At 71.9% G+C, this 57,671-nt stretch carries 46 protein-coding genes and 1 pseudogene (2 of these 47 cut by a window edge); 15 read left to right on the top strand and 32 right to left on the bottom strand.

Annotation, left to right across the window (positions count from 1 at the left end; translation table 11 throughout):
* The 6 genes and pseudogenes from ABZ822_RS22100 to ABZ822_RS22075 form a co-directional block, all read left to right on the top strand.
* On the top strand, window positions 1-131 hold the end of the coding sequence (locus tag ABZ822_RS22100) for an NADPH:quinone oxidoreductase family protein (protein WP_360856688.1). The gene continues 853 nt to the left of window position 1, outside the view; only the last 131 of its 984 coding nucleotides appear in the window; its start codon lies off the left edge, out of view; the stop codon is at window positions 129-131.
* 27 nt (window positions 132-158) lie between these two features.
* On the top strand, window positions 159-1,367 hold the full coding sequence (locus ABZ822_RS22095; protein ID WP_360856684.1) for an acyl-CoA dehydrogenase family protein: 1,209 nt from the start codon (window positions 159-161) through the stop codon (window positions 1,365-1,367).
* Window positions 1,364-2,551, top strand: coding sequence for an acyl-CoA dehydrogenase family protein (locus ABZ822_RS22090; RefSeq protein WP_360856681.1), 1,188 nt, complete (start codon window positions 1,364-1,366; stop codon window positions 2,549-2,551). The genes ABZ822_RS22095 and ABZ822_RS22090 overlap by 4 nt, the downstream gene beginning before the upstream one ends.
* Window positions 2,552-2,803: 252 nt before the next feature.
* Window positions 2,804-3,681 (top strand): annotated as a pseudogene (locus ABZ822_RS22085) (phosphatidylinositol-specific phospholipase C/glycerophosphodiester phosphodiesterase family protein).
* A gap of 116 nt (window positions 3,682-3,797) precedes the next feature.
* On the top strand, window positions 3,798-3,992 hold the full coding sequence (locus ABZ822_RS22080; protein WP_360856678.1) for a hypothetical protein: 195 nt from the start codon (window positions 3,798-3,800) through the stop codon (window positions 3,990-3,992).
* 193 nt (window positions 3,993-4,185) lie between these two features.
* Window positions 4,186-5,718, top strand: coding sequence for a hypothetical protein (locus ABZ822_RS22075; protein WP_360856770.1), 1,533 nt, complete (start codon window positions 4,186-4,188; stop codon window positions 5,716-5,718).
* Between the two features lie 7 nt (window positions 5,719-5,725).
* On the opposite strand, the gene ABZ822_RS22070 is transcribed toward ABZ822_RS22075, so the two are convergent.
* Both ABZ822_RS22070 and ABZ822_RS22065 read right to left on the bottom strand, forming a co-directional pair.
* Window positions 5,726-6,148, bottom strand: a complete 423-nt coding sequence (locus tag ABZ822_RS22070; protein ID WP_360856676.1) for a DUF779 domain-containing protein — start codon at window positions 6,146-6,148, stop codon at window positions 5,726-5,728.
* A gap of 267 nt (window positions 6,149-6,415) precedes the next feature.
* The gene (locus ABZ822_RS22065; protein WP_360856673.1) at window positions 6,416-7,129 is read right to left on the bottom strand and encodes a hypothetical protein; all 714 of its coding nucleotides are present in this window, start codon (window positions 7,127-7,129) and stop codon (window positions 6,416-6,418) included.
* A 506-nt stretch (window positions 7,130-7,635) separates the two neighbouring features.
* Between ABZ822_RS22065 and ABZ822_RS22060 the strand changes: the two genes are divergently transcribed.
* The 5 genes from ABZ822_RS22060 (at window position 7,636) to ABZ822_RS22040 (ending at window position 14,267) form a co-directional block, all read left to right on the top strand.
* The gene (locus ABZ822_RS22060; protein WP_360856670.1) at window positions 7,636-9,096 is read left to right on the top strand and encodes a hypothetical protein; all 1,461 of its coding nucleotides are present in this window, start codon (window positions 7,636-7,638) and stop codon (window positions 9,094-9,096) included.
* Window positions 9,097-9,331: 235 nt separating this feature from the next.
* Window positions 9,332-9,721, top strand: a complete 390-nt coding sequence (locus ABZ822_RS22055) for a nuclear transport factor 2 family protein (RefSeq protein WP_360856667.1) — start codon at window positions 9,332-9,334, stop codon at window positions 9,719-9,721.
* 184 nt (window positions 9,722-9,905) lie between these two features.
* Window positions 9,906-11,351, top strand: a complete 1,446-nt coding sequence (locus ABZ822_RS22050; RefSeq protein WP_360856664.1) for a glyceraldehyde-3-phosphate dehydrogenase — start codon at window positions 9,906-9,908, stop codon at window positions 11,349-11,351.
* A 218-nt stretch (window positions 11,352-11,569) separates the two neighbouring features.
* A complete protein-coding gene (locus tag ABZ822_RS22045) occupies window positions 11,570-12,403 on the top strand; it encodes an FTR1 family protein (protein WP_360856661.1) in 834 nt (277 codons plus the stop codon).
* A 379-nt stretch (window positions 12,404-12,782) separates the two neighbouring features.
* Window positions 12,783-14,267 carry an FAD-binding protein gene (locus ABZ822_RS22040; protein ID WP_360856658.1) on the top strand — a complete coding sequence of 495 codons (1,485 nt, stop codon included), beginning with the start codon at window positions 12,783-12,785 and terminating at the stop codon, window positions 14,265-14,267.
* Between the two features lie 112 nt (window positions 14,268-14,379).
* Here ABZ822_RS22040 and ABZ822_RS22035 read toward each other — a convergent pair whose 3' ends face one another.
* From ABZ822_RS22035 to rfbB, 4 genes are all read right to left on the bottom strand, one after another.
* The gene (locus tag ABZ822_RS22035) at window positions 14,380-16,179 is read right to left on the bottom strand and encodes a gamma-glutamyltransferase (protein ID WP_360856655.1); all 1,800 of its coding nucleotides are present in this window, start codon (window positions 16,177-16,179) and stop codon (window positions 14,380-14,382) included.
* Window positions 16,180-16,241: 62 nt separating this feature from the next.
* The gene (locus ABZ822_RS22030; RefSeq protein ID WP_360856652.1) at window positions 16,242-17,330 is read right to left on the bottom strand and encodes a methyltransferase domain-containing protein; all 1,089 of its coding nucleotides are present in this window, start codon (window positions 17,328-17,330) and stop codon (window positions 16,242-16,244) included.
* Window positions 17,331-17,430: 100 nt separating this feature from the next.
* Window positions 17,431-19,044 (bottom strand): MFS transporter, encoded by a 1,614-nt coding sequence (locus ABZ822_RS22025; RefSeq protein WP_360856650.1) that lies wholly within the window; start codon window positions 19,042-19,044, stop codon window positions 17,431-17,433.
* A 77-nt stretch (window positions 19,045-19,121) separates the two neighbouring features.
* Window positions 19,122-20,117, bottom strand: a complete 996-nt coding sequence (rfbB, locus tag ABZ822_RS22020) for a dTDP-glucose 4,6-dehydratase (protein ID WP_360856647.1) — start codon at window positions 20,115-20,117, stop codon at window positions 19,122-19,124.
* A 235-nt stretch (window positions 20,118-20,352) separates the two neighbouring features.
* Between rfbB and ABZ822_RS22015 the strand changes: the two genes are divergently transcribed.
* Complete coding sequence (locus ABZ822_RS22015; protein WP_360856644.1) at window positions 20,353-21,255, top strand: response regulator transcription factor; 903 nt, start codon at window positions 20,353-20,355, stop codon at window positions 21,253-21,255.
* Here the strand turns inward: ABZ822_RS22015 and ABZ822_RS22010 are convergent.
* The 16 genes from ABZ822_RS22010 to ABZ822_RS21935 all read right to left on the bottom strand — a co-directional run bounded on the left by ABZ822_RS22010 (window position 21,209) and on the right by ABZ822_RS21935 (window position 43,723).
* Window positions 21,209-21,721 (bottom strand): pyridoxamine 5'-phosphate oxidase family protein, encoded by a 513-nt coding sequence (locus ABZ822_RS22010; protein ID WP_360856641.1) that lies wholly within the window; start codon window positions 21,719-21,721, stop codon window positions 21,209-21,211. The genes ABZ822_RS22015 and ABZ822_RS22010 overlap by 47 nt on opposite strands.
* 42 nt (window positions 21,722-21,763) lie before the next feature.
* A complete protein-coding gene (locus tag ABZ822_RS22005) occupies window positions 21,764-23,161 on the bottom strand; it encodes an NAD(P)/FAD-dependent oxidoreductase (RefSeq protein ID WP_360856638.1) in 1,398 nt (465 codons plus the stop codon).
* Window positions 23,162-23,231: 70 nt separating this feature from the next.
* Window positions 23,232-27,860 (bottom strand): amino acid adenylation domain-containing protein, encoded by a 4,629-nt coding sequence (locus ABZ822_RS22000; protein ID WP_360856635.1) that lies wholly within the window; start codon window positions 27,858-27,860, stop codon window positions 23,232-23,234.
* The gene (locus tag ABZ822_RS21995) at window positions 27,853-29,682 is read right to left on the bottom strand and encodes a non-ribosomal peptide synthetase (protein WP_360856632.1); all 1,830 of its coding nucleotides are present in this window, start codon (window positions 29,680-29,682) and stop codon (window positions 27,853-27,855) included. Before ABZ822_RS21995 ends, ABZ822_RS22000 begins: the two co-directional genes overlap by 8 nt.
* Window positions 29,683-29,924: 242 nt before the next feature.
* Window positions 29,925-32,255, bottom strand: a complete 2,331-nt coding sequence (locus ABZ822_RS21990; RefSeq protein ID WP_360856629.1) for an excinuclease ABC subunit UvrA — start codon at window positions 32,253-32,255, stop codon at window positions 29,925-29,927.
* Window positions 32,256-32,290: 35 nt separating this feature from the next.
* On the bottom strand, window positions 32,291-33,400 hold the full coding sequence (locus ABZ822_RS21985) for an FAD-dependent monooxygenase (RefSeq protein ID WP_360856626.1): 1,110 nt from the start codon (window positions 33,398-33,400) through the stop codon (window positions 32,291-32,293).
* 90 nt (window positions 33,401-33,490) lie between these two features.
* Window positions 33,491-34,669, bottom strand: a complete 1,179-nt coding sequence (locus ABZ822_RS21980) for a glycosyltransferase (RefSeq protein WP_360856623.1) — start codon at window positions 34,667-34,669, stop codon at window positions 33,491-33,493.
* Window positions 34,670-34,679: 10 nt separating this feature from the next.
* The gene (rfbA, locus tag ABZ822_RS21975; protein ID WP_360856620.1) at window positions 34,680-35,642 is read right to left on the bottom strand and encodes a glucose-1-phosphate thymidylyltransferase RfbA; all 963 of its coding nucleotides are present in this window, start codon (window positions 35,640-35,642) and stop codon (window positions 34,680-34,682) included.
* Window positions 35,639-36,280, bottom strand: a complete 642-nt coding sequence (gene rfbC / locus ABZ822_RS21970) for a dTDP-4-dehydrorhamnose 3,5-epimerase (protein WP_360856617.1) — start codon at window positions 36,278-36,280, stop codon at window positions 35,639-35,641. Before rfbC ends, rfbA begins: the two co-directional genes overlap by 4 nt.
* A gap of 121 nt (window positions 36,281-36,401) precedes the next feature.
* Complete coding sequence (locus ABZ822_RS21965; protein WP_360856614.1) at window positions 36,402-37,238, bottom strand: alpha/beta hydrolase; 837 nt, start codon at window positions 37,236-37,238, stop codon at window positions 36,402-36,404.
* 14 nt (window positions 37,239-37,252) lie between these two features.
* On the bottom strand, window positions 37,253-38,356 hold the full coding sequence (locus ABZ822_RS21960; protein WP_360856611.1) for a methyltransferase: 1,104 nt from the start codon (window positions 38,354-38,356) through the stop codon (window positions 37,253-37,255).
* A complete protein-coding gene (locus ABZ822_RS21955) occupies window positions 38,353-39,618 on the bottom strand; it encodes a class I SAM-dependent methyltransferase (RefSeq protein WP_360856607.1) in 1,266 nt (421 codons plus the stop codon). The genes ABZ822_RS21960 and ABZ822_RS21955 overlap by 4 nt, the downstream gene beginning before the upstream one ends.
* A complete protein-coding gene (gene rffA / locus ABZ822_RS21950) occupies window positions 39,615-40,901 on the bottom strand; it encodes a dTDP-4-amino-4,6-dideoxygalactose transaminase (protein ID WP_360856604.1) in 1,287 nt (428 codons plus the stop codon). Before rffA ends, ABZ822_RS21955 begins: the two co-directional genes overlap by 4 nt.
* The gene (locus tag ABZ822_RS21945) at window positions 40,898-41,638 is read right to left on the bottom strand and encodes a methyltransferase (protein ID WP_360856601.1); all 741 of its coding nucleotides are present in this window, start codon (window positions 41,636-41,638) and stop codon (window positions 40,898-40,900) included. The genes rffA and ABZ822_RS21945 overlap by 4 nt, the downstream gene beginning before the upstream one ends.
* Window positions 41,639-41,666: 28 nt before the next feature.
* Complete coding sequence (locus tag ABZ822_RS21940; protein ID WP_360856599.1) at window positions 41,667-42,452, bottom strand: tryptophan 2,3-dioxygenase family protein; 786 nt, start codon at window positions 42,450-42,452, stop codon at window positions 41,667-41,669.
* Window positions 42,449-43,723 carry an aminotransferase class V-fold PLP-dependent enzyme gene (locus ABZ822_RS21935; RefSeq protein ID WP_360856596.1) on the bottom strand — a complete coding sequence of 425 codons (1,275 nt, stop codon included), beginning with the start codon at window positions 43,721-43,723 and terminating at the stop codon, window positions 42,449-42,451. The genes ABZ822_RS21940 and ABZ822_RS21935 overlap by 4 nt, the downstream gene beginning before the upstream one ends.
* 278 nt (window positions 43,724-44,001) lie before the next feature.
* Here ABZ822_RS21935 and ABZ822_RS21930 point away from each other — a divergent pair, with 278 nt between their 5' ends.
* Complete coding sequence (locus ABZ822_RS21930; RefSeq protein WP_360856593.1) at window positions 44,002-44,919, top strand: hypothetical protein; 918 nt, start codon at window positions 44,002-44,004, stop codon at window positions 44,917-44,919.
* A gap of 81 nt (window positions 44,920-45,000) precedes the next feature.
* Here the strand turns inward: ABZ822_RS21930 and ABZ822_RS21925 are convergent, their stop codons facing one another.
* The 4 genes from ABZ822_RS21925 to ABZ822_RS21910 all read right to left on the bottom strand — a co-directional run bounded on the left by ABZ822_RS21925 (window position 45,001) and on the right by ABZ822_RS21910 (window position 48,286).
* Window positions 45,001-45,861: a PhzF family phenazine biosynthesis isomerase gene (locus ABZ822_RS21925; protein WP_360856590.1), complete on the bottom strand. Its 861-nt coding sequence runs from the start codon at window positions 45,859-45,861 to the stop codon at window positions 45,001-45,003.
* Window positions 45,858-46,745 carry an LLM class flavin-dependent oxidoreductase gene (locus ABZ822_RS21920; protein WP_360856587.1) on the bottom strand — a complete coding sequence of 296 codons (888 nt, stop codon included), beginning with the start codon at window positions 46,743-46,745 and terminating at the stop codon, window positions 45,858-45,860. Before ABZ822_RS21920 ends, ABZ822_RS21925 begins: the two co-directional genes overlap by 4 nt.
* 69 nt (window positions 46,746-46,814) lie before the next feature.
* Window positions 46,815-47,786, bottom strand: coding sequence for a hypothetical protein (locus tag ABZ822_RS21915; RefSeq protein ID WP_360856584.1), 972 nt, complete (start codon window positions 47,784-47,786; stop codon window positions 46,815-46,817).
* Window positions 47,783-48,286: a VOC family protein gene (locus ABZ822_RS21910; protein WP_360856581.1), complete on the bottom strand. Its 504-nt coding sequence runs from the start codon at window positions 48,284-48,286 to the stop codon at window positions 47,783-47,785. The genes ABZ822_RS21915 and ABZ822_RS21910 overlap by 4 nt, the downstream gene beginning before the upstream one ends.
* Before the next feature lie 352 nt (window positions 48,287-48,638).
* On the opposite strand from ABZ822_RS21910, the gene ABZ822_RS21905 reads away from it, so the two are divergent.
* Entirely contained in the window at window positions 48,639-49,484 is an 846-nt protein-coding gene (locus ABZ822_RS21905) for an SDR family NAD(P)-dependent oxidoreductase (RefSeq protein ID WP_360856579.1), read from the top strand.
* Between the two features lie 46 nt (window positions 49,485-49,530).
* Here the strand turns inward: ABZ822_RS21905 and ABZ822_RS21900 are convergent, their stop codons facing one another.
* From ABZ822_RS21900 to ABZ822_RS21880, 5 genes are all read right to left on the bottom strand, one after another.
* Window positions 49,531-50,235, bottom strand: coding sequence for a hypothetical protein (locus ABZ822_RS21900; protein WP_360856576.1), 705 nt, complete (start codon window positions 50,233-50,235; stop codon window positions 49,531-49,533).
* Window positions 50,232-50,588 carry a PadR family transcriptional regulator gene (locus ABZ822_RS21895; RefSeq protein ID WP_360856572.1) on the bottom strand — a complete coding sequence of 119 codons (357 nt, stop codon included), beginning with the start codon at window positions 50,586-50,588 and terminating at the stop codon, window positions 50,232-50,234. The genes ABZ822_RS21900 and ABZ822_RS21895 overlap by 4 nt, the downstream gene beginning before the upstream one ends.
* Before the next feature lie 505 nt (window positions 50,589-51,093).
* Window positions 51,094-51,915, bottom strand: a complete 822-nt coding sequence (locus ABZ822_RS21890; protein ID WP_360856569.1) for a hypothetical protein — start codon at window positions 51,913-51,915, stop codon at window positions 51,094-51,096.
* A gap of 387 nt (window positions 51,916-52,302) precedes the next feature.
* Complete coding sequence (adh, locus tag ABZ822_RS21885) at window positions 52,303-53,826, bottom strand: aldehyde dehydrogenase (protein ID WP_360856566.1); 1,524 nt, start codon at window positions 53,824-53,826, stop codon at window positions 52,303-52,305.
* A 56-nt stretch (window positions 53,827-53,882) separates the two neighbouring features.
* On the bottom strand, window positions 53,883-55,286 hold the full coding sequence (locus ABZ822_RS21880; protein ID WP_360856767.1) for a GAF domain-containing protein: 1,404 nt from the start codon (window positions 55,284-55,286) through the stop codon (window positions 53,883-53,885).
* 111 nt (window positions 55,287-55,397) lie between these two features.
* Between ABZ822_RS21880 and ABZ822_RS21875 the strand changes: the two genes are divergently transcribed.
* Window positions 55,398-56,150 carry a PIG-L deacetylase family protein gene (locus ABZ822_RS21875; protein WP_360856563.1) on the top strand — a complete coding sequence of 251 codons (753 nt, stop codon included), beginning with the start codon at window positions 55,398-55,400 and terminating at the stop codon, window positions 56,148-56,150.
* A gap of 33 nt (window positions 56,151-56,183) precedes the next feature.
* Here the strand turns inward: ABZ822_RS21875 and ABZ822_RS21870 are convergent, their stop codons facing one another.
* On the bottom strand, window positions 56,184-57,671 hold the 3' portion of the coding sequence (locus ABZ822_RS21870) for an IclR family transcriptional regulator C-terminal domain-containing protein (protein ID WP_360856561.1). Its footprint extends 144 nt past the window's final position; only the last 1,488 of its 1,632 coding nucleotides appear in the window; its start codon lies beyond the right edge, outside the window; its stop codon occupies window positions 56,184-56,186.

The raw sequence follows: 57,671 nt of genomic DNA, 5'->3' as shown, positions 1-57,671 counted from the left end.
CCAAGCTCGCGGAACAGGGCGCGATCAAGCCGCTGATCAGCGAGCGCGTGGGCCTGGACGCGGCGGCCGACGCCGTGCAGCGCGTCGCCGACGGCACCACCACCGGACGCGTCGTCGTCGTTCCCGCCTGACCCGCACCCACCGGAAGGAGCTGTTCCATGGCCCGTACCGAGGCCACGACGGCACCCGACGCGGACGCGCTGCGCCGCCGGGTCGCCGGTCTGCTCGCCGCGCACGACCCCGCCACCACCGACCCCGCCGCCTTCCTGCAGGCCCGCTTCGACGCGGGCCTGGCCTGGGTGCACTACCCGGAGGGGCTCGGCGGCCTCGACGCCCCGCGTGCCCTCCAGGCCGTCGTGGACGCCGAGTTGGAGGCCGCCGGCGCACCCGACAACGACCCGCAACGCATCGGCATCGGCCTCGGCATGGCCGCCCCGACCATCCTCCGCTACGGCACCGACGAGCAGAAGCGGCGCTTCCTGCGCCCGCTGTGGCTGGGCGAGGAGGTGTGGTGCCAGCTCTTCAGCGAGCCCGGCGCCGGATCGGACCTCGCGGCGCTCGCCACCCGGGCCGTACGGGACGGCGGGGGAGACTGGGTGATCGACGGGCAGAAGGTGTGGACCTCCAGCGCCCACGTCGCCCGCTGGGCCATCCTCATCGCCCGGACCGACCCGGACGTGCCCAAGCACCGCGGCATCACCTACTTCCTCTGCGACATGACCGACCCGGGCGTCGAGGTGCGGCCGCTGCGCCAGATCACCGGCGAGGCCGAGTTCAACGAGGTCTTCCTCTCGGGCGTACGCATCCCCGACAGCCACCGGCTCGGCGAGATCGGCGACGGCTGGCGGGTCGCCCAGACCACGCTGATGAACGAGCGCGTGGCCATCGGCGGCGGCCGCGTGCCCCGCGAGGGCGGCCTCATCGGGATCCTGGCCCGCACCTGGCGCGAGCGGCCCGAACTGCGCACCCACGACCTGCACCAGCGGCTGCTGGGGCTGTGGACCGAGGCGGAGGCGGCGCGGCTCGCGGGAGAGCGGCTCCGGCAGCAGCTCGTCGCGGGCCAGCCAGGACCCGAGGGCTCGGCCATGAAGCTCGCCTTCGCCCGCCTCAACCAGGAGATCAGCGGCCTGGAGGTGGAACTCCTGGGCGAGGAGGGCCTGTTGTACGACGACTGGACCCTGCGCCGCCCGGAGATCGTCGACTTCGCGGGGCGCGACGCCGGGTACCGCTACCTCCGCGCCAAGGGCAACTCCATCGAGGGCGGCACGTCCGAGGTGCTGCTCAACATCGTCGCCGAACGCGTCCTCGGACTGCCGCCGGAGCCGCGCACCGACAAGTACCTCCCGTGGAAGGAGCTCGCCCGATGACCGGAACCGAGACGGGCACCGCGGCCGAGACCGGCACCGGGGCGCCGGCCGCGGCCGCCGCGGACCTGCTGTACTCCGAGGCCGAGAACGATCTGCGCGCCGCCGTACGGTCCCTGCTCACCGACCGCTGCGATCCGGCCGCCGTCATCGCGGGGACCGAGAGCGGCCGGCCGTATGACGCGGACCTCTGGCGCGCCCTCGCCGCGGACATGGGAACGGCCGGGCTCCTCGTCCCGGAGAAACTGGGCGGACAGGGGGCCACCGCACGCGAGGCCGCCGTCGTCCTCGAGGAACTCGGCCGCAGCGCCGCCCCGGTGCCGTATCTGACGAGCGCGGTGCTCGCCGTCGAAGCGCTCCTGGGCTGCGGCACGGACTCCGCCGACGTCACCGAACTGCTGGCCGGCATCGCCTCGGGCGCGATCACCGGCGCGTTCGTCGTACCGCTCTCCACCGCCCCCGGTGCGACACCGGCGATCACCGTGCGCCTCGCATCGGACGGCACGCTGGAGGGCAGGGCGTCCGGTGTGGCGGGCGTGGCCGGTGCCGATGTCCTCCTCGTACCGGCCGAAGGCCCCGACGGGTACGGGCTGCACGCCGTCGAGACCACCGAGCCCGGCGTCACCGTCGCGCCCCAGGTGTCCCTCGACGCGACCCGCCCGGTCGCCGAGGTGACGCTCGCCGGGGTGCGGGCGCGGCGTCTCGCGGGGCCGGACGCCGCGGGCGCCGCCGTCGAACGGGCGCTGCTCGCTGGTGCCGGGCTCCTCGCCTCCGAGCAACTGGGCCTGGCCGAATGGTGTTTGGCCGAGACCGTCCGCCACACCGGCGAGCGGCACCAGTTCAACCGCCCCGTCGGATCGTTCCAGGCGCTCAAGCACCGGCTCGCCCGGCTCTGGCTGGAGATCGTCTCGGCGCGCGCCGCCGCCCGGTACGCGGCGGACTGCCTGGCTCAGGGCAACCCCGACGCGCCGGTCGCGGTCGCCGTCGCCCAGGCCACGTGCGCGACGACCGCGGTGCACGCGGCGGAGGAGTGCGTACAGCTCCACGGCGGCATCGGCATGACCTGGGAGCACCCGGCCCATCTGTATCTGAAGCGGGCGAAGTCGGCGGAGATCGCCCTCGGGACACCGGGGCGCCACCGGTCCCGCCTCGCCGAGGCCGCGGATCTGCCCGCACCGCCCGGCTGACGCGGCGCCGACGGGCGGATCGTACGGAACACCGGCCACCGGCTCGTCCCTCCACGGGACGGGACCGGTGGCCGTTCCGCGTCCCCGGCACGCAGGCACCGCAAGCCCAACTCCCTGCCGTGTCAGGCTTGTTGCGGTGCTCTGGACCGCATACTCCGGATGTCACCCGCACGCCCCCGCGACGCCCGCCCGAGCACCCCTGCCCGCCGCGCACCGTCACACCACCGCGCGGCCCGTCCTCCGGGAGACACCGTGCCCCTTCCGTCACGCCGATCCGTCGTCGCCACGTTCGGCGCCACCATGGCCGCCGGTCTCGCGTCGCCCGCCCGCGCAAGGGCGTCCGCCCCCACCGCCCGAAACCCTCACGAACCCCCGCCGTTGCCCCGGGCCCACGCGCACAACGACTACGAGCACCCCGACCGCTCGCCGACGCGCTCGCCCACCGCTTCACCAGTGTCGAGGCCGACATCTGGCTGATCGACGGACGGCTTCTCGTCGGGCACGACATCGACGACCTGTCGCCGGACCGCACCCTGGAATCGCTCTATCTGGAGCCGCTGCTCGCCAGGGTCCGGGCCCACCACGGCTGGGTGTACCGCGGCCACCGGATCCCGCTCCAGCTCCTCGTCGACATCAAGAACACCGGCGAGGCGACGTACCGCGAACTCCACCGCGTCCTGCGCCGCTACCGCTCCATGCTCAGCTCCGCGACCGGTTCCATGGTCCGCACACGCGCCGTCACCCCGGTCGTCTCCGGCGACCGTGCCGCGCGCGCCCCCATGGAGGCGCAGCATCTGCGGTACGCGTTCTACGACGGCCGTCTCGACGACCTGGGCACGGGTGTTCCGGCCTCCTTCATCCCCCTCGTGAGCGCCAACTGGACGCAGAGCTTCACCTGGCAGGGACAGGGGCCCATGCCGCCCGAGGAGCGCGCGGCCCTGCACACCATGGTCTCGGCCGCTCACGCGGAGCGGCAGCGCCTGCGGTTCTGGGGGACGCCGGACACGGAAGGACCGGCTCGTACCGCGGTCTGGCGTGAACTCCTCGCAGCGGGCGTCGATCACCTCAACACCGACGACCTGGCGGGACTGGAACGATTTCTCAGCGCCCATGACCCTGCCGGATGGTGACAGGGAGTCAATCACCCCATCGGAGGACGACGGGACAGCCGGGGCGGAGCGCGCGATACGACACACTTTGGGCCGATCGCCGCACCGCCCGCGCGGCCGAGGAGGTTCGTCTCGCCATGGCCATTTCGATCTCAGCCATCCTGCTGCTCATCATCCTGATCGTCGTGTTCGTGCGCAGCGGCTCACTGAAGTTCACGCATGCCCTGGTCTGCATGCTGCTCGGCTTCTGCCTGGCCGGGTCGAGCCTGGCCCCGACCCTCTCGGACGGCATCGCGGCGACGGCGGACGTCGTCAGCAGCGTCCGTCCCTGACAGCCGGGTCCCCGGCCCGGCATGGCCGGGGACCCGGCGCGGTGACGTGCGGGCGGGCCCGCCCGCACGCCAACGGCCCTGAGTCGCCCGCTTCTTTGCATGGACAGTGCACGCATCCCGCCCTACTGTGCGCGCCATGTCCCGTGGAACCAGGGCACGTTCGCTGACCTGCACCGTCATCGCCTGCGCGCTGATGGGCTCCGTGGCCCTGACCGCCGTGCCCTCGTCCGCGGATCCGATCCCGCGGGCGCCCGGTCACCGGCTCGTCGACGACTACACGGGATCCCCGGCCACCGCCCGTCCGGTGCCGGGTGACGCACCCGAGCAGCATCCGTACCTCGCGTCCAACGGCCGCAGCGGCATGCACGCGGACGGAGCGGGCAGCGGCACGTACCCGTACTCCGGGCCCCTCGGCCGGAATCCCGGGGTGACGAGCGAGAAGATGGCGGCGCTCGGCGGGGAGTGCGTGACGGTCACTTTCGACTCCGGCGGACGGCTGCTCACGGTGTGCGGCAGCATCAAGGGCTTCGAACTGAAGCTGCTGGATCCCAGGACCCTCGACACGCTCGCCGCGTACGACCTCGGGCAGCGGCCGTCCACCGTCGAGGCGATCAGCCGGCTCGACTGGACACGGATCTTCAAGGACACCTCCGGGGGTGCCTACTTCTACCTCGACCACGAGGACCGGGTCGTCCTGGGCGATCCGCGTCAGCACATCCTGCGGATCGCGCACGAGCGGAAGCCGGACGGCACCTGGCGGTTCCGCGTGGAGGACGACTGGGACCTGACGGACCGTCTGCCGCACGACTGCGCCGGCCTGGGGCGTCCCTCCCCCAAGGGCGAGTGCGATCCGGTGACCTCCGTCATGCCGGACTGGGACGGGCGGATCTGGTGGGTGACCCGGCAGGGGCGTATCGGGACCGTCGACCCGGACACCGACAACGTACGCTCGATCCGGCTGAAGGGCGAGGAGATCCAGAACTCCTTCTCGGTCGCGGAAGACGGCGTCTCGATCGTCTCCGACCACGCGCTCTACCACTTCCGCGCCGGTGAGGACGGCACTCCGGAAGCCCTGTGGCGGCAGACCTACGACCGCGGTACGGGCACCAAACCCGGTTCCCTGAGCCAGGGTTCGGGCACCACCCCCGATCTGCTGGGCGAGGACCACGTCGCGATCACGGACAACGCCGACGACCGCATGCACGTGCTCGTGTACCGGCGCGGCGCGGACGTACCGGACGCCGAACGCCTCTTGTGCAAGGTCCCGGTCTTCGGATCCGGGGAGTCCACCACCGACAACTCGCTGATCTCCCACGGCAACAGCCTGATCGTGGAGAACAACTACGGTTACGAGAACCCGATGTCACTCACCTTCGGCCGCAGCGTCGTGGGCGGTGTCACGCGGATCGACATCCGCGCGGACGGCAGCGGCTGCGACACGGTGTGGGAGAGCAAGGAGCGTTCACCGTCCACCGTTCCCAAACTCTCCACGGCCAACGGGCTGGTGTACCTCTACACCAAGGAGCCCGAACGTCTCGGCGTCGACGCCTGGTATCTCACCGCGCTGGACTTCCGTACCGGCAGGACCCGGTGGAAGAAGCTCACCGGGACCGGTGCGCTCTACGACAGCAACTGGGCGCCGGTGACCATCGGTCCGGACGGCACCGCCTACGTCGGGGTGCTCGGCGGCCTGGTGGCCGTACGGGACGGGGACGCGTCGTCGTGACGGTCCGTCAGTGTGCTGAGGGGCCGCCGGAAACCGGCGGGCCGGGATCGGTGGCCCCGGACGCGTACGACGTGGCGGGCCGCAGCAGGCGGGAGCGGATGAGGAAGCGCACACCCTCGGGGGCTTCGAGCGAGAATCCGCTGCCCCGGCCCTCCACGACGTCCACGATCAGCCGGGTGTGACTCCAGCGCTCGTACTGGCTCGCGGACATCCAGAAGGACACGGTCTCCGCGACCCCGTCGACGGCCAGGTCGGCCAGCAGCACATCGGACGCGCCGGTGCGGAACTCGCCCGCCGGGTAGCACATCGGCGCACTGCCGTCGCAGCAACCGCCCGACTGGTGGAACATCAGCGGCCCGTGGACCGCCCGCAGCCGCCGTACGAGGTCGGCGGCCGCGGGGGTCAGCTCGACGCGCGGTTCGGAGGCCATCGCGTTCCTCTCGTCGGGTGCGGGAAACGGGCGGAGTGCGGGGCCAGTGCAGCACGAGGCACGTTGCGGGGAGGTTGCACGGGGGCGGGCGGGCGTACGGGGGTGGCGTCACGCGACCCTCGGCCGGGACGTCCGCGGACGCACCGAAAGGCCGCGGACGCACCGAAAGGCCGCGGCCCGTACGGACCGCGGCCTCCCCGCCGTGCCGTCCCTGCGATTGCGAGCTCCGCAGGGCCGGCCGGTGCGCACCGGCGCGAAGGGGTCGGTTCAGCTCGCGCCGGTGAGGAAGATCTTGCCGTTGACCGGTGCGCCCTTCGCCGATGCGGCGGACGCCGAGTCACAGCTCTTCTTCTCCGACGCCGTCATCTTGCGGGACTTGACCACGACGGCGTTCTTCTGCCCGTCGGTGCCGTTCGGCGCGGGGCCGGTGATCGTGTCGTCCACGAACCAGTAGTAGTGGTCCCACTTCGGGTCGTCGTAGTGGGTCTGCCAGGTGCCGGAGACCTTCTGCATCACCTGCGCGCGCGAGATCCAGCCGACCTCTCCCGGCTGGACGGTCATGTTGACCGCGCTGGTCTCGGTGTGGGTCTCGGTCCATGTGTGGTTGTACGTGGCCGAGACGCTGACGTTGATGAGCTTGGCTATCGTGCCGCCGACCGTGACGGTGGCGCCGGCGGAATCGGTCGAACTCACCGTGTCGGACCACGTCATCGACTGGGTGGCGTCGGAGGACGTGCAGTTGTAGAGCGAGTCCGAGACCGGGCGGAAGTCGCCCAGGTACGCCTCGCCGAGCACGGGCTCGTTGAAGCTGCACTTGCCTTCGCCGGATTCGCAGTCCGCGAGGATCTGCTCGCGGGTGGGGCCCTCGTCGGCCGAGGCGGGGAGGGGGGTGGCGGCCACAAGTCCGAGGGCCGCGGCCGCCAGGGCCACGGACCTTCCGCCGTACCGCAGCGCGCGGTTCACCGCGCGGGTGTTGGTCATGTGATGTCGTGCCTCTCGCTGTGCATGGTGGAGTACGCCCCGAGGGGGTTCCGTCCGGATGTCCGGACGAACGGGGGTACGCCGTGCGATGAGGTTGTCGTAAGCAAGACCCCCAACTACACCAAGACTTAGTAAAGTTGTAGTTGAATTACGCAACAGTAACTGTTGTCAACTGCCCCCGGTGTGCCATGGTTCGAGGTTACGAACCGACCGGACGGTTCGGCAGCGGACCTCAACGGCGCCGGCTCGTACCGCCGATGGACGGATGTCCGGCCCAGGCGTCTCACCATCCGGTACGGGTGCCCCGTCGGCACGCGATCTCCGTCACATCCGCCGTACCCCCTCGTACGCGAAGATCCCTGCTCCGGGCGGGGTGTGCGGCTGCGGGGCGGAAGGCGCGGCTCAACATGCCGGTCGGTCGGGCGACTTGGACCTCCGGATGCTCAGTAGCATCCGTCGCGATCCGTCCCCCGGGCCGAGTGCCCGCGCAAGCGAAGAGGTTCCACGTGAAGCGGGTTACTGGCCCCGCCTGGCTCCCCCTGGTCTGCATATCCGCCCTGCTCGTCACGGGCTGCGGCACCGCGCCCCCGCAGGCGGCCGGCACCGCGCAGAAGGCCGGAACGGCCGGTCCGGGCGATCTCCCGGCGGGCGGAGGCGCGGGAGGCGCCGCCGACCTGTCCGTCACCCCGGGCGGGGCCGAATCCGCCCGGGTCAGCCGCCCCTCGGACCGCGGCCGCCCCGGCACCCTCACGGACCGGGACGTCACGCTCTCCTCGTACGACGCGAAGGCCGGGCGGGCGGTCCTCACCCGCGGGCCCCGTGGCGCCGGTACCGGCGGAGCCGATGTCCGCAAGGGCGATGTGATCGCCAGCCCGCCCACGAAGGCGGCCCCCGCGGGCGCGCTCGTGAAGGTCGAGGAGGCCCGGTCCGGTGGCGGCGGGAAGACCGAGGTCCGCACGTCCCGGGCGACTCTCGCCGAGGTCTTCGGCGGCGCGAAGGCCGAGGGCACGGTGCCGGTGTCTCCCTCGGCATGGAAGGTCGACCCGCTGGCCAAGGGGATCGACGTCGCCCGGGGGCTGGTGGACGGCGTCTCGAAGAACGCCCCCGACGCGCTGAAGCGCGGGTCCGGGAAGGTGTCGGGGAATCCCGCGCCGCCCGGCCGGTCGGGGCGTGCGGGCGGGGACCGGAAGCTGCGGCTCGACTTCGACACCGAACTGCCCATGGTCGGCGGCAAACCGGGCCTGGAGCGTGAGACCGAGATCGGCGGCTTCCTGGAGATGGCGCCCGAGGTGGCGTTCGCCTACGACGGGCACGGATCGTCCGACCCGGCGGACGCGACGGCCTCGGTCAGGCTCGCTGGGGACTACTCGGCGGGTTGGCGCGTCAAGGGGCCGGTCGCCGCACCCCGGATCGCGCCCCGTATCCCGCTCGCCGTGCTCGCGGCCTATCCCGTGATCATGGTCGGCCCCGTGCCGGTCGTCGTCGCCCTGAAGCTGACCCTGGTCCTGGAGGTGCGCGCGGACGGCCGTATGCAGGTGGACGTCCAGCAGGCCGCGGGCGGGACGATGAAGGTCGGTACCCGCTACACCAAGGCGACGGGCTGGAAGCCCGACACCCACGCCGACGGCAGGACCCTCCCGGGCGGCCGGTCCAGGATCTCCGGCGAGGGAGAGCTGCGGACCATGCTGGGACCCGAGGCCGGCATCAGCCTCTACGACACGGTGGGCGTCGACGCGTTCTTCGGCCCCTACCTGCGGGCGACGGCCGAACACCCCGAACTGGTGCCGGGGGCGGGTGTCCGCAGGCGCGGGGCCTGGAAGCTGTACGGCGGGGTGACGTTGGAGAGTTCGCTGTACGCGCGGCTGCCGTTCGCGATCATCGGCATCCGGCCGTCGAAGCGCATCGTCTTCCCGGTCGTGACGCGCGAGTGGCCCATCGCCGAAGGCCGGATCCCGGCCCGAGCCTGACCGCCGCCGCGGCCCGGGCCGCCGACCCCAGGCCCGGGCCGTCGACCCCAGGCCCGGGCCGTCGTTCCGCCCTCCAGGCCCGGGCCGCCGTTGCCGACAGGCGTTATCCCCGTACGAACACCACCAGGCTGAGGGCGCCGATGCCCCCGCCGGACGGCGTAGCGTCGAACTGCCCTCAGGACAACGGCTCCTGAGGGCACGACACCACCCCACGTCATCCCGGAGAGGCAGCGGCATGAGCGGCGACAAGGACAGGGCGGAACTCGCGGCGGAGTTCCTGGCGGCATTCCGCGACCGGGACTGGGACACCCTGGCGTCCCTGTTCGCCCCGGACATCGTCTGGAGCATGCCCGGCGACGGGACGATCTCCGGCACCGCCGAGGGTGCGGCGGCCGCGGTCGGCAGGGCGCGGGAGATCGCGGGCCGGGGGATCCGTACCGAACTCCTCCATGTGCTCACCGGCGGACACGGGGTCGCCCTGATCCTGCGCAACACCGCCACCGCGGGCGACGGACGCACCCTCGACGAGCACCTGGCGACCGTGCTGACCATGAGTGAGGGCAAGGTCACCGCCATCGACAGCTATCTGTCGGATGTGCCGGGAATGAGTGCGTTCTTCCAGTGAGGTGAGGGCGGGAGTCGCAGGGACAAATAGCCCAAGTGTATGCTTTCGGCGCTCTTGTCGGCTCTCGCGCGCCCTGGTCAGGCCAGGGCGCGCGATGGCGGTGTCCGGTTCGGGCGGCACCGCCTGCATGATCAAAATGCCGGGACGTTAGCATTTGAGCACCGCCTAGCTCGAAAGAAAAACTGTGACTGTCAACGACGACTCGTTCACCAACTGGAAGAACCGCGAAGAGATCGCGGAGTCGATGATCCCGATCATCGGGAAGCTGCACCGCGAGCGGGACATCACCGTCCTGCTGCACAGCCGCTCCTTGGTGAACAAGTCGGTGGTCAGCATCCTCAAGACCCACCGCTTCGCCCGGCAGATCGCCGGAGTGGAGCTCTCGGTCACCGACACTCTTCCGTTCCTCCAGGCCCTGACCTCGCTCGATCTCGGCCCGTCCCAGATCGATCTCGGTCTGCTCGCCGAGACCTACCGCACCGACGACCGCGGCCTCTCGGTGGAGGAGTTCACCGCCGAGGCCGTCGCCGGCGCCACGGGCACCAACAAGATCGAGCGCCGCGAGCCGCGCGACGTCGTCCTCTACGGCTTCGGCCGCATCGGCCGCCTCGTCGCCCGCCTCCTCATCGAGAAGGCCGGCTCCGGCAACGGCCTGCGGCTGCGCGCCATCGTCGTGCGCCGCGGCGGCGAGCAGGACATCGTCAAGCGCGCCTCGCTGCTGCGCCGCGACTCCATCCACGGCCAGTTCCAGGGCACGATCACCGTCGACGAGGCGAACAGCACGATCATCGCCAACGGCAACGAGATCAAGGTGATCTACGCGAACGACCCGTCCGAGGTCGACTACACCGCGTACGGCATCAAGGACGCCATCCTCATCGACAACACCGGCAAGTGGCGCGACCGCGAGGGCCTGTCCACGCATCTGCGCCCCGGTGTCGACAAGGTCGTCCTGACCGCCCCGGGCAAGGGCGACGTCCCCAACATCGTGCACGGCGTCAACCACGACACGATCAAGCCGGACGAGCAGATCCTGTCCTGCGCGTCCTGCACCACCAACGCGATCGTCCCGCCGCTGAAGGCGATGGCGGACGAGTACGGCGTCCTGCGCGGCCACGTGGAGACCGTCCACTCGTTCACCAACGACCAGAATCTGCTGGACAATTACCACAAGGCCGATCGCCGTGGCCGCTCCGCGCCGCTCAACATGGTCATCACCGAGACCGGCGCCGCCTCGGCCGTCGCCAAGGCGCTGCCCGATCTCACCGCGCCGATCACCGGAAGCTCGATCCGCGTCCCGGTGCCGGACGTCTCGATCGCGATCCTCAGCCTGCGGCTGGGCCGCGAGACCACGCGTCAGGAGGTCCTCGACCACCTCCGCGACGTCTCGCTGACCTCGCCTTTGAAGCGCCAGATCGACTTCACCACGGCGCCCGACGCGGTCTCCAGCGACTTCATCGGCTCGCGCCACGCCTCGATCGTCGACGCCGGCGCGACCAAGGTCGACGGCGACAACGCGATCCTCTACCTCTGGTACGACAACGAGTTCGGCTACTCCTGCCAGGTCATCCGCGTCGTCCAGCACATCTCCGGGGTGGAGTACCCCACGTACCCGGCACCGGTCAGCTGATCGTCCGGTTTCCGCGTACTGCCTTGCGCCGAAGGGCGTCTGACGGGCCGACAGGTCCGCCGGGCGCCCTTCGGCGTGTTACCGGCCCCTTCGAGCAAGCGCCGCCATCTGAACTGCCGACGCGGTTGCTCCGTCTACGCAAGCGATAGGGCGTAAGGCCGTTCGGCCCGTACGGCCGGCCACGCCGACGCCCGTACGCCGGCACGCAAGGGAGAGCCGTGTTCGCCACCTACCTGATCGGCCTGCGTGAGGGCCTCGAAGCCGGTCTCGTCGTCTGCGCGCTCGCGGCGTACCTGAGGGCGACCGGGAACCGCGGGCTGATGGGGCACGTATGGCTGGGGGTGGGGACCGCCGTCGTCGTCGGCGGAGCCGCGGGCATCGCGGTGGAGCTCGCGCCCGCGCCTCCGAGCCGCGCGACCGGGGAGACGGTCGGCGGCAGCGTGGCGCTTCTGGCCGTGGCGCTGGTGACCTGGCTCGTGTTCCGGATGCGCCCCGTCATTCGCACGTCGCCGGCCGAACCGCACGGCGACCGCGACCGTGCGCTGGTCATCGGGGTGGCCGGGATGGCGCTGACCGCCTTCCTCGCCGTGGGGCGCGAGGGATGGGAGACGGTGGTCGTCGTCTGGACGGCGGTGCGGTGGGCGGACGGCGAAGCGGGCACGCTGACCGGCCTCGTCCTCGGTACGATCACGGCCGTCGCCGTGTCCTGGCTGCTCCACCGCTGCGCCGTGCGGAGGGACTTCACCGCATGTCTCACCTGGGCAGCCGTCCTGCTGATCGTGGTCGCGGCCGGTGCGCTCGCGGAAGGCGTTCACGACCTCCAGGAGGCGGGCGTCCTCCCGGGACGGGACTACCACCTCCCGGCGGTCGGCACGACACACGAACCGGACAGCTGGAACGCCACGCTGTTCAGGGGCGTCTTCGGCTTCGACGCCAATCCGACCGAACTGCAGGCCGCCTGCTGGATCTTCTACTGCGCGTCCGCCCTCTTCCTCTTCCTGCGCCCCGCCCGGTCGAAGGCCGAACCGGCAGAGGCCCAGCAGTCGTCGTAGCCGGGTGCCGGGACGGACGCGGCCGGACGCGGGCCTTGCCGACGATTCCGGAGTCGGCCGGATTCCCCAGCGCCCAACGCGATTCCGGTGTTCACGCGATTCCCGTGTCCGCGCGATTCCCGTTTGTCCACCGATTCCGGTTCAAGCTCCCTTCACGTCCAACTCCCGTTGGTTGAAGAGGCTCTGACAAGGACTTATGAAACACGTGATGGAACCGGGAATCGCGCGCTGACTAAGGTTCGAGCATTGGAGACGGGTTGCAGCAATTTCCCTGAAAGGAGTTTGCCATGCCCGGAATATGTGCCCCCATGGTGCGTCGCTGTCCCGCGCAGGCCGCCTTGTCCGGTCGTCCGGCCACAGAGAAACGTGGGGAGACGGCATGATCGGCCGCCGCGCATTCCTCGGCGGAGCCGGGCTGGCCGCCATCGCCGTCGTGGGGTTCGACCCGCTCGGTGCCAGGTGGGTCACCGAGGCCGAGGCAGCGACCCGTCCGTCGTTCGCCGGTGTGCCCGAACTGGACGGTGAACTCGTCGTCGACGAGGCGGCCCGGAAGGCCGTCGCCACCGACCTGGGCAACATCGCCCACCACGAGCCCAGCGCCGTTCTGCGCCCCCGCTCCGCGCGCGACATCGCCACGATGATCCGCTTCTGCCGGGAACACCGCATCCCGGTGTCGCCCCGCGGACAGGCCCACACCACCCTCGGCCAGGGTCTCTCGGCCGGGCTGGTCATCGAGAACCGGCACCTCAGCCGTATCCACACCCTCGGCCCGCGCGTCGCCGAAGTGGACGCCGGCATCCACTGGATGGACCTGGCCAAGGCCGCGTTCGCCCGGTCGCCCAGGCTCACCCCGCCGGTCCTCACCGGCTACACCGGTCTGACCGTGGGCGGGACCCTGTCCGTCGGCGGTGTCGGCGGCATCGTCGGTGGCCTGCGCACCGGGCTGCAGGTGGACCACGTACGGGAACTCGAAGTCGTCACCGGGGCCGGGGACATCGAGCGCTGCTCACGCCACCACAAGTCCGACCTGTTCCATGCCGTGCTCGGCGGGCTCGGCCAGTGCGGCGTCATCACCAAGGCGGCCATCGACCTCGTCCCCGCCAAGGAGCGGGCCCGCACCTATGTGCTGGGGTACGACGACACCGCCGCTTTCGTGCGTGACCTCCGCACGCTCATCGAGCGGCCCGGCGTCGATCATGTCTACGCCGAATTCGTCGCGCCGGGGTCGAGCCCCACCTACAAGGTGCACGCGACCGTCTTCTACGACCCGCCGGGAAAGCCTCACGACGCGTCGGTCGTCGGCGATCTGTCCGCCCGGCCGGAAATCCAGGACACCGGATATCTGGACTATGTGTTCTCGATCGACGCCACCATCGACGAGCTGCGGGAGACGGTGAACTGGGACCGTCTCGTGAAGCCGTGGTTCGACGTCTGGGTTCCCGGTTCCGCGATCGAGGACTACCTCGTCGACATCATGGCGACGCTGACTCCGCGCGACATCGGGCCCTACGGGGCCGGACTGATCTATCCGCAGCGGCGCGCGCACGCCCGCAATCCGTATCCGCGGCTGCCCGAACCGGACGGGTCGGCCTGGGCGTTCGTCCTCGACATCAACACCGTCTCCAGCACCACGGACCCCGGCCCCGGGTTCGTCGAGGAGATGCTCCGGCGCAACGACCGGCTGATCGCGCGGACGCGTGAGCGCCATGGTGGTGTTCTCTATCCGATCGGCTCGGTGCGGTACACGGCGCGGGACTGGCGACAGCACTACGGGGAGATGTGGCCGGCCTTCCGTGCGGCGAAGCGCCGCTACGACCCGGGCAACGTGCTCACCCCGGGCCCCGGCATCTTCGGGGACGGCTGACCTGCTCCCGCCCGCCGGCCTGAACGGGCCGGCGGGCGGGAGGCGCCGCGAAAGAACTTCCGGTACACCGAGAGACCCGGACCACCGGTCCGGGTCTCTCGGCCTGTGCGGGTCAGCGGGCCATGGCGTACGTCTGCCGGCCGCGCGGGCTCGCCGCGGCCAACAGCAGTTCCCGTTCGGGATCCGCACCCACGGCACAGACCTTCCCCAGCGAGAACTCGGGCACCAGCTCGACCTCGTGCCCGCGGGTGCGCAGGTCCTCGACGACCTCCGGATCGCAGTTCCGCTCCACGACCAGCGCCTTCGGGCGTGACTCGTGCGGGGTGAACGAGGCGGCGAAGTGGTCGGTGTGGAAGGCGAGGGTCTCGGTCGCGGCCTGGAGGTCGAGACCGAACTCGGCCACCGCGAGGAAGAATCCCAGCGTCCACTGGTCCTGGCGGTCACCGCCGGGCGTGCCGAAGGCCAGAACCGGCTTTCCGTCCTTCAGGACGAGGCTGGGGCTGAGGGTGGAGCGGGGACGGCGCCGTGGTCCGAAGGAGTTGGGGTGGCCTTCTTCGAGCGTCATGGTCTGGGCCCTCGTCCCGAGGGAGAATCCGGCGCCCGGGATGACGGGGGAGCTCTTGAGCCAGCCGCCGCTCGGAACGGCCGCCACCATGTTGCCGAACCGGTCGGCGACCACGACGGTGCACGTGTCGGTGCGGGCTTCAGCGGCCCGTACGACGGTGGGCAGGCCGTTGCGGATCTGGTTCATCCAGTGCTCCCGCGCCGGCGGTACGGAGTCGGCCACATGCTCCGGCACGTGCGGGTGGCGCCCACCGGGAGAGCCGGGGCGCAGTGTGGCCGCGGCCTTCGCCTCGATCAGCGTGCGCCGCTCCGCGGTGTAGGCGGGGCTCAGCAGGGTCTCCAGCGGTACGTCGCCGTGGTCCGGATCCCCGTACCAGGCCTCGCGGTCGGCGAAGGCCAGCTTGGCGCACTCGGCCACGGTGTGGATGTAGTCAGCGCTCCCCAGGCCCATGGACCGGAGGTCGAAGCCGCCCAGGAGCGCGAGCTGCTGAAGGAAGACCGGGCTCTGCGACCAGGGCCCGGGCTTGTGGACCGTCCAGTCCCCGTACGAGAGATGCGCCGACTCCTCCACGGGTGCCTGCCAGTCCGCCAGGTCCTGGCCCGTCAGGAGGCCCTTGTTCCGGTGGCCGGTGGCGTCCAGCACCTCCGTGGTGGACACGAACGAGTCGATGGCGTCGGCCACGAAGCCCTGGTAGAAGGCCTTCTCGGCCGCGGCGATCTGAGCCTCGCGTCCGCCGGGGACCGCGGTGGCCTCGCGTAGGAGTTGCTTGTACGTCTCGGCCAGCACCGGGTTGCGGAACCGCGATCCGGCGGCCGGCGGGCGGCCGTTCGGCAGATAGACGCGCGCGGATTCGGGCCACTCCGTCTCGAACAGCGGCGCCATCACCTCGATGGCGTCCGCCGCGCCGGGCAGCAGCGGGAACCCGTTCTCCGCGTAGCCGATGGCGTGGTCGAGGATCTTGGTGAGGGGGAGCGTCCCGTGTTCGGCCAGCATCCGCATCCAGGCTCCGAACGCCCCGGGCACCACGGCCGGGAGGAGGCCCGACCCCGGAATCTGGTGCAGTCCCAGCTGCTTGACGGCCCCGATGGTGGCGGCCCGGGGTGTCGGTCCCTGACCGCACACGACCTGGACCCGGCCCGTCGCCGCCCGGTACGAGACGATCGGAACGTCGCCGCCGAGGCCGTTGAAGTGCGGTTCCACCACCTGCAGGACGAAGCCGGCGGCCGCGGCCGCGTCGAAAGCGTTGCCGCCCTTCTCCAGGACCGACATGGCGGCCGCTGAGGGCAGCCAGTGGGTCGAGGAGACGGCTCCGAAGGTCCCACTCAATTGCGGCCTTCCCCAATTCACTGCTTCACACCTTTCTGTATGGGTGACGACTCTGTGCGGGTGAGGTACGCCGTACGCGTCGGTCAGCTCTGTGCGACGAGGTCGTAGAAGCACATGCGCGGGCCGGCCGTGGCCCAGGTGAGCGTGCGGCGGCAGGTCAGGCGCGTCTCTTCGAAGAGTTCGAACCACGCCGTGCGGTGCACCGGGAATCCCTGGTCGGTGAGGACGTGCATCAGGAAGAATTCCGAATCGCTCTCGCGGTCGTCGTAGAACGGTTCCGGTTCGCCGATCAGCAGCATGCTCTCGCCGGTGAGGGCGTCCGCGTAGGCGTTGAGGATGTCCACGACCGCTTTGGTGCCGTCCCGGAAGTGCTCGTGCAGGACCCCGATGCCGGTGATCACTTCGGCGCCGGAGCAGACCTCGGGCCACGTCGTGGGATCGAAGGCGTCGGCAACGACGAATTCCAGCCGATCCTCCAGACCGTGGCGGCTCGCGAGTTCGCGGGCCACATCCACGGCGGCGGGCGCGATGTCCAGGCCGACGCCGGTGATCTCCGGGTCGTCGAGGCAGGCGTCGACGAGGAGTTGGCCGCCCCCGCAGCCGAGGTCCAGGATCCGCTTGGCGCCCCGGTCCCGCATGGCCTCGAGCACGATCGGTGTGTAGTACCGCGCGAAGATGGTGCCGCAGTGGCGGCTGAGCGGACCGTTGCTGCGGTGCACATCCGTGCCGTAGGTGGCCTCGCCCGTCATCAGGTCGCCGGCCCGCTGGACGACGGGACCGTACGCCTCCAGGTAGAACCCCAGCCGCGCCAGGGCGATGTCGGAGGTCAGCAGGGTGCCGCGGCGCGTCAGGCGGTAGGTGCCCTGCCACTCCTCGAGCACGCCCTTCAGGGCCAGATAGCGCAGCACGTTCGACGCGATGCGGTGGTTGGTGCCGTCGAGAAGGCCGTCCTCCGCGCTGTGGCGCCCTTCGCGCAGACGGTCCAGCAGACCGGACGTCGCCAGCGCGTGGACGGCGTGGCAGAGATGGAGGGCACCGAGCAGGTCCGGCATCGAGGAGAGCCGGAAGTCCTGCCAGGTGGTGGTCAGTTCGTCGTCGCGGAGTTCCAGGAGGTCGCTGCTGCGCGACCCGGAAGCGCTGCGCAGGATGTCCATGTCCGTCTGCCCCTTCATCGGTTGGAGAACGTCGGATACGGGCCCGTGGCCCGGACCCGGGACACGCGCCCCCTTCCTGCCGTCGCCGGACGGCCGGAAGGGGGAGAGGGCCCTCCGTTCAGGAGGCGAGGGTGTCGGTGGTCCGGCCCTCGGCGGTGGTCTCGCCGTCGTGAGCCTGGTCCTGGTCGGTGCCCGGGCGGAGGTGGCGCAGCGTGGTGGCCACGAGCACGGCGGAGAGGGCGACCAGGAACGAGGAGACCAGGGCGATGACGGTCAGTCCGTCCGAGAAGGCGTCGCGGCTGAGGTCCACGAGCCGGTCACCCAGTTCCCGGGGCAGCCCTTCGGCCGCGGAGAGGGCCTTGGCCAGGGTGTCCGCGGCTGGTCCCGCGGCGTCGGCCGGAGTCCCGGACGGGGTGTTCTCCTCGACCTGCGTGCGGTACACGGCGGTGCCGATGCTGCCGAGGACGGCCAGTCCGAGTGCGCCTCCGAACTCGTTGCTGGTCTCGGAGACGGCGGACGCCGCACCCGCGCGGTCCGCGGGAGCGGAGCTGACGACCATGTCCGTGCCCAGGTTCAGCGCGGGGGAGATGCCCGAGGCCATGACCGCCAGTCCCGTCACCAGCAGCGCGAAGTCGGTGCGTCCGGCCTGGGAGACGAGGAGTGCGCCGAGCGCGGCGACCGCGAGGACGGCGGCCATGACGTAGGCCGGTCGCACCCACCGCAGTGCCGTGATCGCCGCCACCGTGCCGATCACCCCGCCGAGGCTGCCCGGCAGGATCCACAGACCGGCCTCCAGGGGGGACAGCCCGTGCACCAGCTGGAGCGACTGCACGATGAAGAGGTTGATGCCGAACATGACGAACGACAGGGTGGCCAGGGCGCCCAGGGAGACCCGGAACCGGGGTTCGCCGAACAGACGCAGATCGATGAACGGATCCTCCAGGCGGCGCTGCCTGCGGAGGAAGACCACGCCCGCGACGGCGCCGACTCCGAGGGCCAGCACGGGGAGCACGCCCGGACCGTCGCGGGTGATCTGTTTGATGCCGTAGACCGCCGGGAGGACGGCCGCCAGGGAGAGCAGGGAGCTGGTGAGGTCCAGCCGTCCGGCCGACGGCGCCCGGTACTCGGGCAGCAGGACGGGTCCGAGCACCAGCAGCAGCACCATCACGGGGACTCCGATGAGGAACACCGAGCCCCACCAGAAGTGTTCGAGCGTCACCCCGCCGACCAGCGGCCCGATCGAGGCACCCACCGTGAAGCACATCATCCACGCCGAGATCGCGATGGTCCGCTGCCGTTCGTCGAGGAACATGACGCGCAGCAGCGACAGGGTGGACGGCATCAGGGTCGCCCCGGCCAGGCCCAGCAGGGCGCGGGCCGCGATCAGCGCCTCCGGACCTGTGGCGTAGGCCGCCACGACGGAGGCAGCCGCGAAGGCGCAGGCACCGGCCAGCAGCAGCCGGCGTCTGCCGATCCGGTCCCCGAGGTTGCCCATGGTGATGAGGAAACCCGCCACCATGAACCCGTAGATGTCGGTGATCCAGAGCAGTTGGGATCCGGTGGGCGCGAGATCGGAGCTGAGGTGCGGGACGGCCAGGTGCAGCACCGTCATGTCCATCACGATCAGCATGGCGGGGAGGGCGAGGACGGCCAGTCCGAGCCACTCCTTCAGGCCCGCGCGGGGCGGGCTCTGGCCGGGCGTGGCGGAGTGGTCCGATCGGGCGGACGTCATGAACGCTCCTTGCGGGTGAGGTGATGGTGGTGGCCCGGCCGGGGCCGGGTGGAGGGGGTCCCGGGGCGGGCTCGGGATCAGGCGGCCGGAGGGCGGGGGAGGAGACCACGGTTCGCCTCCGAGGACCACCAACTGTCGTGTCTGCGGTACCAGTCGACGGTCTCGGCCAGTGCGGTGCGGAAGTCGCGGCGCGGTGCCCAGCCCAGCTCCCGGCGGATCTTGGCCGTGTCGACGGAGTAGCGACGGTCGTGTCCGGGACGGTCGGAGACGCGTTCGACGCTGCTCCAGTCCGCGCCGCAGTCCTCGAGGAGGAGGGCGGTGAGCTGCCGGTTGGTGAGTTCGACCCCGCTGCCGATGTTGTACGCCTCCCCGGCCCGCCCGGCCGTGCGCACCCGCTCCAGTGCGGCGACGTGGTCGTCGACATGAATCCACTCCCGGGTGTTGTCACCGCTGCCGAACAGCGGGACCTTTCGCCCGTTCAGCAGCCGGGTGACAAAGAGCGGAATCACTTTTTCCGGAAATTGGCGGGGACCGAAATTGTTGCAGCAGCGGGTGACGCACACGTCCAGCCCGTACGTCGTGTGGTAACTGAAGGCGAGCAGGTCACTGGACGCCTTGGACGCGGAGTACGGCGAACTGGGGAGCAGGGGATGGTCCTCCGGCCAGGAACCGTCCGCGATGGAGCCGTACACCTCGTCGGTCGAGACATGGACGAAGCGCCGGACACCGTGCCGGACCGCCGCCTCCAGCAGGACCTGGGTCCCCAGGACATTGGTGCGGACGAACTCCTGGGCGCCGGTGATCGACCGGTCCACATGCGTCTCCGCTGCGAAGTGCACGATCTCGTCCGCCTCCGCCACGACACGGTCGACGACCTGCGGATCGCAGATGTCCCCGGTGACGAAGCGGAACCCCGGACGGCCCCGCACCGAGGCCAGGTTGGCGGGATTGCCCGCGTAGGTGAGGCGGTCCAGCACCGTGACCTGAAGCTCGCTCTCCGGAGCGAGCAGGGTCCTGACGTAGCGCGACCCGATGAAGCCGGCGCCTCCGGTCACGAGGATGCGGGTGGGCACGGCAAGCTCCTTATTCCCTGGGCGAGTTGCCCGGCGTGGTAGGCGGAATCCGGTCACTCCGCTGCCGCATCCGACCGTGCCGTGTACGTACACTACGAACCTGAACGCGCCGGAATTCTCCGGCGCGTGGTGGACCCGGGCTGGGAATGCCCTTGCGAGCACAGATCCAATGCATCCGTACGGCAACAGGACTTCACGGACAGGGGGACTTGTTTTGTCGGTCGAGGACGGGAACTTGCGCAGAGTCACAGCCAATGCGGGACCGAACCTCGTCGCACCGTCCGGGCGGAATGATCACGGCCGCCCTCAATTACGCATCCTGATCGTTTCCGATTGCCGGTCGGCGAACGAGCTGAAACAGGACATCCGGCGGCACGGCTACGACGCCTCGGTCGCCTCCAGCGGCCAGGCCGTCCTGGAGTCGTACCACGACTGCGATCTCATCCTCCTGGACACCGATCTTCCGGATCTCGACGGTGTCTCGGTCTGCGAGGTGATCCGGCAGGAGAGCGACGTCCCCATCATCGGTTTCACCGCGTCCGAGGCCGAGGTGGACCGGGTGCTCCTGCTGGAGGCGGGATGCGACGACTGCGTCGACATCCCCTACCGGGCACGTGAGTTGGTGGCCCGGATCAAGGCCGTCCTCCGCCGGACCGGTACCTCGCGCAGAGCGGAGCCGTCCGGACAGGAGGACAGCGACCGCCTGGAGTTCGGGCCGCTCGTCATCGACTTCCCCCGCCGGGAGGCACGTCTGGGCGGGCACCGCCTGACCCTGACCCGCAAGGAGTTCGACCTGCTGCACCGGCTGGCCGCGGAGCCGGAACGCATCTTCCAGCGACACGAGCTGATGTGCGACGTGTGGGACTATCCGGCGGACAACCGGATCAGTGCCCAGGCGAGCAGGACCATCGACACCCACGTCAGCAGCTTGCGCGGCAAGCTGGGCAACAGTGAGTGGATCACCACGATCCGCGGGGTCGGCTTCCGCTTCGGGGTTCCCGTCTCGGAACCGGAGACCGCCCCCGGTACGACCACCACCCGCCCGGGCCTGGAACCGGCGAAGGACGCCGTGGCGCTACGGCCACGGCCACTCAGGATGCGAAGCGCCAACGGGTCTGGGAAACACACCCCTTGGTGAAGGCGAACACCGTCCGAGGGGCGACGGAGAAGGCCCACGCCCGTCCGACGGAGCCGCTGAGCGTGTCACCGTCGACGACGTAGTCCCACATCGGACCGTACTTGCCGCGGAACACCTCGGCAGCCTCCTCGAGACTCTTCTCCTCCGTGACCCGGACCGCCCGGCCCTCCAGAACGATGTCCACGCCGCTGGAGAGCCGGTTGGTCCCGGTCATCAGGGCGCACCGGGGATTGGACACCAGGTTGCGCACCTTGCGCTCCTGCGGCAGCGAGCAGAACCACAGGGCCCCGTCGTGCCACGCCCCCGCCACGGGCGTCATGTGCGGCGCGGGACCGGGGCGCATGGTGGAGATCCAGTACAGCTCGGCCTCCGCCAGCGTGCACCGGGTCTCGGTCCAGGAGGCAGGGCGTGCCCCCGCGCTGCTGTAGCGGGGGTCGAGTTCCACGTCGTACGGGCTCATCGCCATGAGAAGTCTCCAGGTTGGGGGGCGCGGCGGAACCGGGCGACATCACCGCACGGGCAAGCCGTCCGCTTCCAGGCTCCGGGCGAACTCCGGGTAGGACTCGATGATCTCGTCGGCCTGGGTCCGCGGGTCGTATCGCTCGCACAGCAGGTCCAGGACGTGCCGGTCCCACGCGCTGCGCCGGGCGATCTCGTCGTAGGGGGTGCGAGTGAAGGCGACGAGTTGGTAGAGCTGGGTGAACTCCTGCGGGTAGCGCTGGTGCAGCCTGCGCTCCAGCCGTTTGCGCAGGTGGAACAGCTCGTCGTCGATGTGGGCGCTCAGCTCCTCCAGATTCGTCAGGGACAGGTCCGCTATGGCCTGCCCGGGGGCCACCCGCAGCTCACTGAACTCCGCCACCGCGGCGCGTATGGCCCCGTGGCGGTCGGCATCCGAGGTCAGGTGGCGGTCGAGGGAAGTGCACAGCACCTCCGCGTCCTCGAAACTGCAGTTGATGCCCTGGCCGTAGAACGGGACGATCGTGTGCGCCGAGTCGCCGACGAGCACGGCGCGGTCGTAGTGGTAGGGAGCGCAGCGCACGACCTTGAGCAGGGCGGGACGCGTGTCCCAGACCTCCTCGGTCACCCGCGGCAGGGCCAGTGCGATGTCGGGGTAGTCGCGGTCGACGTGTTTGCGTACGGTCTCGCGGCTCGCGAAGTACCGGAACCGCAGGGCACCGTCGCGGCTGTCCACCGGCATGAACAGGGTGGTGGTGGCCGTGCCGTCCCGGTTCGGCTGGGCCTGGAGGAAGTGGTCCCCGCGCGGCCAGAGGTGCATCCCGTCCGGGCTGAGGACCCGGGCGGCCTCCGGCACCATGCTCAACTCGACGTGGCCGTGCGGGATGTACTCCTGCTGGATCCGCATCCGGGCGCCGGACTTGGACAGTTCGTGGCGCAGCGTGCTGTTCGCGCCGTCGCAGCCGATGAGGATGTCCCCGGTCGCCCGGCACACGCCGCCGTCGGCGGTGACGAACACGGCCTCGGCGAGGTGTGCGTCCGCGGCGACGCAGGCGTGGCCGAAGTGCACGGACGCACCCGCGGCCAGCGCCTCCTCCAGAAGGATGTTCTGCAGGGAGGCGCGCGGTACGGACAGCAGATGGTGGTCATGGCTGACCCCGTAGGGCTGACGCGTGAGCGTGCCGTCCCGGTGGTGCACGATGCGCTGCCGGAGCACCGCCCCCACCCCGTGGACACGGTCGCGCAGTGCGGGGTCCAGGGCGCTCGTCCCGCGGTGGGTGAGGGTCAGGTTGAACGAACGGCCGGTACCGACGGTGGCCACGTCGTCGGCGGCCTGCTTCTCGTGCACCTCCACTTCGAAGTCCCGTCGGCGCAATTCGATGGCGAGGAGGCAGCCCACCGGGCCGGCTCCCACGATGACCGCCCTGACGCGGCGCCTGGCTTCTGACACGACGGGTCCTTCCCTCACGGTGGCCTTCGACGGCCTGGTGTCCTCGGTTGCTCGTGCCGCGCGGCGGCGCTCACGGCACGCTCGGTGTGGTGACCTGGCCGGTCTCGGTGAAGTAGCGGACCATCGAGGTGATCCAGGACGGGTCGGCGGCGGGCAGTTCGAGCCCCAGGTCCTTCAGCAGCCGTACCGTGCTGTCGTTGCCGTAGCGGAGGTCGCCCAACTCCATGACGCCCTCGCGGAACAGCGGGACGAGGCTCGCCAGGGAGCGGTCGTCCGTGTCGGCGGGGCCGGACTCCAGGGCGGCGAGCCACTCGCCGGTGGACACGAGCCGCGGCGGGGCGCCCAGGGAGGTCAGGGCGGCGAAGACCGTTTTCCACTCCATGCCGACGGGATGGAAGACGTGCACGTTCCGGTTGTGCGCGGCGGGCGAGCGGGAGAGCAGCACGACCGCGTCGGCCACGACGTCCGCCGGCAGGAGGTCCACGGGCGGTCCCGGCTCCCTCGGGGCCAGGCCCAGTTGCAGGAAACTCTTGATCTGCAGCCAGAAGAAGTCGTCCGTCCGGCACGCGCCGGTCGCGGTGTCCGGGCCGATCCGCCCGATGCGGTGGACGGTGACGGGCACACCCCGTTCCCGGGCCTTCAGAGCCAGTTGCTCGGCGACCCACTTGCTCTGCGCGTAGCCGATGCCGAGCCCGTCCGGGGTCCCGGGGACGCTGTCCTCGTCGATCTCCGCGGCAGGGCCCTCGGGTGAGAACACGGCGAGCGTGGACATGTGGTGGAGCGGCTTGAGCACCGTGTCGGTGCAGAACTCGGCGACCCGGACGAACCCGTCCACGTTGGCCGGCCGGACCGAGACGTACGGCGCGGCGAAGTTGATGTGCGCCGCCGCGTGGTAGACGCATCCGATCCGCCCGGCCAGGTCCCGGTACTCCGCGGGGGCGAGGCCGAACCGCTCCTGCGCCAGGTCGCCGGCGACGACCCGTACCCGGGAGAGGTCCAGTCCGTCCTCGACCCGGTAGCGGCGGGCGTTCTCGGCGATCCGGCGCAGGCCCTCCTCGGGCGATCCGGCCCGCACCAGGCAGTGGACGACGCAGCCGGCGGCCTGCAGGGACCGCAGGAGGTGGATCCCCAGGAAGCCGGTGACGCCGGTGAGCAGGACCGTCCGTGCCGGATGCGGATCGGCGCTCCGGGCGGCCCGCGCCGGGTCCACGGTGTCCGGCAGCCGGACGTCGGCCCACAGGTCGGGACCGCCGTCGGACGCGGTCTCACCGGCGAGCGCCCGCTCCACCCGTGCGGCCATGCCCGCCACGGTCGGACCGGACAGCAGGACACTGAGCGGCAGGTCGACTCCGAACCGCTCCTGCATCCTCTGACGCAGCCTCACCGCCAGGAGGGAGTGACCGCCCAGCGCGAAGAAATCGTCGCCGGGGCCCACCGCGGCACCGCCCAGCAGCTCGGTCCAGATGGCCGCGACGGGCTGCTCGGTGGCGGTGAGCCGGCGCTCGCCCGTCACCTCCCGTTCGGGAGGCGGCAGTTGCGCCGCCCGGGCCGCCAGCACGGCACGGTCGGTCTTGCCGCTGGGTGAGGTGGGCAGGTGATCGACCCGCGCGAACCGCGCGGGCACCATGTACGCCGGAAGGGAACGGCCCAGCAGCCGCCGGAGCTCCGGTTCGTCGACGGGCGCGTCGGACCGCAGGAAGGCGACGAGCCGCCGGTCCCCGGGACCGTGCTCGGCGGCCACCACGGCCGAGGCGGTGACCGAGGGCAGGTCGTTGAGCGCGGCCTCCACCTCGGCGGGCTCGATACGGTGGCCGCGGATCTTGATCTGCTCGTCGGCCCGGCCCAGGTGCACGAAGCCCTCTTCGGGCGTGCACGTCACCAGATCGCCGGTGCGGTAGAACCGCGTGGCCGGCTCAGGGGCATAGGGGTCGGGCAGGAAGCGGGAACGGGTCTGCTCCGGCAGGTTCAGATAGCCGGGGGACAGGACGCGCCCGCCCACGTACAACTCGCCCGCCACCCCGAACGGCACCGGTCGGCGGTCGGCGTCCAGGACGTACAGCCGCACTTCGCTCACCGCGTGCCCGATGGGCGGCCGTTCGGGCCACTCGGCCGGGTCGTCGGGCAGCCGGTGGGCGGTGCAGAGATGAGCCTCGGACGGCCCGTACGCGTTGATCAGGGCCGCTCCGGTGAGACGGCCGAACATCTCCCGCAGCTGGGGTGTGACGACCAGCTGCTCACCGGTCGTGTACACCTCGGCCAGGTCGGGCAGCGCGATGCCGCCCAGGACGACGACGGAGGCGAGCTCCTGGAGGGCGACGTAGGGCAGGAAGAGCCGCGCCACCCGGCGCTCGCGGAGATGCTCGGCCAGCCCGTGCAGGTCGGCCCGGGTGTCCTCGTCGGTGAGGACCAGGGTGCCGCCGGTGCAGAGGGTCCCGAAGATCTCCATGAACGACACGTCGAAGGAGAGCGACATGTACTGGAGGGTGCGGGCGTCCGTGTGCGGTTCCGACAGGTCCATCTGCCGGTGGACCAGATTGGTGATGGTGACGTCGTCGATGACGACGCCCTTGGGCCGTCCCGTCGAGCCGGAGGTGTAGACGACGTACATCTCGTCCCCGGGCATCCGGCGCACCGTCGGATCACCGTCGTCCCGCGCCCGTACGCCACCGCTCTCGGCGTCGAGGTCGAACACGGCCGTGTCTTCCGGGGGTTGCGCCCCCGGGCGGCCGCGTACGAGCAGCAGTCCGGGGCGGGAGTCCTCCAGCATCAGGGCGATGCGGTCCTGCGGGTAGGCCGGGTCCAGCGGGACGAACGAGGCACCCGTCTTGAGCACCGCCAGCAGGGCGACGATCGCGTCGGGGCCGCGCTCCAGCAGGATCGCGACCCGTACGCCGGATCGGGCGCCCCGCTCGCGCAGAGCCCGGGCCAGCCGGTTGGCCTCCGCGTCGAGCTGCCGGTACGTCAGGACGGCGCCGTCCACGGCCTCGACCGCGGCGACGTCGGGTGCCTTGCGAGCCCGCTCCTCGAACAGGGCGGTCACGGAATCGAGTTGAGGTCGGCCGTCCTTGGGCCCGTGCCAGACGGCGTCCAGTTCCGCCCGTTCCTCGTCGGGCACCCAGCGCAGCTCGCCCGCCGTGACGCCGGGCCGTGCGAGCAGGTCGGCGAGCAGGACGCGGAACCGACGGACGACGCGTTCGACCGTCCCGGCGCGGAAGAGGGCCGGGTCGTACTCGAAGGTCAGGCCCACCTCCTCCTCGCCCTCCTCGACGATCAGTGCGAGGTCGTACTTGGGGGCGCCGCTGACGTGCCGCCACTCCTCCACCCCGAGGCCGAGGTGGCTCAGGACGCGGCGCTCCTTCGGCATCAGGGTCACCATCGTCCGGAAGAGCGGGGACCGCCCGCCGTCCCGCCCTGGACCGAGGGCCTTGACGACGTCCTCGAAGGCGGCGTCCTTGTGGCGCATCGCGGTGAGGACCTCCGCGCGGGTCCGCGCCAGCAGCTCCCGTACGGTCTCCCGCGGCGATACGCGATGCCGCAGCACCACCGTGTTGACCAGGTGGCCGATCGCCTCCTGGTCGGCCGCGCGGTCGCGCAGCGAGACCGGCAGACCCACCGTCAGGTCCTCCTGGCCGGTGTGCCGGTGCAGCAGCACCGCATAGGCGGTGAGCAGGACCATCAGCGGGGTCACGCCTTCGGCCGCCGCACACTCCCGCAGTCGGCCGGCTTCGCGCGGCGGCAGCACCGTGCGTACGCTCCGGGCCGCTCCGGCCGCCTGACCGCGCGGGTGATCCAGGGGCAGGTCGAGCTGGGGCGGCGGGTCGGCGAGGTGCTTCTTCCAGTGGGCCAGTGCCTCCTGTGCGGAGGTGCGGCCCCGCGCCCCGTCCCGGGACGCCATGGCGCTCCGGAACTGCGGAGGAGCCGGAGTGTGCGGCAACTCCCCGTCAACGATCAGATGTTGATATGCCGTCAGCCATTCCGTCAGCAGTACGGACCAGGAGAAGCCGTCGAACACCGCGTGGTGGACGTTCACCAGGAGCGCCGTGCGGGCCGCTCCGTCGTCCAGGCACAGCACGTGCAGCAGGGGACCGGTGCGCAGGTCGAGGCGGGTTCCGGCGAAGTCGGCGGCCCGTCGGCGTACGTCCTCCTCACCGGTCGCGGCGGCGCTCGCGAAGGCGAAGCTGGGCTCGGCCGAGACCCGCTGCATCAGGCGGCCGTCGTCCTCCATGGCGAACGTGGTCCGCAGGCTCTCGTGCCGTCGTACGACGTGCCGCAGGGCCTCGCGCAGCGCCTCCGGGTCGAGCCGTGCGGAAAAGCGCAGCAGGACGGGGGAGTTGTACGCCGTCGGGTCGCCGAACTCGCAGGCGTACCAGATGCCGGCCTGGCCGGCGGTGGCCTCCCAGGCGGCTTCCCCGGCCGGCCCTCCGGCGCCGGCCCAGGTGGACGTCCCGGTGACGGAGGGGCCGGGGACCTGCCGTCGGGAGCCGCCCTGCCGCCGGGCGCGCAGCCGGTCGGCCAGGGCCCGCGGGGTGCCGGACGCGGCGATGTCCTCCGTGCCGATCTCCAGGCCCAGCAGGGCGCGCAGATCCGCGGCGTAGACCTCGCCGTCCGCGGCGGTGAAGAGGTCGTCGGCCGTCGCCCCGGGCCGGCCCGCGGTGTGCCGCCACCGGTCGAGGACGACGGTGAGCAGGGGGTCAGTCATGTGCGGCCACCTCCGTGCCGCCCTCGCGGACCGAGCGGATGTGGTCGGCCAGGGCCGTGGCGTTGTCGTGCTGGAAGATGTCCTCGGCCCGCACGTCGACGCCCATGACCTCCTGGAGGTTCGCGGCGAGCTGGATGAGTTGCAGCGAGTTGGCTCCGGACAGGACGAAGGAGTCACCCGTGCCGATCCGCTCCCGCCCGGTGACGCCGGCGAGCAGTCCGACGACGACCGACGCGAGGGGATCCTCGGCCTCGCCGCCCGTCCGGGCCCGCTCGGAACCGGGTTCCACCAGGACCGCGCGGGGCTCCTGGAGGGCCATGCGGTCCAGCTTCCCGTTGTGGTTCAGCGGCAGTTCGGCCAGGTGGTGGACGCGGGCGGGCAGCATGTAGTCGGGCAGCCGTCCGCGCAGTTCGGACAACAGCGCCTCGGTGCCGGGGGGTTCGCCCTTCGCCGTGGTGCAGAACAGCACCAGCTCCCTCAGGTGGTCCGCTGCCTCCACGGCGCGGACCACCGCGCGCTCGACCAACCCGGTCTGCTCCGCGGCGAGTTCGACCTCGCGGAGCTCCACCCGGAAGCCGCGGATCTTGACCATCTGGTCGGCGCGGCCCGCCAGGACGACCTCGCCGTCCGGCGTCGTACGCGCCATGTCGCCGGTGCGCAGCAGCCGCGTCCCCTCATGTTCGGGGAACTTCGCGGCCGTCAGCTCCGGCTGGTCCAGGTAGCCGTGGGCCAGACCGGCGCCGCTGATGCACATCTCGCCCACTTCGCCGGGCGGGCAGGGGGTGAGGTCGTCGCGCAGCACGTGCAGCCCCACCCCCGGCAGCGGCCGCCCCACGGGGAACACCTGGTGGCGCACGTCGTCCTCCGTCAGCGCGTGGACCGCCGTCAGGGCCGAATTCTCGGTGCAGCCGTACGCGTTGAAGACCGTGCCGCCGACGGCGCGCAACGCACGGGAGATGTGTGGCGGAGAGGGGAAGTCGCCGCTGACGATGACCGTTCGGACCCCGCGCAGCGCCTCGGGGTGGCCGTCGACCAGGAGGTTGAACAGCCCGCACGGCAGGTTGAGGAAGGTGACATCGCGCTCGGTGATGGTCCGCGCCAGGTCGGGGAGCGAGGGCAGTTGCGGGGGCGAGACGACCACGCGGGCGCCGTTCAGGAGGCTCAGCCAGATCTCGGTGGTCGAGGCGGCGAAGGAGTACGGGGCGAGCTGGAGGAAGCAGTCGTCGGCGCGGACCTCCGCCTCCCCGTTGTGCTCGGCCAGGCGGGCGACGGCCCGGTGGGGGATGCGCACTCCCTTGGGCCGTCCGGTGGAGCCGGAGGTGAACAGGATGAACGCGGTGCTCTCCGGATCCACCGTCCCCAGGCCGGGCCCGGGAGCCTCTTCCGCCGTGTCGTCGCCGTCCCGCAAGGAGGTGCCGGCGGCGATGAGTTCGTGGACGTCGCGCTCGACGGTCACCGATCCGAGGCCCGCCGGCATGTCCCGCAGTGTCAGCGGCAGCGCCGCCTCACGGGCGATCGCGCGCCGTACGGCGACGGGGTGCGCGGGGTTGAGTGGGACGACCACGCCTCCGGCCTTCAGCACGGCCAGGATGACGATGTACAGCTCGAGGGAGCGGGACATGTGGAGCCCCACCCGGCTGCCCGCCTCCACCCCTTCCTGCCGCAGACGGCGCGCGAGCCGGTCCGCCGACGCGTTCAGCTCGCGGTAGGTGAGCGAGGCCGGACCGTACTCCAGGGCGGTCCGGTCGGGGGCGGCCGCGGCGGCGGCCTCGAAGGCGGTGGGGAGAGCCGGTACGTCCTTGATCTCTTCGATGGCATGCACGGTGACTCCAGCAGCGACGACGGGCCGCGGCGGCGGTGGCCGCGACGGTGAAGGGACTCGGGAGGGGCGGCGGGAGGGAAGAGGCCGGGGCGGCGGGAAGGAGGGGCAGGGGTGGCGGGAGTAGAGGGAACGGCGGGCAGGGGCGGGGGCACAGGGGAGACGAAGGCGCGTCGCGTGGACGCACGGCGGCCCGGCGCACACCGCGTGCGCCGGGCCGTCCTCGGGTGTTCGCGTGCCGGGGGTCAGCCGCCGGGCCGCGCCTCTCCGGGCAGGGACGACCGCAGGTAGCGCGCGGTCGTGGTGTCGGCGCCGTCGGCCATCTCGGCGGGGGTGCCGGTGAACACGACCCGCCCGCCGTGCTCGCCGGCGCCCGGACCGATGTCGATGATCCAGTCGGCGTACTTGGCGACGTCCAGGTCGTGTTCGATGGCGATGACGGTGTTGCCCGCGTCGACGAGGCGGTCCAGCAGCGCCAGCAGATTGCCGACGTCCGCCATGTGCAGGCCGGTGGTCGGCTCGTCGAAGACGTAGACGCTGCCGCTCTCGTGGAGCCGGTCGGCGAGCTTGATGCGCTGCCGCTCACCGCCGGAGAGCATGGACAGCGGCCGGCCCAGGGTCAGATAGCCGAGACCCACCTCCCGCAGGGGTTCCAGGCGCCGCACGATGGCGGGGTCGGAGAAGAAGTCCCGCGACTCCTCCACGGTCAGATCCAGTACCTCGGCGATGTTGCGGTCGTTCAGCCGGTGTTCGAGGACGTCGTGGCGGTACCGGCGGCCCTCGCAGACCTCGCAGACCGTGGTGACCGGATCCATGAAGGCCAGGTCGGTCGTGATGGTGCCGCGCCCCTTGCACTCGGGGCAGGCGCCCTTGGCGTTGAAGCTGAACAGGCTCGCGTCCAGACCGTGGGCCTTGGCGAAGAGTTTCCGAACGGTGTCCCAGATGCCGGTGTACGTGGCCGGGGTGGAGCGGGGGTTGATCCCGACCGCCGACTGGTCCAGCACGATCGCCTGCCGGTGCTCGGCGGTGAACACCCGCGAGACCAGCGTGGACTTGCCCGACCCGGCCACGCCGGTGACCACCGTCAGCACCCCCGTGGGGAAGTCGACGTCGACCTTCCGCAGGTTGTGCAGCGCGGCGCCGCGCACCGGGAGCGTTCCGGTGGGTGTGCGGGCCTGCGGCTTCAGTCCGGGCTGCGCCCGGAAGTGGCGGCCGGTGACCGTACCGCTGTCGGCCAGCTTCGCCACCGAGCCCGCGAACACGACGGTGCCGCCGTCGGCGCCGGCCGCCGGGCCCACGTCGATCACGTGGTCGGCGATGGCGATGACGTCGCGGTTGTGCTCGACGATGAGGACGGTGTTGCCCTTGTCCCGCAGGTCGAGCAGGAGCGTGTTGAGCCGGTCCACGTCGTGCGCGTGCAGCCCCACGCTCGGCTCGTCGAAGATGTACGTCATCCCGGTCAGCGCCGAGCCCAGGTGGCGTACGGTCTTCAGCCGCTGCCCCTCACCGCCGGACAGGGTGCGGGTGGGCCGGTCCAGGGTGAGGTAGCCGAGACCCACCGACTCGATGCGCCGCAGCGCGGCGAGCGCCGCAGGGACGACCGGGCCGGGCCAGCGGTCCTCGACCCGTTCCAGTTCGGCGATCAGGTCGCCGATCTCCATGGCGCAGTAGTCGGCGATGTTGCGGCCGTCGATCCGCGACTCCAGGGCCGCCCGCGCCAGCCGTGCGCCGCCGCACTCAGGGCAGGTGAACTCGGTGACGACCTGCTCGGTGTCCTTGCGTTCCTTGTCCTTGAGGGCTTCCAGGCCCGGCTTGATGAAACGCCGGGTGAGGCGCGGGATGACGCCTTCGTAGTCGTTGATCGCCACGTTGCCCAAGTCGTCGGGGCGGATCGTCTGGAAGCCCTCCCCGTACAGCAGGAGGTCCATCTCCTCCCGCGAGTAGCGAGCCAGGGGCTTGTCCGGGTCGAAGACCGGTTCCAGGTCCGTGTCGCGCGCCCGGCCCTTCTCGTAGCGGCTGATCTGGGCGTAGCGCTTCCAGTAGTTGGTGCCGACGGCGAACGAGGGGTGCCGGATCGCGCCCTCGTTGAGGGACTTGTCGTGGTCCAGCAGCTTGGCGAGGTCGAGCTGGAGCGTGCTGCCGAGCCCGTCGCACTCGGGGCACATGCCGTGGGGGTCGTTGAAGGAGTAGAGGTTGGACGGGCCCGCGCTCGGCTCGCCGTACCGGGAGAACAGCACCCGCAGCACCGGGTTGACCTCGGTCATGGTGCCCACCGTCGAGCGGGTGCCGCCGCCCACGGGCTTCTGGTCCACGACGATCGCGGGGCTCAGGTTCTCGATGAGGTCGAACTCGGGGCGCTCGTACCGGGGCAGTCTGTTGCGGATGAACGCAGGGAAGACCTCGTTGAGCTGGCGTTGCGATTCGACCGCGATGGTGCCGAACACGATGGACGACTTGCCGGAGCCGGAGACCCCGGTCACGACGGTCAGTGCGCCGAGGGGGATCCGCAGGGTCACCCCTTTGAGGTTGTTGGCCCTGGCACCCGTCACCACGATGTGTTGCCTGTCCTCGCCCATGGGCGGTTTCTTCTCCCTCACGTGCCGTCGTCCAGTTACCGGCTGCTCACCACTGTGCCCGCCGGAACCGCTCCGGTGGCGTCAGCGGCCAGGTCGCGCATCGAGATCCGGCCACCGCGGGTGAGCAGGTCCACGAGAAAGCGCTCCGGTGGCATCCCGCTCGCGCCACCCCCGTCACCCGAGTCGGCGAGCCCGGCGAACCAGGCCGCACTCGCCAGCCCGATCCGCTGGGTGTGCTCCACGGCCGGCCGGCGCGCCGCCTCGTACGCCGCCAGCGCCGCGCCGAGCGACGGCTCGGAGCGCAGCGCGGTGACGAGCGCGTGGGCGTCGTCGAGGGCCAGCCGCGTGCCGGACCCGATCGAGTAGTGGGCAGTGTGCGCGGCGTCGCCGAGCAGCACCACGTTCCCGCTGGACCAGGTGCGGTTGCGCACCTGGAGGAAACGGCTCCATCGCGACCGGTTCTTCAGCAAGCGCGCCCCCGCGAGCGGTTCCGCGAAGAGGCGGTCCAGCTCGCGGGTGTCCGGACGGTGTGCCGCCTCCACCAGGACGGTGCTGCGGTCCGGCCCGTACGGGTAGGCGTGCGCGACCGCCGGGCCGCGCGGGCTGTCGGCGACGACGAAGGAGAGCCCGCCGAAGGCGCGTTCGGCGCCGAGCCAGATGTAATCGGGCGCGATCCGCTCCGTCGTGGTGCCGAACTCCCCGGCCAGGGCGGCTCGGGTGGCCGAGCGGGCGCCGTCGGCGGCCACCACCAGGTCGAAGCGGGCGGTGAGCGCCGCGGTGCCGGGGGCAGGGTCGCCCTGGTGCAGTCGGACGCCCAGCTCGGCACACCGCTGCCGCAGGATCCGCAGCAGCGTCCGGCGGCTGACGGCGCCCAGGTGGGGCGCCGGGGTGGTGAGGGACCGGCCGTGGCGGTGCACGGTGATCGCGTCGAACTCCGCCAGGTGCGGTGCCAGCGCGTCGGCCGCCCGGGGGTCGGCGCGGCGGAGCGTGTCCAGAGCGGCGGGCGGCAGGATGACGCCGAATCCGTACGTGTCCTCGGCGCGTCGGCGTTCCCACACGGTGACCTCGTCGGGCGGGCCGGCGAGCCGGGCGAACGCGGCGAACGCCAGCCCCGCCGGGCCGCCGCCGGTGACAGCGATCCTCACCTGCATCTCCTCGGTCGTTCGGGCTCGGGTTCCGGTCGTGCGTCAGGTCTCACTCGCGCCCGTGGCACGGTGCCCCGGTCCGGGGTCCGACTACCGCCCCGCGCGCAGCAGTTCGGTGATGCGGTCGACGACCGCTGCGGGCGAGGGCATGGCCGCCATCTCGGCGGCGACCTCCGTCGCCGCCTGCCGCGGCGCGGGGTCGCGCAGCATCTCGGCCAGCGCGGCGGCTACCGCTTCCGGCGAGACGGCGCCGATGTCCAGGGTGCGGCCGGCGCCCCGGGCGTCAACGGTCCGGGCGTTGCTGACGTTGACCGTGCCGGGCATCGGCAGCGAGATCTGCGGTACCCCGGCGGAGAACGAGCTGAGCACCGTCCCGGAGCCGCCGTGGTGCACGATCGCGTCACAGCCGTCGAGCAGGGCCCGCAGCGGCAGCCACCGCTCGGGCCGCACGTGCGGCGGCAGCGCCGCGGGCAGCAGCGGCAGGTCGGCGTCCGCGGTGAGCAGCACCAGCTCGGCGCCCAACTCCTCGGTGGCCAGGACGATGTCGCGGTAGAGGGCACCCTCGAGGGTCATGGTCGCCACGGATCCGCAGGTGGCGACGACGCGGGGTGCGTCGCCGCGTCGCATGGCCCAGAACGGCAGTGTGCCGCCGTTGTTGAAGCAGCCGTACCGCATGGGCAGCCGGTGCAGGGGCCGGCCGATCTCCGTCGGAACCTCGGTGAAGTTGGCCAGTGAGGGCGGCAGGACGTCGATCTCGAACTCCGCTTCCGTCACCTTCTCGACCCCGAGCTTCGCGGCGTGCGGCGCCAGGTGGTCGAGAGCCGGGCCGAAGGTCGGCAGGGGTGTCCCGTACCCGTGCAGCACGGCCGGGACGCCGACGGCACGGGCCGCGACCAGCGCGGCGGAGTGGATGCCGGGGTACACCACGACGTCGGCCCGCCAGGCGTCCGCGATGTCCACCAGGTCGTCCAGCATCCGCGCGCCCACCTCACCGAACGCGCGGCCGTGCACGGCCAGCGACGTGGCGTCGTCCGGTGCGGACCCGGCCTCGGCACGCTCCAGCATCCGCAGCAGATCGTCGTACGGCTGCCTGGCCTTCCGGGACGCGCCCGCCTCGGCGGTGACGAGCCCGGCCGCCACGGCCGTTCGCTCCGCGGGGCCGCAGGTCGCCACCAGCACCTCATGGCCCGCGGCGAGCGCGGCGTGGGCCGTCGGGACGAGCGGCATCAGATGGGAGGAGACGGGCATCGACGTGAACAGGTAACGCACGGTCGGCTCCTTAACTCCCCGGCGCGGGGGCGGCCAGGGACGGCAGTCCTGTGGGGTCGGCGACGAGGTCCGGCGGGGGGACGTCCGGGACCCGTCTGCCGTCCGTCGCCCGTTCGGCGAGATCGACCAGGTAGGTGCCGTAGTCGGTGTCCGCGTGTTCCCGGCCCAGCCGCAGCAGTTGACCGGTCCCGATGAAGCCCATGCGGTACGCGATCTCCTCGACGCAGGCGATGCGTACGCTCTGCCGCTGCTCCAGGATCTGGACGTACTGGCCGGCCTCCAGCAGCGCGTCGTGCGTGCCGGTGTCCAGCCAGACGAAGCCCCGCCCCAGCCGCAGGAGTTCGGCTCTGCCGCGGTCCATGTAGACCTGGTTGATGTCGGTGATCTCCAACTCGCCGCGCGCGGAGGGGGTGAGGCCCCGGGCGATACCGACCACGTCGTTGTCGTACATGTAGAGCCCGGTGACGGCGAGGTCGGAACGCGGTCGCCGCGGCTTCTCCTCGATGCTCACCAGCCGTCCGGCATCGTCCACCTCGGCGACGCCGTAGCGCTGCGGATCCCGCACCGGGTAGCCGAAGATGGTGCAGCCGTCGAGCCGCCCGGCCCGGTCCCGCAGCATCGCGGAGAAGCCCGGACCGTGGAAGAGGTTGTCGCCGAGGACGAGGGTGACCGCGTCGTCGCCGATGTGGTCGGCCCCGATGAGGAACGCCTCCGCGATACCGCCCGGGTGCTCCTGCTCGGCGTAGTCCAGGCGCAGCCCCAGCCGGCTGCCGTCGCCCAGGAGTGCGCGGAACAGGTGCAGGTGGTGGGGCGAGGAGATGAGAAGGATGTCCCGTATCCCGGCCAGCATGAGGACCGAGAGCGGGTAGTAGATCATGGGCTTGTTGTAGACGGGGAGCAACTGCTTGGAGAGAACGCCGGTCAGCGGCTTGAGCCGGCTGCCGGACCCGCCGGCCATGATGATGCCCTTCACGCCTTGCGTCCTCCTTCGGTGGGCGGCCCGGCGGGCGGTCCGGTGTACGAGTGGTGGCCGGGCAGCAGACCGCGGTCGAGCGCCTCGGCGAGCGGCGGAGCCGCGCGGTCCTGGTCGGACAGGACGGGGTCGGCGTCCCGTGGCAACGGCAGACGCAGCGCGGGATCGAGCACCGAGACGGCCCGTTCGTCCTCCGGCCGGTACGGGGTGGAGAGCAGGTAGACCAGGACCGTGCCCTCCGTGAGGGACACGAAGGCGTGGCCCACGCCCGGCGGGCAGTACACGGCGCGGGGCCGGGCCGGGTCGAGCCGGACCGAGTCCCAGCGCCCGAAGGTCGGCGACCCGGCCCGTACGTCCACGACCAGGTCCAGCGCCTCGCCCGCGGCGCAGAGGACCACCTTCGCGGTTCCTGCTCCCGGCCGGGCGTAGTGCACACCGCGCACGACTCCGGCCCGGTTGACGCTCATCCCGCTGCGCACCACCCGGAACGGCTGGGAGTTCGCGGTGGCCGGGAGGCCGCCGAGCAGGTCGGCGAAGTCCGCTTCCTGGTACACCGGGCAGAACAGTCCGCGCCGGTCGGGGAAGACCGGCGGGGTGATCTCCAGGGCGCCCTCGACGGCGAGTTCCCGTGCCTCCATCGGTCACCTCCTCACGTCGTGTTCGCGGCCGGGCGCGCCCGGCCGTCGGTGGTAATGGCCCGGTGTGCGGCCGCTGTCGGGCTCAGCAGCTGTCGTACTCCGCGCTCAACAGGTGGCGTCCTCACGGCACGGCGTCCGGCCGCAGCCGGTGCAGGACCTCCCTGCCCAGCGGCGTGCGGGGGTCGCCGAGGTCCAGCGGCAGCTCGAAGTGGTCGCGGTCCTCGTCCACCAGCTCGGTCACCGGCCGTCCGGCCGACCGGAGCGCGGCGGCGAACCGGTCCTGCTGCCGGGCGTACTCGCCGGTCTCGTGGCCGCCCCGCGCCAGGAGCAACTGGCCCGCGCGGGGCGGCGTCCGGTACAGGGGGCTCTGCTCCCGGGCCGTCTCCGGATCGAGCCGCAGCGCGTCGTTGACATAGCTGCCCACCACCGGCCGAAGGTCGTACAGACCGCTCAGCAGGCAGATCCCGGCCAGCGGTACGCCGTCCTGTCCGCCGGTGGCCATGGCCACCAGGTGGGCCCCGGCCGAACTCCCCGCCGCGTACACCGCGTCACCGCGGCCGCCCAGAGCGGTGGCGTGGGCGCGGACCCAGGCCAGGCCCCGCCGCACGGACGCGCTCATCTCCGGCAGCCGCCGCCGTGGTGCCAGTCCGTAGCCGAGGGCGACGTAGCCGGCTCCGGCGGCCAGCAGGGCGGGGGCGGCGAAGCAGGCGTCCTCCTTGCTGGATTCCTGCCAGTGCCCGCCGTGCACGAACACGAGCAGGGGCGCTCCCGCTCGGCGCGGCGGGAAGTGGTGCAGACGTTCGGAGGGGTCCGGGCCGTACGGGACGTCGGCCCGGTGGTCCAGGGTGTGCAGGGCGGCAAGACTCCGCTCCCGGTACTCGGCGAGGGTGCCCGTTACGTCGCGGGCACGGCTGCTCGGCGACAACTCCCGCTCCAGCGCGGCGCGTTCAGGACGCACGGCGTCTGCGTGCCTCACCCCGCCGCGCGCCGTCCGCTCACCACTCCGTGCGGGGTCCAGCCCCGCCCCGTGGTCCGCCGGATGCCGGTGAAGCCCGCCTCGCGCAGCCAGCTCTCGTGCTCCTCCCAGCGGTAAAGGGTGGAGTGCCGGAACGGGAGGGTGGTGAAGTAGACGTTGTCCAGCGCCGCGTAGAGGGGACCGGCCCCGTCGTCGTCGCTGAACGCGTTGAACACCAGCACCCGGCCTCCGGGTTCGACGGCCTCGTACGCCTTCCGCAGCAGCCCGAGGTTCTGCTCGGGCGACCAGATCACCAACTGGTGGGCGAAGAGCACGCAGTCGTGCCCGCCGGGGTAGGGATCGGTGAAGATGTCGGCCACGCAGGTGTCGATCCGGTCGGCCAGCCCCGCGTCACGGATGTTCCGCTCGGCGACCTCCAGCGCCCCCGCCCGGTCGAGGACGGTGATCCGCAGGGACGGATGGGCGCGGGCGAGCGCGATGGCGTTGACGGCGTCGCCGCCGCCCACGTCCAGGACACGGCGCGTGCCGGAGAAGTCGGTCTCCTCGATGAGCACCGGGTTGGACAGCTGTGACCACGCGTGCATGCAGCGGTAGAACAGCTCCTCCAGACCGGGCACGCCCGCGAGCCGGGAGTAGAGATCCCGGGTGGTGCCCGGGAAGTGCCGGATGCCGACGTTCTCGCCGGTGCGCAGTGATTCGGCGTAGTCGGCGGCCGGCAGGTAGGAGACGCGGTCCTGGAACTCGACGATGTCCCGGAGGACGGGCCACAGCCCTTCCCGGAACGCGGCGGCGATCGGCGGTCCGTTGCGGTACGTGCCGTCCTCGACGACGGTCAGGCCGAGGGCCGTGGTGCCCAGCAGCAGTACGTCGGCGGCCCGCCGGGGGATGCCGAGGCCACCGGCCACCTTGTCGGCGGGCAACGGCGCGTCGGAGTCGAGGAGTTCGAACAGGCCGAGCCGGCAGCCGGCGTTGAGCTGCTGGAAGGCGGCGTAGCCGAACAGCACGGGGACCAGGCGGCCGAGCGCGTCGGAGGACGCGGGCTCGCCGTTCGACGGCGTGCTCAGGGAGTCGTTCCCGGGGGCGTTCGTCCGGCGGTTCACCGGGACACCACCGCCTCGCCGCGCACCGTCGGTTCGGGGACGGGGATGATGAAGCGCCCGCCGCCCTCCAGGAAGGCGGACTCCTTGCGCAGGATCTCCTCGGCGTAGTTCCAGGCGAGCAGCAGATAGTGGTCCGGGGGCCGCGTCACGTCCTCTGGGGCCACCACCGGGATGCGGGTGCCGGGGGTGAGCCGGCCCTGCTTCTGCGGGGTGGTGTCGGTGCAGAACTCCAGCTCGGTACGGCCCAGGCCGCAGATGTTCAGCAGGGTGGTGCCCTTGGCCGAGGCCCCGTAGGCGGCGATGCGGTGACCGTCGGCAACCAGGCCGCGTACCAGCCGGGACAGGTCCGTGCAGGTCGTCCGCACGCGGGCCGCGAACGCGTCGTACACCGCGTCGTCGAGATACCCCGCGGCCCGTTCCTGCTCGATCAGGGCCCGTACGCGGTCGTGGGTCCGCCAGGGTCCCTCCGCGGGCGCTGCGGACACCAGGACCGAACCGCCGTGCACCGGGAGCCGTTCCACGTCCACCGTGCGCAGTCCGTGCCGGGCGAACAGCGCGTCCAGGGTGCTGATGAGGAAGTACGAGAGGTGCTCGTGGTAGATCGTGTCGAACGCCAACTGCTCGACCAGGTCCACCGCGTACGGCACCTCGATCGTGAACAGCCCGTCCTCGGCGAGCAGTTCGCGCACCCCCGCCAGCACGTCGGCCACGTCGTCGATATGGGCGAAGACATGGCGGCCCAGGATCAGGGCTGCCTTCCCGTGCTCGTCCGCGACGGCGCGTGCGGTCGCCGAGTCGAAGTACTCGGGCAGCGTCGGCACGCCGCGGTCCACGGCGATCGCGGCCAGGTTGCGCGCGGGGTCGACGCCCAGGATCCGGGCGCCCGCCGCGCGGAACGCGAGCAGCTGGTCGCCGGTGTTGCTGCCGAGCTCCACGACGAGGCCGCCGCCGGCCAGGTCGACCCGCTTCCCGCAGAGCCGCACCACCGTCCGCAGGTGCCGTGCCATCGTCTCGGAGCCGGAGGTGACGTAGGAGTACGTGCGGTAGAGAACCTGCGGATCCACCACGGCGGTCAGGCTCAGCAGCCGGCACGTACGGCAGGAGATGACCTCCAGCGGGTACGCCTCCTCGTCCTCGTGGGAGCCGTCCGCGTCGAGGAAGCCGTTGGCCAGGGGGACCTTGCCGAAGGAGACCACCTGCTGCCACCGCTCGCTGCCGCAGACACGGCACGCGGTGACGAACCGGACGGGGTCGGTGCTCATGACGGTCCCTTTCGGTCGGGTGCGGAGCCGGTGGCGCGGGCCGGTGCGGAGCCGGTGGCGCGGGCCGGTGCGGAACCGGCGGGCCCGGCCGGTACGGAACCGGAGGTGCGGGTCGCTCGGGACGCTCCGGTGCGGAACGACAGGAGGGCGTCCACCACCCGCTCCGCCTGCGCGTCGCTGAGTTCGGTGTGCAGCGGCAGCCGCACCAGCCGGTCGGCGACCCGTTCGGTGACCGGGCAGCCGCCGGGCGCGGGCCGGCCGTAGCGGACCCCCGCCGGGGAGGTGTGCAGCGGCTGGAAGTGGAAGGTGGCCTGCACCCCGTGCTCGGCCAGGTGCGCCAGCAGCGCGACCCGGTCGTCCTCGGAGGGCGTCAGCAGGTGGTACAGGTGGGCCGAGTGCGTGCGGTCGTCCGGGACGGTGGGCAGCTCGACGCCCTGGTCCGACGCCCATTCGGCGAGCCGCGCGTGGTAGAGGTTCCACACCGCGTGACGCCGCTTCTGGATGGTGTCGTACTCCTCCAACTGCGCGGCCAGCAGGGCCGCCAGCATCTCGGGGAGGATGTAGCTGGACCCCAGGTCCACCCACCGGTACTTGTCGACCCGGCCGTGGAAGTACTGCTGGCGGTTCGTCCCGCGGTCGCGGATGATCGTGGCCCGGTCCACCAGGTTCTCGTCGTTGACCAGCAGCGCACCGCCCTTGCCGCAGTGCGCGTTCTTGGTGGCGTGGAAGCTCTGCGCCGCAAGGACGCCGAAGCCGCCGAGCGGCCGGCCCTGGTACGAGCCGCCGAGCCCGTGCGCGTTGTCCTCGATCACCGGGATGCCGTGCGCGTCGGCGATGCGCATGACCTCCCGCATCTCGCAGGCGACGCCCGCGTAGTGGACGGCGATGATCGCGCGGGTGCGAGCCGTGATCGCCGACTCCAGCAAGGACTCGTCCAGGTCGAGGGTGTCCGGCCGGCAGTCGACGAAGACCGGCACGGCGCCGCGGAGCGCGAAGGCGCTGGCCGTCGGCGCGAACGTGAACGACGGCATCACCACCTCGTCGCCGGGCGCCAGGTCCAGCAGCAGCGCGGCGATCTCCAGGGCGTGGGTGCAGGAGGGCGTCAGCAGAGCGTGGCCGGCGCCGGTGCGACGGGTCAGGAGTCCGGTGGCGCGGGCGGTGAACGGCCCGTCGCCGTCGTGGTCCCCGGAGTCCAGGGCCTCCCGCAGATAGGTGAACTGCCGGTCGGCGACGTGCGGGACGTGGAACGGGACCGTGCGCCCCGCGCTCGGAGCGGTGCTCATCGGGGCAGCTCCAGCAGGGTGAAATCGATGTGGACCAGCGCCTGGTCGTCGGCGTGCGCCGCGTACACCGGGGAACTGCCCAGCTCCGCCGGCGGGACGGAGAAGGACTCCTGCCGGTGGACGCGGAAGCCGAACCCGGCCTCGGCGGCCACCTCCCGGAGCCGGTCGGCGCTGCCCATGGCGAAGCTGAAACCGAGGAACAGCCGGCCGCCGGGGGCGAGCCGTCCGGCCGCCTCCGTGAGGAAGCGCCGGTGCATCGCGTAACCGGGGTCGAAGAAGTGGTAGGCGAGGGCCGAGTCGTGCTTCTGCTCGGGAGGTGCCTCGATGAACGGCGAGTTCCAGAACATCAGGTCGAACGTCTCGCCAGGCTCCAGCGCGTCGAACACATCGCTGGTGAGCACCCTGACCCGGTGGGCGACGCCGTGCCGCCGTGCGTTCAGTTCGGTCGTGCGCACCGCCGCGGGGTTGATGTCCAGCGCGGTCACGCGCGGCACCCCCGCGAGCGCGGCCATCACCGAGGCGACGCCGCAGCCGCACCCCATCTCCAGCATGTGGCCCACACCGTCGTACGGCAGCCAGGACGCGAACAGGCCCGTGGCGTGGTTGTACTCGCCTCCCAGCACTCCGCCGAGCTGGTGCCACTCCTTGTCCAGGAGGGTGAACTCCCGCTCGCGGTCCTGTTCCGCCAGAGCGTGTGCGTAGGCTTCCTGCCCCATGGTGAGGCCGAGTTCGTTCATGGTGTGTTCCTCCGGTCGCCAGGGCGGGTCACAGGGCCGAGCGCATGGTCCACAGCTCGGGGAAGAAGCGGTGCTCGTTGACCGTCCGCAGCCAGGCGGCGCCGTCGCTGCCGCCGCTGCCGCGCTTGCCGCCGAGCATCCGCTCCACCACGAGCAGGTGGGCGGCGCGCCAGTGCGAGAACTGGTAGGCCACTTCGAGGAGTTGCTCGGCGAGGTCGTACAGCACCCGGTGCGCCTCGGGGTCGCGGTGGACGGTGAGCCACACCTTCTCGACCTCGTCGCTGGGCTCGTACGGGGTCGAGGGGTCCCGGGTCGTCAGCTGCTCCGGCACGGGCAGTCCGGTCCGGGCGAGGAAGCGGAGCACCTCGTCGTAGAGGCTCGGGCGGTCGAGCTCGGCACGCAGCTCAGGAAACGCGTCGAAGTCGGACGACCGCACCATGGCGGTGTTGCGGTTGCCGAGGGTGAACTCCAGCAGCCGGTACATGAAGGACTGCGTGCCGGACGCCTCGCCCAGCACGTCCCGGAAGACGAGGAACTCGTCCACCGTGAGGGCGTTCATGCTCTCCCAGCAGCCGATCAGCACCCGCTGGCTGCGCACCGCGCGGGCCAGCGCCCGCCGTGCCGCCTCGGGACGGTCCTCGCGCAGCCGGGACCGGGCCTCGTCCACCTCCAGGTGCACCATCCGGAACAGCAGTTCCTTGACCTGGCTGATGAGGATGAACGACATCTCGAACGGCGAGTCGGTGCGCGGCTCCTGCAGGGCGTGGAGCGCGTCCATCCGGGCGTAGCCGACGTACGGGTTGGTCCCCCTCACCCGGCCACCTCCCCCGCACGTCCCGCGGGGAGGCCCGTATCCGCGGTCCGGACCTCCTCGCGCAGGACGTCCCGCAGCGCCGCCACCGTGTCGAAGACCTCGGCGTACGACACGTACAGGCCGTTGAGGCACAGCCGGAGCAGGTCCGGCGGGCGGGCGTCGGTGACCACACCGCGCTCCATCAGGGCGGCCGACACCGCGGGCGCTCCGGGGCACCGCAGCGCGATGTGGTTCCCGCGCCGGTGGTGAGCGGCCGGCGTCACCACCTGAGGCTCCCGGTCCGGCGCGGAAGCGCCGTCCGTGCCGATGAGTCCGGCCACGAGGCGGATCGCGTAGTCGCCGAGCCGCAGGCTCTTGTGGCGTACCGCCGTCACCCCCGCGGTCTCCAGCGGTTCCAGCGCGGCCTCCAGCGCCAGGAGCGAGAGGACGTGCGGGGTGCCGGTCCGGGCACGGGCGATACCGGGCGCCGGCACGAACTCGTCCGCCATGTCGAACGGCCGGACGTGCCCGTGCCATCCGGTGAGCGGGAGGTCCAGCGCGTCGTGGTGGCGGGCGGCGGCATAGAGGTACGCGGGGGCTCCCGGGCCGCCGGAGAGGTACTTGTAGCCGCAGCCCACGGCCAGGTCCACACCGGCGGTGTCCACGTCCAGCGGCACGGCTCCCGCCGCGTGGCTGAGGTCCCACACGGCGACGCCCCCCGCAGCGTGGACGGCGGCCGTCGTCCGGGGGACGTCCCACAGCTCGCCGGTGCGGAAGTCGACGGCACCGCACAGCACGGGGCCGACCTCGCCCCGGTGCCGTTCGAGTACCCGGTCCAGCTCGTCCACCCGGGCTTCGACCAGCCGCAGGCCGAGCATGCGGGCCACGGACCCCGCCAGGTAGCGGTCCGTGGGGAAGTTGGCCGCGTCGGACACGAGCACGGTGCGGTCCGGGCACAACCGGGCGGCGGCGGTCAGGGCGTTGAACAGCTGCACCGAGGTGGACTCGCCCACGACGGTCCGGCCGGGCCCCGCGCCGATCAGCCGGCCGATCCGGTCGCCGACCCGCACCGGGGCGTCCCACCAGCCGTCCTCGGTCCAGCCGCGGATCAGGTGCTCACCCCACTGGTGCCGCACCACCCGGTCCAGCGCGTCCGGCACGGCGCGGGGAAGGGGGCCCAGGGAGTTTCCGTTCAGCTGGATCACGCCGTCGGGCAGTGCAAATTCCTTGCGGAATAAGGAGAGCGGGTCCTCGGAGTCCTGCTGCTCGGCCCACTCACGAGTGGCTTCCACTGGTCGTACTCCCTCGGTCTTCCGTAGGGGGATGCTGCTCGCGGCAGCCGGTGGACACAGTCGACTCGCACTGTAGGGAATTCTGTCTTCGCCCCAGGTGAAGGGTCAACACATGCTCTGTCAATGGACTTTCAGAGAAGCGTCAAAGGGACTTCAGGGCTATTTGAGGACCGGTCAGAGAACATTCCCGTGAGAGCTGCGCAATGCATTTCCGGAATACGCTCCAGGGGTGAGCTGAAAGGCGCGCGCAATCCGGCGTCCGGAATCGGGAGGAAGACATGGCGATGGAGACGGGGTACGACGGAACACGTCCGGCGCGGGCGCGGGAAGCGGACACCCCGTGCGTGGGTCCGCAGTGCGCGGCGGTGCCGGGGGAGGCTGCCCGTGCCGTGGCCGGTACGGGCCTGTGCCTGGCCTGCCGCGCGCGTCTCGCGGAGGCGCTCGTCCGCCTGCCGGCCCTCCACCAGGAGTGCGGGGAGCGCCACTTCCGCGCCCACACTCCGGCCTGGGCCAGGCCCCCGGCGCCGTGCCGGCACCCCGTCAGCACGCTGCACGCGTCCGCGGCGGACGTCCGCCGCGCCGTGCTCGGCGTCCTGGCCTCCTGGGCCGGACTGACGGCCGCGGCCACCGGCGCTCGCCCGCCCCGGCGGACGGTGGACGATCTGTGCGCCTTCCTCCACCGCCAACTCGGCTTCCTCGCACGGCATCCCGCGGTCGGCGACCTCGCGGCCGAGCTGGCCGACCTCCAGGCCCGGGCCGAGCGCGTGGCCCGCCCCGACCAGGCGGGACATGTCGTGGTCGGGCCCTGCGTGGAGACCGGCTGCGGCGGAAGCCTCACCGCGCGTCCCGCGCGGGACCGGCGCCATCCGGCCCGCGTCTCCTGCGACGCCGACCCCGGGCACAGCTGGAGCGGGGCGGAGTGGCCCTCGCTGGGGCGGCGGATGGATGCCGCTCCCGCGGCTCGCCTCGCTCCCGCCGCACCCTCACCCGCCGTACCCGGAGCGGCTGCCGCATCCGCACCCGCGGGCGGGCCGCGCTGGCTGAGCCAGGAGGACGTCACCGCCCTGTGGGGCGTTCCGCGAGGGAGCGTGTACCGGCTGGCGAGCGAACAGCGGTGGGAGCGCCGCCGCGCGGCCGGCCGCACCTACTACGCGGCCGACGACGTCCGGCGCGCACTGGCCCGCACCGGGGACTGACCCCGCCGCGGTCCCGCCACGCAACGAGCCGGGCCGCTCCCCGGAGGCCGGGGCAGCGGCCCGTACGCGGACGGGTGGTGGTCACACCCGCGCGGGTGGCGGCACGGCGAACTCGCCGGTCAACTCCTGGGGTACGCGCCCCCCGACCGTGGCGGTGAGCCCTCCGCCGGAGGCGTCGACCGTGCACTCCAGAACGGACGGCCGGTCCATGCCGGAGCCCTGCTCGATCCGGAACGCGAGCCGCCCGTCCGGCAGTCCGCGCGTGTCGAGCCAGACGCCGAGCGCCAGTCCCACCGAGGCGCAGGCCGGGTCCTCCGGGATCGCGTACCCCGGGGCGAACAGCCTGGCCCTGGCCGTACGGGCCGCTGCGTCCCAGTGGAAGACGAAGAGGTCCGGCAGGTCGTTCCGCCGCATGCTCCCCGGGTCGGGACGTGCCGCGTCCACCGCCTCCGCACGCACCGGCAGCAGGTGGAACAGCGGCCCGAACCCGGCGGCCAGGACCGGCCCGTCGTCCACGTCCTCCGCCGTCAGGCCCACGGCTCCGACCAGCGGAGCGGGGTCCAGGACCCGGACCGGGGGCGGCGCGGTCGCGGTGATCGTGGCGCGCTCCGCGTCCGCCCGCAGCTCCAGCAGCTTGTCGCCGCACTGCTGGACGACCCTGCCCGACGGCAGCCGCCCGGAGCGGACCAGTGCCACCGCGGTGCCCACCGCCGAGTGCCCCCCGAAGGGCGACTCCCCCTCACGGGTGAAGACCCGTACGCGGTGTGTGGCCTCGGGCGCGGTCGGAGGGAGGACGAACACCGTCTCGTCGACCCGCAGGCGCGCCGCGATCCATCGCATGTCCTCGGTGTCCAGGCCCTTGGCGTCGTGGACCACCGCGAGCGGACTGCCACCGCCCCTCCCGGCTCCGAACATGCCGACCATCTCGAAGGGGACCGTCACCGCGCACCTCCCCATTCGGCCGCCGCGAAGTCGAAGAGCACCTGTTCCCGCCCCTGGAAGGGGAATTCGGGGCGGGGCCAGTGCACGACGAGGTCGGTGAAGCCGAGGTCCTGGAAGACCCCGGCCGCGTCCTGGTAGCTGCCCAAGGACTCCGTGACGCCGCCGACCTGACCTCCCGTCAGCAGCAGTCGGCGCAGACCGGACGGATCGCGCCCCTGCGCCACGCAGGCGTCGTCCACCGCCGCCAGCTGTTCCTTGAGGACGGGGACCACCCGGTCGTACGGTTCGCTGTCGAAGAGGTTGGGGGCCCCGCTGGTCACCCAGATGTCGGCGTACCGCGCGGCGAGGGCCATGCCCCGGGGTCCCGCGGCGGCGACCGCGAGGGGCAGACGCGGCGTGGCCAGGCACTCCGGTTTCACCACCACGTCCTCCACCGTGTACCACGCGCCGCGGAAGGTGGTCCGCCCTTCGCGCAGCAACCGGTCCAGCAGGCCGACGAACTCCTCGAACCGGGCCCCGCGTTCACGCCGCGAGACGGGCCGGTCCCCGCGGATCCGGGAGTCGTGGCCCGCGGCCCCCGCGCCCACACCGCAGACCATCCGGCCTCCGGAGACGTCGTCGAGCGACACCAGTTCCTTGGCGAAGTCCACCGGGTGCCGGAAGTTGGGGCTGGCGACCAGAGTCCCGAGCCCGATCCGGGAGGTGGCCTCGGCGGCGGCGGCGAGGGTGGGCACTGCCGAGAACCAGGGCGCGTCACTGAGCCAGCGCCACATCAGGTGGTCGTAGGTCCAGGCGTGGTCGTACCCCAGCTCCTCCGCCAGGGTCCACCGTTCCCGCGCTCGTGACCATCGGTGTTCGGGCAGGAGCAGGACTCCGTGGAGCATGTGCTCGGCTCTCCTCTCGGATCGGAGCGGATCGGAGCGGGGCGGATGCCCGCCGGGAGGGGGCATCGTTCAGACGGCCGCCGGAGCCTGCCGCGCCAGGTCGGCGGCGTGGTCCGCGGCGACGGCCAGGACGGAGCCCAGGCGGCGTTCGCACGCCGCCACCGAGATGTTCCCTACGGCGGCCTCCTCGCCGTCGTCGTCCAGGCCCAGGGGGTACAGGCCGTTCACGGCGAGATCGAGGGCCACCGCCCGCAGCCGGCGCAGCAGTTGGGCGGCGACCGCGGTGTCGGGGACCGGGCCGCGCAGCGTCATGAAGAAGTTGTCGTAGAGGACGGCCGTCCGTTCCGAGGGACGCACCGGGCTCTCGGCGATGGTCTGCTGGAGCAGTGACCGCCCGTTGGGTACGAGCCGGGCGGCGACACGGTCGTGCACCGCCCGCTGGGTGTCGACCGCGATCCGGAGGCCGGTGGCGCGCCCGTGGCGCAGCCACGGCAGGGGACGCCCTCGCATCAGACCGCGCACCTGGGCGAAGTCCGGGGCCCAGGTGCCGCTGAATCCCCGGTGCTGGAGGAACATCGCCGGGCGGATCAGGCTCTGGTAGAGGGCACGCGGGCAGGAGCCGCTGTACAGCAGCATGGCGCAGTAACCGTGGGTGTAGGACTCGAGCCGCGCCGTCTCCGCGGGGCCGGGGGCGGTCTCGCGCGCCGCCGCGTCGTCCAGGATGCGCCCCATCAGGCGCCACAGGGCGAACGTCACCTGATGGCCGGTGATCCAGCGGAACCAGAACAACTGGTCGTACGAGGGAGCCGGGGGCACGGCGAGGTGACCGGCCGCCGGCCCGGTGCCGGTGAGCGCCCGCAGGTCCCCGCAGATCCGGTCCGGGTCACACGGCGGCGCCGTGAGCGGCCGGTGCTCCGTACTCGCGCGCGCCTGACCGGCGGGAGGCATGGCCAGCGGTTCCAGGGCGTAGGGGAAGTCGCCGAAGTCCCAGTCGCCGACCCGGAGCAGGTCGTACGCGGCAGGCGGGGTGAGGGTGTTCATCGGTGACCTTCCGGCACGTGCGTGAACTCGTACTCCAGCCCGTTGACGTCGAAGACGTAGAGGCTGCTCACGCCGTCGCCGTCGACGACGATGTCGGTGGGCCCGTCCTGGCGGGCGAAGGCGAACCGGCCCGAGTCGTACAGCTCGGTCCACCGGTCCCGGACGGTCTCCAGGTCCTCGGGGGTGTCCACCCGCAGGCACACGTGCTGGAACTGGAAGGCATCGTCCTGCGGGGGCCCGGCGTCGTAGCCCGTGCGGTCGAACAGATGGAAGCGGAGGTCGCCGACCGCGACCTCGACCAGCCGGCCGATCCGCGGCAGCCGACTGAGCGTCAGCTCGGAGAAGCGGTCGAGCTCCCACTTCTTCTCCGCTTCGAAGAACTCCAGATACCAGTTGAGGCAATTCTCCAGGTCCGCCGTCTGCACGCCCACATGATGGATGCTCGGCTGTGCCCCCTTCACGGTGGAGTGCGGCGCCGTCGTCTCTTCGGTCAGGGACATCTCTGCTGCCTTCCGGATTCTCGGGAGTTGGCGGATGTCTGCGGAACTTCGACCTCCACATTTCGCGCGGAAGCGGTGCGCGCTTCGGCCCATGGGAATGGCGAACGCGCGGAAAGGGGAGGGGAATCCGCCGGGATCGGGCTGGAATGGTGGCGAGGTTATGCGAAGTTAGCTTCGGTCATTCCGAAGCGTCAACGCAGGAATGACAGAAGTGCATGAGAGGTTTGTGAGGTCCAGTACAGAGGAACGTGTGCCGTGCAGGGCAGGCGGGGGGTGGCGAGGGGCCTCCTGCGTCCCGCCCGCCGTCGGCTTTGTCCCGTTTCCCCACACCCAGAGCGTCGTTCTGGAAGGTATGGACACCACACCGATCCTTGTCCTCGGAGCCACCGGCTCCGTCGGCCGTCGTGTCGCCGCGCACCTGCGGAGTCAGGACGTACCGGTCAGAGCCGCCTCCCGGCACAGCGCCACCCGCTTCGACTGGGACGACGAGAGCACGTGGGAGCCGGCGCTGAGCGGTATCAGCCGCATGTTCCTGATGGCCCCGGACGGCGTCCCCGTCGCCCCGGACTTCGTCGGCCTGGCGGCGGACCTCAAGGTCGAGCAGATCGTTCTTCTCTCCAGCCGTGCCATCGATGTGATAGGAGATCAGCGCCTGCTGGAGGCCGAGCGTGTCGTGAGGGAGTCCGGAGCCGACTGGACGGTCCTGCGCGCCGACTGGTTCGACCAGAACTTCGACGAGGGCCCGTTCCGCGAGGCGGTGCTCGCCGGAGAACTGGCGGTCCCGCTCGGCGACTGCCGGCAGGCGTTCGTGGACCTCGAGGACGTCGCGGCCGTGGCTGCCCGGGTCCTGACGGAGCCCGGGCACGGCGACCGGGTGTACGAGGTGACCGGGCCTCGGGCGCTGTCCTTCGGCGAGGCTTGCGCCGTCATCGGCGCCGCCGCCGGCCGGCCGCTGGCGTACGAGGGCGACCCGGACGCCTACCGGGCCGCACAGATCGCGTTCGGCCGCCCCGAGGACGAGGTCGAGGGGGAGATCGCCGCCTTCGCCGCCCTGCGCGGACTCGGCGACACCGAGCCCCTGGACACGGTGCCTCGCGTGACCGGACGCCCCGCCCGGACCCTCGAGGAGTACGCCGCGGCGGCAAGCGGGAGTTGGCGCACCGGCGAGGCCGACGGGGCCGGCGAGACGGGCGCCTGACCGGCGCGTTGCCGGTCAGGCGCCTCCACCGGTGTGCCGGGGATGCTCAGGCCCGGCGGGCGCGGCGGGCCCGCAGGGCGAGGCGGGTCGTGGCGAAGATCAGGAGCGCGAGCAGCGCGACCAGCACGGCGAAGGCGAGCGGGTCCGGTATCCCGTCGCCCACGGTGCACTCCAGCGGCGCCTGCGTGTCGCCTCCGCCCGCCGAGCCCGGCAGCGGAGCCTGTGCGGTATCGCCCGCGCAGTCGGACTCGTAGCCGGCGAACAGCAGGCTCCCGGTCAACGCCAGGGGCGGAAGCGCGATGCCCACGCCGCCGAAGACCTTGTCGCCGACGGTCCATCGCCGCGACAGACACATCAGGACCAGGCCGGTGAACCAGCAGGCCTGAGGCACGATCGGGAAGACCCAGAACATCGTCCCGCCGATGATCAGCAGGAGGATCGCGGCAGCCTCCCGCGCCGCGGAGCCTGTCGGGGCAGTCCCCTCGTCCTTGGCCACGGCCGGCAGGTCGCCGAGTGCGGCCGCCACGATCTCCTGCGGGTGGCCGAGCCGGCTGAGGATCGTCCGTACGGCCGCGTCGTCGTCGGTGTCGTTCCGGCCGTCGGCTCGGGCCTCGGCCTGCGCGACGGCGATGTGGGACCGGACGTCGGTCAGGAGTTCGGCGCGGCGGTGTGGCGGCAGGGCGGCTGCGGCGCGTTCCAGTTCCGCCAGGTAGTTCTCTGCCCGTGCGTTGGGGCGGATGTCGTGGGTCATGAGCGGGGCGCCTCGTTCTTGGAGAGGAAGTGGAGGACGGCGTCGTGGAACCGCGGCCATTCGGCGGTGAAGTCGTCGAGGGCCTGCTGACCGGTGGATGTGAGCTCGTAGTAGCGCCGGGGCGGTCCGCTGGTGGACTCCTGCCAGGAGGTCGTCACCAGGGACTCCCGGCGCAGCCGGGACAGCAGTGGGTAGATGGTCCCCTCGCTGGTGACCATCACGTCCACATGTCCCAGCTCGCGGAGCAGCTCGACGCCGTAGCGCGGGCCGCCGCGCAGCAGCGCCAGCACGCAGTACTCGAGCACGCCGCGCCGCAACTGGCTCATCGCCTTATTGGCGTTGCCTGGTTCCATGCACGGCATGGTTCGCGGCAACACCCGGTCGGTTCCAGAGTTCCCACTACTCAAAGCGGCTGAGCCACCGGTGCGGCCCGGTGGCCCGGTGCGGCCGGGCCGCATTCCGTGGTGCGGTCCGGCCGGCCGACGACCAGGGCGCCTGCCCGGCAACATGCCGGTCAGGCGCCCTTTCTGCCGGTCCGCGAGACGTGGGCCGGAACGGCGTGAGATGACGCGCGGGTCAGCCCCCACTGCGCGCCTTTCGCGGCCGCGTAGGCGGACGGGCCCGACAGTGCGCGCTGGAAGGCGTCGGAGCCGATGCGTATCACTCTCGGCCGCGGCCCTGCGCCTTCATCCCGGGGAGCATCCCCTGGAGCAGCAGTGTGGGGCTGTCCCGTAGGAATCCCCGACCACGCTACGGAGTCCACCGCACCATCGCTCTCCCTTCGGTGATCTCCGAGAGTCAGGAGGCCGGGCAGCCGGGCCCCGTCCACGTCATTGAGCGGGGCCCGGCGTCATCGGGTCACGAGATGAAGAGGCTCTCCACCTTCGACACGTCGATCGAGTCACCCGGGGGCGTCACGGTGACGGGTTCGTCGTAGTCCGTCAGGCGGAAGGTCGCCTGCCCGCCCTGGGGTGAGCCCTTGGACGACCTCTCGGATTCCACCTTCACAGGGAGCGGCTTGCCTTCGGTCGCGATGAAGAAGGCCGCGGATGCTCCCTCGGCCGTCGTGCCGCGCAGGACGACGGCCTTCCTCCCGCCAAGGGTGACCAAGCCGTCCTTCGTCCACTTCCCGACCTTCGAGAAGAGGTCCTGCCGGAGTGGGTTCGCGTCACACATGAGGGAGGGAAGCCCCAGTGCGAGCGAGGACTTCGTGCCCGCGAAGTACTTCCCCTCGGCCCCCGGAACCTTGGCTCGGACCGCCTTGCCCTGCTTGGTCGCCCAGTAGGAGTCCTCCGGCTTGAGCCAGATCTTCTCGCCTTTCCGGATGAGACGAGAAGGACTCCCGGGCTGGAAGGTGACGGTGCCGGCGCAGTTTCCGGCCCGGTCCATCCTCAGGTTCGCGCCCTTCGCGAGGAGGCGCACGGAGTCCGCGCTCCTCAGCGCCTCGGAAGCCTTCTCCGCGATCTCCGTCGCGGGCAGCTTCTCCACGCCGTTGGAAGTCCCGGCCCGCCCGGTCGCAGGCCTCCCGCGGCTGTCCTTGCCCTTCGGGGAACTGTCGCCGGCCTTCTCGTCCTTGGCGCCGCTCGTACGGGCGCTGCCGGAATCGCTGCCGCATCCGGAGAGTCCCATCGCGACGGCCGCCAACACAGCCACCGTCCAGGTCCCGAACGTTTTCGTCATGGGGTGATGCTCGCCTTTCACTTGGTGCAGCAGGCCCTGTGCATCTCGCGGAACGTTGCGCGAGATGCGGCCGAATCAGCCGCAGGGACAGCGCGTCGGAGACGCGCACACGGGGGAATCGGCACCGGCAGCGCTTCGATCGGCCAGGCGGCCGGAGGCTCTGCAGGTCCTGCTCTTCAGGCCCTCCACCCTCGGGCCGCGGCTGCCCGGCCGGTAGTGACGATCCATGGCGATACCTGTCGGATCTGTGGTCGCGCGGCGTACGGGAGGGGATTGTCGAGGGTGCGGGCCAGGAACGGGCCCAGCGGAGTCCAGGGGATACCGGAAAGGGCGCCCGACGGGAACTCCCGTCGGGCGCCCTTTCCGGTGGGTCCGGAAGACGTGCGTCTAGAAGAAGCCGAGCTTCTTCGGCGAGTACGACACCAGCAGGTTCTTCGTCTGCTGGTAGTGGTCCAGCATCATCTTGTGGGTCTCGCGCCCGATGCCCGACTGCTTGTAGCCGCCGAACGCCGCGTGCGCCGGGTAGGCGTGGTAGCAGTTCGTCCACACCCGGCCCGCCTGGATGTCACGGCCCGCGCGGTACGCGGTCGAGCCGTCGCGTGTCCATACGCCCGCACCCAGCCCGTACAGCGTGTCGTTGGCGATCTTCATGGCGTCGTCGTAGTCGGAGAACGAGGCGACCGAGACGACCGGGCCGAAGATCTCCTCCTGGAAGATCCGCATGTGGTTGCTGCCCTCGAAGATCGTCGGCTGGACGTAGTAGCCGCCCTCCAGTTCGCCGCCGAGGTCGGCGAGCGCACCACCCGTGAGGACCTTCGCGCCCTCCTGCTGCCCGATGTCGAGGTACGAAAGGATCTTCTGGAGCTGGTCGTTGGACGCCTGGGCGCCGATCATCGTGTCGGTGTCCAGGGGGTGGCCGGGCACGATCTTCTCCGTACGCGCGACCGCCGCCTCCAGGAACTCCTGGTAGTGGCCCTGCTGGATGAGCGCCCGGGAGGGGCAGGTGCACACCTCGCCCTGGTTGAGGGCGAACATCGTGAAGCCTTCGAGCGCCTTGTCGCGGAAGTCGTCGTGGGCGGCCGAGACGTCGTCGAAGAAGATGTTGGGGCTCTTGCCGCCGAGTTCGAGCGTGACCGGCTTGATGTTCTCACTGGCGTACTGCATGATCAGCCGCCCCGTCGTGGTCTCGCCGGTGAAGGCGATCTTCGCGACGCGCCCGCTGGAGGCGAGCGGCTTGCCGGCCTCCACACCGAACCCGTTGACGACGTTGACGACCCCCGGCGGCAGGAGATCGGCGACCAGGTTCAGCCAGACGTGGATGGACGCCGGGGTCTGCTCGGCGGGCTTGAGCACGACGGCGTTCCCGGCGGCCAGGGCCGGCGCGAGCTTCCAAGTGGCCATCAGGATCGGGAAGTTCCACGGGATGATCTGGCCGACGACGCCCAGCGGTTCGTGGAAGTGGTAGGCGACCGTGTCCTCGTCGATCTCGCTCAGGCTGCCTTCCTGCGCCCGCAACACCCCCGCGAAGTAGCGGAAGTGGTCGACGGCCAGCGGGATGTCGGCGGCCAGGGTCTCGCGGACCGGCTTGCCGTTCTCCCAGCTCTCGGCGACCGCGAGCTCCTCCAGATGAGCCTCCATCCGGTCCGCGATCCGGTTGAGGACGTTCGCGCGCTCCGCCGGCGCCGTACGGCCCCAGGCGGGCGCCGCGGCGTGGGCGGCGTCGAGTGCGGCCTCCACGTCCTCGGCGGTGCCGCGCGCCACCTCGGTGAACGGCCGGCCGTTGACCGGTGTGGGGTTCTCGAAGTACTGGCCCAGCTTCGGCTTGACGTACTCCCCGCCGATCCAGTGGTCGTACCGGGACGAGTAGGAGACGATCGAGCCGTCGGTGCCGGGAGCGGAGTAGCGGGTCATCTCGGTGGCCTCCACAGAACGTCGCCGCCCGTCCGTGGGCAGCGCTCCGCAGGAGGCTAGGAGCGGCGAGGTTGCGACCACGTTGCGCCGCGGGGCGGGGCGGTGCCGTGAGCCCCGGCAGCGCGGGGACCGCCCGCCTTCCGCGGCGCGGCGCCGTTCCTGTCCGCGGTGTCGGCGACGCCCAGTTCGCCGTCGAGTTCACCCAGCCGGGCCCGCGCCACGGCCGCGGCCACGGACCCACGCGGCAGCGCCGCCGCGAGCGCCGTCCACGCCCCGAGGTCGTCCGTGCCCCACGCGCTGCGCGTCCAGGCGTCCAGCAGGTCCGGATCCCGCCGCGCGACCAGCGCCGCCCGCAGCTCGTCCTCGATCCTGCGCCGCAGCCGTTCCACGGCGGGAGCCCGCGAGCCCGGCAGCAGCGGTCCGGTGTACGCGTCGAGGGCCGCGGCCGGTGCGCCTGAGCCGAGGCGGCGCAGGACGGTCGCGAAATCCGCCTCGACCGGCACGTCCAGGCGGTACGGCCGCGAATGCAGGACCTCCTCGCCCAACAGGCGGCGCAGCCGGGAGAGTTCGGCCCGCAGGGTGACGGGCGAGACCGACTCGTCCTCGTAGAGCGAGAGCAGCAGCTCGTCACCGCTGAGCCCTTCCGGATGGCAGGCGAGCAGCACCACGATCTCGCTGTGGCGCGGGCTGAGCCGCACCGTGCGTCCGCCGTGCGCGAGCAGCGCCTCGTCGCGGCCGAGCGCGGACAGCTCCAGGACCGTGCATGCGGTGGGCGGCGGTGCGAGCAGGGCGAGCTGTGACTCGGCGGCCCGCGCGACGGCCTGGACGAAGGCGAGGCTGTGCGGGTGGGCGAGCCGGTCGCCGCCGGTGATGTCCACGGCGCCCAGCACCCGCCCGGTTCGCGGGTCGTGCACCGGCGCCGCAGCGCAGGTCCATGGCTGCACCGGGCGGCTGAAGTGCTCGGCGGCGAAGACCTGGACGGCCCGGTCGACCGCCACGGCCGTGCCCGGCGCGTTGGTGCCCATCGCCGACTCGGCCCAGCGCGCCCCGGGCACGAAGTTCATCCGCCCCGCCCTGCGCCGCGCACCCGCGTGCCCCTCCACCCACAGCAGCCGGCCCTGGGTGTCGCAGATGGCCAGCAGATGCTCGCCGTCCATCGCGAACGAGCCCGTCAGTTCGCGGATCAGCGGCATCACCCGGGCCAGCGGATGCTCGGCGCGATAGGCGCCCAGTTCGCCGTCGTCGAGTTCCACCGCCGCGGTGGAGTCCGGGCTGACATGGGCGCGCGCCGATCGCTGCCAGGAGTCCACGACCACCGGCCGTACGGGGCGGTCCACCGAGCCCGCCGCCGTGAACGCCTCGTGGGCACGACGGATCGCGCCGGCCCGCTCGGCGGGGTCGGCGCCCGGTTCGAGGGCGACCCACGGATTGACGGCCAATGCAGCTTCCCCGGGTGGAATGTCGGCTTTGATGGCACAGCGGCTGGGTCCATCGTGGCCCTCGATCCGCCCTTCGACAACAGACCGGACACGAGCCCGTACAACGGGTTCCACGAGAGAAGGAGATGTTCGATGACCGGGGAGCAGACGCCGGAGCAGCTCGAGCCGCTGCCGTCCGACTGGGAACGGTGCCTGGCCGTCGTCGCCCACCCCGACGACCTGGAGTACGGGGCGGCCTCGGCCGTCGCCACCTGGACCGACCGCGGCGCCGAGGTGCGCTATCTGCTGGTCACGCGCGGCGAGGCGGGCATCGACGGGCTGGAGCCGGGCAGGTGCGCCGCGCTGCGCGAGCGCGAGCAGCGGGAGAGCGCGGACGTCGTGGGTGTGGCGTCGGTGGAGTTCCTCGACCACCGCGACGGCGTCATCGAGTACGGCACCGCGCTGCGCCGGGACATCGCGGCAGCCGTCCGCCGCCACCGCCCCGAACTCGTCGTGACGCTCAACCATCACGACACCTGGGGCGGCCGCTACCGGAACACCCCCGATCACCGGGCCGTCGGCACGGCCGTCCTCGACGCTGTGGCCGACGCGGGGAACCGCTGGATCTTCCCCGAACTCATCGGCGAGCAGGGCCTGGAGCCGTGGGACGGCGTGCGCTGGGTCGCCGTCGCCGCCTCACCCGAGCCCACGCACGCGGTCGATGTCGCCGAGGGAATCGACCGGGGCGTACGGTCCCTGCTCGCCCACCGGACCTACATCGAGGCGCTCACCGGGGAGGACCCCGAGGCGTACTGCCGGTCGGTGGTGTCCGGGGCGGCGGGACGGGCGGCACCGCGCTTCGGCGGCCGGCCGGCGGTGGCCTTCGAACTCTTCCCGTTCGGCTGAGCGGCGCGGGCGCCAGGCGGCTGGTCCCCCTTTTCAGGGGAGTCGCAGCGGTCGGCGCTCGAAGGCGATGTGCAGTTCGGCCTCGATCCGCGCCGCAGTCCCGGCGAGTGCGGGCAGCAGCGTGGCGTGCGACTCCTCTGCCGTGGCGCGCCCGGTGTACGTGGAGACGTTGAGCGCGGCGACCGGACGGCCGGAGCCGTCGCGCAGCGGCACCGCGACCGACCGCAGCCCTTCCTCCAACTCCTCGTCCACCAGGGCGTGTCCGCGCTCGGAGACCTCGTCGAGGAGCCGGAGCAGGGTGCCGGTGTCCGTGACCGTACGGGCGGTCAGCGGCCGCAGGTCCGTCCGCGCGAGCCGCTCCGCCCGCTCCCGCGGGTCCAGCCCGGCCAGCAGCACCCGTCCCATCGATGTGGCGTACGCGGGGAAGCGGGTGCCGAGGGTGATGTTGACGCTCATGATCCGGTACGTGGGGACGCGGGCCACGTACCGGATGTCCGTGCCGTCGAGCACCGCGACGGATGCCGACTCGTGGACCCGGGCGGCCAGTTCCTCCAGATGCGGGCGGACGATGTCGGTGAACCCGAGGCCGGACAGATGCGCGTGGCCCAGCTCCAGGACGCGGGGCAGCAGCCGGAAGCGGTGGTCGGAGACCTCCACGTATCCGAGGTGCTCCAGGGTGAGCAGCGAGCGGCGTGCGGTGGCCCGCGGCTGTCCGGCCGCTTCGGCGGCGCGCGCGAGCGTCAGGCCGCGCGGGTCGGAGCCGAGCGCGGCCAGGACGTCGAGGCCGCGGGCGAGTGACTGCAGGTAGGCGGCGCCCAGTTGCTGCTTGGCCGCGCCGTCCGGCAGGTCCGGACTCGGCGCCGTCCGCGGTACGTCGTCCGCGGGCCGCGACCGGGCGTCGGCGACGGCGGCCTCCATGGCGGGCAGCAGCGCGCGGAGCCGGGGGAGCGCCACGGCGGCGAGGCTGTCGGCGGTGTGGCGGCTGGTGTGGCTGACGACGCTCATCGCGCAGACCGTCCGCCCCTCCCCGTCCCGCAGGGGTACGGCCACGGCGATGAGGCCCGGCTCGACCTGCTGGTCGTCGACGGCGAAGGCGGACGCGGGGGAGCCGCACACGGGGGTGCGGGACGCGGGGGAGCCGGACGCAGGGGTGCGGGACGCGGGAGAGCCTGCGGAGCGAGGAGAGCCTGCGGCGAAGAGGGCACCGGGGGCGCAGCGATCGGCGGGCAGTACGTCCCCGGTGCGGAAGACCGGCGACATCGCGCGGCGCCTGATGACCTGCGTGACGAAGCGGACCGCGTCCTCTCCGTCCGGGACGGCGACCGACACCGACTCGTCGAGCGCGTCGGCGAGCGACTCCGCGAACGGCTGCAGCGGGTCGGCGAGGCCGCCTGACCGCAGGTAGGCGTTGCTGAACTCCAGGAGGCGCGGGGCGAGTTCGACATCGCGGCCCGCGTTCCGCAGGTGCCCCAGGTGGACCAGCGTGGCGACGACCCGGTCGACGGTGGAGCGGGCCAGGCC

It is taken from the genome of Streptomyces sp. NPDC047108 (genome assembly GCF_040643575.1).
Classification (GTDB): Bacteria; Actinomycetota; Actinomycetes; order Streptomycetales; family Streptomycetaceae; genus Streptomyces.
Note: the sequence above shows the minus strand (reverse complement) of the source record. Positions and strands in the feature narration are given on the sequence as shown.

Bases quoted from the DNA above. Each gene is read 5' to 3' on its own strand.
- ABZ822_RS22095 (WP_360856684.1), top strand. From the start codon at position 159: ATGGCCCGTACCGAGGCCACGACGGCACCCGACGCGGACGCGCTGCGC.
- ABZ822_RS22090 (WP_360856681.1), top strand. From the start codon at position 1,364: ATGACCGGAACCGAGACGGGCACCGCGGCCGAGACCGGCACCGGGGCG.
- ABZ822_RS22080 (WP_360856678.1), top strand. From the start codon at position 3,798: ATGGCCATTTCGATCTCAGCCATCCTGCTGCTCATCATCCTGATCGTC.
- ABZ822_RS22075 (WP_360856770.1), top strand. From the start codon at position 4,186: ATGGGCTCCGTGGCCCTGACCGCCGTGCCCTCGTCCGCGGATCCGATC.
- ABZ822_RS22070 (WP_360856676.1), bottom strand. From the start codon at position 6,148: ATGGCCTCCGAACCGCGCGTCGAGCTGACCCCCGCGGCCGCCGACCTC.
- ABZ822_RS22065 (WP_360856673.1), bottom strand. From the start codon at position 7,129: ATGACCAACACCCGCGCGGTGAACCGCGCGCTGCGGTACGGCGGAAGG.
- ABZ822_RS22055 (WP_360856667.1), top strand. From the start codon at position 9,332: ATGAGCGGCGACAAGGACAGGGCGGAACTCGCGGCGGAGTTCCTGGCG.
- ABZ822_RS22040 (WP_360856658.1), top strand. From the start codon at position 12,783: ATGATCGGCCGCCGCGCATTCCTCGGCGGAGCCGGGCTGGCCGCCATC.
- ABZ822_RS22030 (WP_360856652.1), bottom strand. From the start codon at position 17,330: ATGAAGGGGCAGACGGACATGGACATCCTGCGCAGCGCTTCCGGGTCG.
- ABZ822_RS22025 (WP_360856650.1), bottom strand. From the start codon at position 19,044: ATGACGTCCGCCCGATCGGACCACTCCGCCACGCCCGGCCAGAGCCCG.
- ABZ822_RS22010 (WP_360856641.1), bottom strand. From the start codon at position 21,721: ATGGCGATGAGCCCGTACGACGTGGAACTCGACCCCCGCTACAGCAGC.
- ABZ822_RS22000 (WP_360856635.1), bottom strand. From the start codon at position 27,860: ATGACTGACCCCCTGCTCACCGTCGTCCTCGACCGGTGGCGGCACACC.
- ABZ822_RS21990 (WP_360856629.1), bottom strand. From the start codon at position 32,255: ATGGGCGAGGACAGGCAACACATCGTGGTGACGGGTGCCAGGGCCAAC.
- rfbC (WP_360856617.1), bottom strand. From the start codon at position 36,280: ATGGAGGCACGGGAACTCGCCGTCGAGGGCGCCCTGGAGATCACCCCG.
- ABZ822_RS21955 (WP_360856607.1), bottom strand. From the start codon at position 39,618: ATGAGCACCGACCCCGTCCGGTTCGTCACCGCGTGCCGTGTCTGCGGC.
- rffA (WP_360856604.1), bottom strand. From the start codon at position 40,901: ATGAGCACCGCTCCGAGCGCGGGGCGCACGGTCCCGTTCCACGTCCCG.
- ABZ822_RS21945 (WP_360856601.1), bottom strand. From the start codon at position 41,638: ATGAACGAACTCGGCCTCACCATGGGGCAGGAAGCCTACGCACACGCT.
- ABZ822_RS21930 (WP_360856593.1), top strand. From the start codon at position 44,002: ATGGCGATGGAGACGGGGTACGACGGAACACGTCCGGCGCGGGCGCGG.
- ABZ822_RS21920 (WP_360856587.1), bottom strand. From the start codon at position 46,745: ATGCTCCACGGAGTCCTGCTCCTGCCCGAACACCGATGGTCACGAGCG.
- ABZ822_RS21915 (WP_360856584.1), bottom strand. From the start codon at position 47,786: ATGAACACCCTCACCCCGCCTGCCGCGTACGACCTGCTCCGGGTCGGC.
- ABZ822_RS21910 (WP_360856581.1), bottom strand. From the start codon at position 48,286: ATGTCCCTGACCGAAGAGACGACGGCGCCGCACTCCACCGTGAAGGGG.
- ABZ822_RS21905 (WP_360856579.1), top strand. From the start codon at position 48,639: ATGGACACCACACCGATCCTTGTCCTCGGAGCCACCGGCTCCGTCGGC.
- ABZ822_RS21900 (WP_360856576.1), bottom strand. From the start codon at position 50,235: ATGACCCACGACATCCGCCCCAACGCACGGGCAGAGAACTACCTGGCG.
- ABZ822_RS21895 (WP_360856572.1), bottom strand. From the start codon at position 50,588: ATGGAACCAGGCAACGCCAATAAGGCGATGAGCCAGTTGCGGCGCGGC.
- ABZ822_RS21890 (WP_360856569.1), bottom strand. From the start codon at position 51,915: ATGACGAAAACGTTCGGGACCTGGACGGTGGCTGTGTTGGCGGCCGTC.
- adh (WP_360856566.1), bottom strand. From the start codon at position 53,826: ATGACCCGCTACTCCGCTCCCGGCACCGACGGCTCGATCGTCTCCTAC.
- ABZ822_RS21875 (WP_360856563.1), top strand. From the start codon at position 55,398: ATGACCGGGGAGCAGACGCCGGAGCAGCTCGAGCCGCTGCCGTCCGAC.